Source organism: Rhizobium sp. Pop5, from assembly GCF_024721175.1.
GTDB lineage: Bacteria > Pseudomonadota > Alphaproteobacteria > Rhizobiales > Rhizobiaceae > Rhizobium.
This window is the reverse complement of the sequence record NZ_CP099399.1, coordinates 1,640,384-1,697,112: the sequence shown is the minus strand read 5'-3', so window position 1 is coordinate 1,697,112 and position 56,729 is coordinate 1,640,384. Positions and strand designations below refer to the sequence as shown.

The 56,729-nt window shown below is 60.5% G+C and carries 55 protein-coding genes and 1 pseudogene (1 of these 56 cut by a window edge); 28 read left to right on the top strand and 28 right to left on the bottom strand.

The annotated features are described in order from the left end of the window. Positions 1 to 148, top strand: a pseudogene (locus NE852_RS10585) (universal stress protein) (its annotated part extends 245 nt beyond the left edge of the window); the annotation flags it as partial. A 44-nt stretch (positions 149 to 192) separates the two neighbouring features. Here the strand turns inward: NE852_RS10585 and NE852_RS10580 are convergent. Further along, positions 193 to 651, bottom strand: a complete 459-nt coding sequence (locus NE852_RS10580; RefSeq protein WP_037171354.1) for a pyridoxamine 5'-phosphate oxidase family protein — start codon at positions 649 to 651, stop codon at positions 193 to 195. 183 nt (positions 652 to 834) lie between these two features. Here NE852_RS10580 and NE852_RS10575 point away from each other — a divergent pair, with 183 nt between their 5' ends. Further along, on the top strand, positions 835 to 1,650 hold the full coding sequence (locus tag NE852_RS10575; protein WP_037171360.1) for a universal stress protein: 816 nt from the start codon (positions 835 to 837) through the stop codon (positions 1,648 to 1,650). A gap of 278 nt (positions 1,651 to 1,928) precedes the next feature. On the opposite strand, the gene NE852_RS10570 is transcribed toward NE852_RS10575, so the two are convergent. Both NE852_RS10570 and NE852_RS10565 read right to left on the bottom strand, forming a co-directional pair. Continuing rightward, positions 1,929 to 2,318 carry a nuclear transport factor 2 family protein gene (locus tag NE852_RS10570; RefSeq protein ID WP_008526371.1) on the bottom strand — a complete coding sequence of 130 codons (390 nt, stop codon included), beginning with the start codon at positions 2,316 to 2,318 and terminating at the stop codon, positions 1,929 to 1,931. A 26-nt stretch (positions 2,319 to 2,344) separates the two neighbouring features. Further along, positions 2,345 to 3,097: an SDR family NAD(P)-dependent oxidoreductase gene (locus NE852_RS10565; protein ID WP_008526372.1), complete on the bottom strand. Its 753-nt coding sequence runs from the start codon at positions 3,095 to 3,097 to the stop codon at positions 2,345 to 2,347. Positions 3,098 to 3,207: 110 nt separating this feature from the next. Between NE852_RS10565 and NE852_RS10560 the strand changes: the two genes are divergently transcribed. After that, positions 3,208 to 4,107 (top strand): LysR family transcriptional regulator, encoded by a 900-nt coding sequence (locus tag NE852_RS10560; protein ID WP_008526373.1) that lies wholly within the window; start codon positions 3,208 to 3,210, stop codon positions 4,105 to 4,107. A gap of 252 nt (positions 4,108 to 4,359) precedes the next feature. Here NE852_RS10560 and NE852_RS10555 read toward each other — a convergent pair whose 3' ends face one another. The 5 genes from NE852_RS10555 to speB all read right to left on the bottom strand — a co-directional run bounded on the left by NE852_RS10555 (position 4,360) and on the right by speB (position 10,890). Continuing rightward, positions 4,360 to 5,796 (bottom strand): NAD-dependent succinate-semialdehyde dehydrogenase, encoded by a 1,437-nt coding sequence (locus NE852_RS10555; protein ID WP_258156498.1) that lies wholly within the window; start codon positions 5,794 to 5,796, stop codon positions 4,360 to 4,362. A gap of 17 nt (positions 5,797 to 5,813) precedes the next feature. After that, entirely contained in the window at positions 5,814 to 7,406 is a 1,593-nt protein-coding gene (ggt, locus tag NE852_RS10550; RefSeq protein ID WP_037171367.1) for a gamma-glutamyltransferase, read from the bottom strand. A gap of 17 nt (positions 7,407 to 7,423) precedes the next feature. Next, positions 7,424 to 8,806, bottom strand: a complete 1,383-nt coding sequence (locus tag NE852_RS10545; protein ID WP_258156497.1) for an aspartate aminotransferase family protein — start codon at positions 8,804 to 8,806, stop codon at positions 7,424 to 7,426. Positions 8,807 to 8,921: 115 nt separating this feature from the next. Then, a complete protein-coding gene (locus NE852_RS10540; RefSeq protein ID WP_008526389.1) occupies positions 8,922 to 9,764 on the bottom strand; it encodes a transporter substrate-binding domain-containing protein in 843 nt (280 codons plus the stop codon). Between the two features lie 79 nt (positions 9,765 to 9,843). Further along, on the bottom strand, positions 9,844 to 10,890 hold the full coding sequence (gene speB / locus NE852_RS10535) for an agmatinase (protein ID WP_008526390.1): 1,047 nt from the start codon (positions 10,888 to 10,890) through the stop codon (positions 9,844 to 9,846). A gap of 177 nt (positions 10,891 to 11,067) precedes the next feature. On the opposite strand from speB, the gene NE852_RS10530 reads away from it, so the two are divergent. The 8 genes from NE852_RS10530 to NE852_RS10495 all read left to right on the top strand — a co-directional run bounded on the left by NE852_RS10530 (position 11,068) and on the right by NE852_RS10495 (position 19,998). Beyond that, a complete protein-coding gene (locus tag NE852_RS10530; protein ID WP_258156496.1) occupies positions 11,068 to 11,766 on the top strand; it encodes a GntR family transcriptional regulator in 699 nt (232 codons plus the stop codon). Between the two features lie 33 nt (positions 11,767 to 11,799). Beyond that, a complete protein-coding gene (locus tag NE852_RS10525) occupies positions 11,800 to 12,525 on the top strand; it encodes an ABC transporter permease (protein ID WP_008526401.1) in 726 nt (241 codons plus the stop codon). Further along, positions 12,522 to 13,223 carry an ABC transporter permease gene (locus NE852_RS10520; RefSeq protein ID WP_008526404.1) on the top strand — a complete coding sequence of 234 codons (702 nt, stop codon included), beginning with the start codon at positions 12,522 to 12,524 and terminating at the stop codon, positions 13,221 to 13,223. Before NE852_RS10525 ends, NE852_RS10520 begins: the two co-directional genes overlap by 4 nt. A gap of 12 nt (positions 13,224 to 13,235) precedes the next feature. Continuing rightward, positions 13,236 to 14,048, top strand: a complete 813-nt coding sequence (locus tag NE852_RS10515) for an ABC transporter ATP-binding protein (RefSeq protein WP_258156495.1) — start codon at positions 13,236 to 13,238, stop codon at positions 14,046 to 14,048. Between the two features lie 173 nt (positions 14,049 to 14,221). Then, positions 14,222 to 17,470 (top strand): adenylate/guanylate cyclase domain-containing protein, encoded by a 3,249-nt coding sequence (locus NE852_RS10510; protein WP_258156494.1) that lies wholly within the window; start codon positions 14,222 to 14,224, stop codon positions 17,468 to 17,470. Positions 17,471 to 17,536: 66 nt separating this feature from the next. Beyond that, a complete protein-coding gene (locus tag NE852_RS10505) occupies positions 17,537 to 18,217 on the top strand; it encodes a peroxiredoxin-like family protein (protein ID WP_008526430.1) in 681 nt (226 codons plus the stop codon). Positions 18,218 to 18,445: 228 nt separating this feature from the next. Beyond that, positions 18,446 to 18,868: an RNA ligase family protein gene (locus NE852_RS10500; protein ID WP_308821739.1), complete on the top strand. Its 423-nt coding sequence runs from the start codon at positions 18,446 to 18,448 to the stop codon at positions 18,866 to 18,868. Positions 18,869 to 19,017: 149 nt separating this feature from the next. Then, a complete protein-coding gene (locus NE852_RS10495; protein ID WP_258156493.1) occupies positions 19,018 to 19,998 on the top strand; it encodes a substrate-binding domain-containing protein in 981 nt (326 codons plus the stop codon). 69 nt (positions 19,999 to 20,067) lie between these two features. Here NE852_RS10495 and NE852_RS10490 read toward each other — a convergent pair whose 3' ends face one another. The 6 genes from NE852_RS10490 to NE852_RS10465 all read right to left on the bottom strand — a co-directional run bounded on the left by NE852_RS10490 (position 20,068) and on the right by NE852_RS10465 (position 25,676). Next, a complete protein-coding gene (locus NE852_RS10490; RefSeq protein WP_008526441.1) occupies positions 20,068 to 21,333 on the bottom strand; it encodes an ABC transporter substrate-binding protein in 1,266 nt (421 codons plus the stop codon). Between the two features lie 25 nt (positions 21,334 to 21,358). Further along, complete coding sequence (locus NE852_RS10485) at positions 21,359 to 22,195, bottom strand: carbohydrate ABC transporter permease (protein ID WP_008526442.1); 837 nt, start codon at positions 22,193 to 22,195, stop codon at positions 21,359 to 21,361. Then, entirely contained in the window at positions 22,192 to 23,115 is a 924-nt protein-coding gene (locus tag NE852_RS10480; protein WP_008526446.1) for a carbohydrate ABC transporter permease, read from the bottom strand. Before NE852_RS10480 ends, NE852_RS10485 begins: the two co-directional genes overlap by 4 nt. Then, positions 23,108 to 24,289, bottom strand: coding sequence for an ABC transporter ATP-binding protein (locus NE852_RS10475; protein ID WP_008526448.1), 1,182 nt, complete (start codon positions 24,287 to 24,289; stop codon positions 23,108 to 23,110). Before NE852_RS10475 ends, NE852_RS10480 begins: the two co-directional genes overlap by 8 nt. After that, positions 24,286 to 25,116: a metallophosphoesterase gene (locus tag NE852_RS10470; protein ID WP_008526450.1), complete on the bottom strand. Its 831-nt coding sequence runs from the start codon at positions 25,114 to 25,116 to the stop codon at positions 24,286 to 24,288. The genes NE852_RS10475 and NE852_RS10470 overlap by 4 nt, the downstream gene beginning before the upstream one ends. 164 nt (positions 25,117 to 25,280) lie before the next feature. Next, positions 25,281 to 25,676 carry a hypothetical protein gene (locus tag NE852_RS10465; RefSeq protein ID WP_008526452.1) on the bottom strand — a complete coding sequence of 132 codons (396 nt, stop codon included), beginning with the start codon at positions 25,674 to 25,676 and terminating at the stop codon, positions 25,281 to 25,283. 199 nt (positions 25,677 to 25,875) lie between these two features. Between NE852_RS10465 and NE852_RS10460 the strand changes: the two genes are divergently transcribed. Continuing rightward, the gene (locus NE852_RS10460; RefSeq protein WP_008526454.1) at positions 25,876 to 26,064 is read left to right on the top strand and encodes a hypothetical protein; all 189 of its coding nucleotides are present in this window, start codon (positions 25,876 to 25,878) and stop codon (positions 26,062 to 26,064) included. A gap of 30 nt (positions 26,065 to 26,094) precedes the next feature. Here the strand turns inward: NE852_RS10460 and NE852_RS10455 are convergent, their stop codons facing one another. Next, entirely contained in the window at positions 26,095 to 28,467 is a 2,373-nt protein-coding gene (locus tag NE852_RS10455; protein ID WP_258156492.1) for an alpha-amylase family glycosyl hydrolase, read from the bottom strand. A 261-nt stretch (positions 28,468 to 28,728) separates the two neighbouring features. Between NE852_RS10455 and NE852_RS10450 the strand changes: the two genes are divergently transcribed. From NE852_RS10450 to NE852_RS10425, 6 genes are all read left to right on the top strand, one after another. Further along, entirely contained in the window at positions 28,729 to 30,591 is a 1,863-nt protein-coding gene (locus tag NE852_RS10450; protein ID WP_008526461.1) for a calcium-binding protein, read from the top strand. Positions 30,592 to 30,742: 151 nt separating this feature from the next. Next, positions 30,743 to 31,039 (top strand): hypothetical protein, encoded by a 297-nt coding sequence (locus tag NE852_RS10445; RefSeq protein WP_008526462.1) that lies wholly within the window; start codon positions 30,743 to 30,745, stop codon positions 31,037 to 31,039. Between the two features lie 38 nt (positions 31,040 to 31,077). After that, positions 31,078 to 31,584 (top strand): helix-turn-helix domain-containing protein, encoded by a 507-nt coding sequence (locus NE852_RS10440; protein ID WP_008526463.1) that lies wholly within the window; start codon positions 31,078 to 31,080, stop codon positions 31,582 to 31,584. Positions 31,585 to 31,597: 13 nt separating this feature from the next. Continuing rightward, positions 31,598 to 32,863 (top strand): beta-ketoacyl-ACP synthase II, encoded by a 1,266-nt coding sequence (gene fabF / locus NE852_RS10435; RefSeq protein ID WP_258156491.1) that lies wholly within the window; start codon positions 31,598 to 31,600, stop codon positions 32,861 to 32,863. Between the two features lie 81 nt (positions 32,864 to 32,944). Further along, positions 32,945 to 33,373, top strand: a complete 429-nt coding sequence (locus tag NE852_RS10430; protein ID WP_008526471.1) for a DUF4864 domain-containing protein — start codon at positions 32,945 to 32,947, stop codon at positions 33,371 to 33,373. Between the two features lie 79 nt (positions 33,374 to 33,452). Further along, complete coding sequence (locus tag NE852_RS10425; protein ID WP_008526473.1) at positions 33,453 to 34,538, top strand: acyltransferase; 1,086 nt, start codon at positions 33,453 to 33,455, stop codon at positions 34,536 to 34,538. On the opposite strand, the gene tgt is transcribed toward NE852_RS10425, so the two are convergent. The 5 genes from tgt to coaD all read right to left on the bottom strand — a co-directional run bounded on the left by tgt (position 34,535) and on the right by coaD (position 38,461). Further along, on the bottom strand, positions 34,535 to 35,665 hold the full coding sequence (tgt, locus tag NE852_RS10420) for a tRNA guanosine(34) transglycosylase Tgt (RefSeq protein WP_258156490.1): 1,131 nt from the start codon (positions 35,663 to 35,665) through the stop codon (positions 34,535 to 34,537). The genes NE852_RS10425 and tgt overlap by 4 nt on opposite strands. Then, the gene (gene queA / locus NE852_RS10415) at positions 35,662 to 36,747 is read right to left on the bottom strand and encodes a tRNA preQ1(34) S-adenosylmethionine ribosyltransferase-isomerase QueA (protein WP_258156489.1); all 1,086 of its coding nucleotides are present in this window, start codon (positions 36,745 to 36,747) and stop codon (positions 35,662 to 35,664) included. The genes tgt and queA overlap by 4 nt, the downstream gene beginning before the upstream one ends. Before the next feature lie 72 nt (positions 36,748 to 36,819). Further along, on the bottom strand, positions 36,820 to 37,329 hold the full coding sequence (locus NE852_RS10410) for a peptidylprolyl isomerase (RefSeq protein ID WP_008526486.1): 510 nt from the start codon (positions 37,327 to 37,329) through the stop codon (positions 36,820 to 36,822). Positions 37,330 to 37,357: 28 nt separating this feature from the next. After that, complete coding sequence (locus NE852_RS10405; RefSeq protein WP_008526488.1) at positions 37,358 to 37,930, bottom strand: peptidylprolyl isomerase; 573 nt, start codon at positions 37,928 to 37,930, stop codon at positions 37,358 to 37,360. 36 nt (positions 37,931 to 37,966) lie between these two features. Continuing rightward, positions 37,967 to 38,461, bottom strand: coding sequence for a pantetheine-phosphate adenylyltransferase (coaD, locus tag NE852_RS10400; RefSeq protein ID WP_008526490.1), 495 nt, complete (start codon positions 38,459 to 38,461; stop codon positions 37,967 to 37,969). 92 nt (positions 38,462 to 38,553) lie between these two features. On the opposite strand from coaD, the gene NE852_RS10395 reads away from it, so the two are divergent. The 3 genes from NE852_RS10395 to NE852_RS10385 all read left to right on the top strand — a co-directional run bounded on the left by NE852_RS10395 (position 38,554) and on the right by NE852_RS10385 (position 39,303). Next, complete coding sequence (locus NE852_RS10395; RefSeq protein ID WP_008526492.1) at positions 38,554 to 38,883, top strand: hypothetical protein; 330 nt, start codon at positions 38,554 to 38,556, stop codon at positions 38,881 to 38,883. Between the two features lie 93 nt (positions 38,884 to 38,976). Beyond that, the gene (locus NE852_RS10390; RefSeq protein ID WP_258156487.1) at positions 38,977 to 39,132 is read left to right on the top strand and encodes a hypothetical protein; all 156 of its coding nucleotides are present in this window, start codon (positions 38,977 to 38,979) and stop codon (positions 39,130 to 39,132) included. A gap of 36 nt (positions 39,133 to 39,168) precedes the next feature. Next, positions 39,169 to 39,303 (top strand): hypothetical protein, encoded by a 135-nt coding sequence (locus tag NE852_RS10385; RefSeq protein ID WP_258156729.1) that lies wholly within the window; start codon positions 39,169 to 39,171, stop codon positions 39,301 to 39,303. An 85-nt stretch (positions 39,304 to 39,388) separates the two neighbouring features. On the opposite strand, the gene NE852_RS10380 is transcribed toward NE852_RS10385, so the two are convergent. From NE852_RS10380 to gyrA, 5 genes are all read right to left on the bottom strand, one after another. After that, positions 39,389 to 39,691, bottom strand: coding sequence for a hypothetical protein (locus NE852_RS10380; protein WP_008526504.1), 303 nt, complete (start codon positions 39,689 to 39,691; stop codon positions 39,389 to 39,391). 20 nt (positions 39,692 to 39,711) lie between these two features. Then, a complete protein-coding gene (locus NE852_RS10375; RefSeq protein WP_008526506.1) occupies positions 39,712 to 40,785 on the bottom strand; it encodes a hypothetical protein in 1,074 nt (357 codons plus the stop codon). Then, on the bottom strand, positions 40,785 to 41,192 hold the full coding sequence (locus NE852_RS10370; RefSeq protein ID WP_008526508.1) for a hypothetical protein: 408 nt from the start codon (positions 41,190 to 41,192) through the stop codon (positions 40,785 to 40,787). The genes NE852_RS10375 and NE852_RS10370 overlap by 1 nt, the downstream gene beginning before the upstream one ends. Positions 41,193 to 41,201: 9 nt before the next feature. After that, a complete protein-coding gene (locus NE852_RS10365; RefSeq protein WP_258156486.1) occupies positions 41,202 to 42,695 on the bottom strand; it encodes an FAD-binding protein in 1,494 nt (497 codons plus the stop codon). Positions 42,696 to 42,789: 94 nt separating this feature from the next. Continuing rightward, a complete protein-coding gene (gene gyrA, locus NE852_RS10360) occupies positions 42,790 to 45,588 on the bottom strand; it encodes a DNA gyrase subunit A (protein ID WP_258156485.1) in 2,799 nt (932 codons plus the stop codon). A gap of 226 nt (positions 45,589 to 45,814) precedes the next feature. On the opposite strand from gyrA, the gene NE852_RS10355 reads away from it, so the two are divergent. After that, positions 45,815 to 46,462, top strand: coding sequence for a MarC family protein (locus NE852_RS10355; protein ID WP_258156484.1), 648 nt, complete (start codon positions 45,815 to 45,817; stop codon positions 46,460 to 46,462). Between the two features lie 92 nt (positions 46,463 to 46,554). On the opposite strand, the gene NE852_RS10350 is transcribed toward NE852_RS10355, so the two are convergent. Next, positions 46,555 to 47,073 (bottom strand): single-stranded DNA-binding protein, encoded by a 519-nt coding sequence (locus NE852_RS10350; RefSeq protein ID WP_008526535.1) that lies wholly within the window; start codon positions 47,071 to 47,073, stop codon positions 46,555 to 46,557. Between the two features lie 282 nt (positions 47,074 to 47,355). Between NE852_RS10350 and uvrA the strand changes: the two genes are divergently transcribed. Genes uvrA through NE852_RS10335 form a run of 3 tightly spaced genes read left to right on the top strand, consistent with a single transcriptional unit; the run spans position 47,356 to position 51,566 of the window. Beyond that, the gene (gene uvrA / locus NE852_RS10345; RefSeq protein WP_258156483.1) at positions 47,356 to 50,277 is read left to right on the top strand and encodes an excinuclease ABC subunit UvrA; all 2,922 of its coding nucleotides are present in this window, start codon (positions 47,356 to 47,358) and stop codon (positions 50,275 to 50,277) included. Then, positions 50,274 to 50,735, top strand: coding sequence for an N-acetyltransferase (locus NE852_RS10340; RefSeq protein ID WP_008526543.1), 462 nt, complete (start codon positions 50,274 to 50,276; stop codon positions 50,733 to 50,735). Before uvrA ends, NE852_RS10340 begins: the two co-directional genes overlap by 4 nt. A gap of 24 nt (positions 50,736 to 50,759) precedes the next feature. After that, positions 50,760 to 51,566 carry a DUF72 domain-containing protein gene (locus tag NE852_RS10335; RefSeq protein WP_008526544.1) on the top strand — a complete coding sequence of 269 codons (807 nt, stop codon included), beginning with the start codon at positions 50,760 to 50,762 and terminating at the stop codon, positions 51,564 to 51,566. An 11-nt stretch (positions 51,567 to 51,577) separates the two neighbouring features. Here NE852_RS10335 and NE852_RS10330 read toward each other — a convergent pair whose 3' ends face one another. Continuing rightward, a complete protein-coding gene (locus NE852_RS10330; RefSeq protein ID WP_258156696.1) occupies positions 51,578 to 53,050 on the bottom strand; it encodes an NAD(P)H-hydrate dehydratase in 1,473 nt (490 codons plus the stop codon). A 340-nt stretch (positions 53,051 to 53,390) separates the two neighbouring features. On the opposite strand from NE852_RS10330, the gene NE852_RS10325 reads away from it, so the two are divergent. The 3 genes from NE852_RS10325 (at position 53,391) to hspQ (ending at position 55,716) form a co-directional block, all read left to right on the top strand. Beyond that, the gene (locus tag NE852_RS10325) at positions 53,391 to 53,729 is read left to right on the top strand and encodes a P-II family nitrogen regulator (RefSeq protein WP_003579240.1); all 339 of its coding nucleotides are present in this window, start codon (positions 53,391 to 53,393) and stop codon (positions 53,727 to 53,729) included. 89 nt (positions 53,730 to 53,818) lie between these two features. Next, the gene (gene glnA / locus NE852_RS10320; protein WP_008526560.1) at positions 53,819 to 55,228 is read left to right on the top strand and encodes a type I glutamate--ammonia ligase; all 1,410 of its coding nucleotides are present in this window, start codon (positions 53,819 to 53,821) and stop codon (positions 55,226 to 55,228) included. Between the two features lie 158 nt (positions 55,229 to 55,386). Further along, positions 55,387 to 55,716, top strand: coding sequence for a heat shock protein HspQ (gene hspQ / locus NE852_RS10315; protein WP_008526562.1), 330 nt, complete (start codon positions 55,387 to 55,389; stop codon positions 55,714 to 55,716). Positions 55,717 to 55,829: 113 nt separating this feature from the next. On the opposite strand, the gene NE852_RS10310 is transcribed toward hspQ, so the two are convergent. Further along, a complete protein-coding gene (locus NE852_RS10310; protein WP_008526564.1) occupies positions 55,830 to 56,495 on the bottom strand; it encodes an invasion associated locus B family protein in 666 nt (221 codons plus the stop codon). Positions 56,496 to 56,729: the final 234 nt, after the last annotated feature.

Genomic DNA, 56,729 nt, shown 5'->3' with positions numbered 1-56,729 from the left:
AGTGCTGCGCCAGCATGCCGTGGATATCGCCGCCGACATGATCGTCATGGGCGCATATAATCATCCGCGGCTGCAGCAGCGTCTTTTCGGCGGCGTCACCCGATCGATGCTGGAGGAAATTCAAATCCCCCTATTCCTCGCCCACTGAGCAGGGTGCACAGGATCAATCCGAGCGCCCTTCCCTGACGATTCTCAATCGTCTGGAATTGCCGTTCGACCTGTCACCTCCCGAAGGGCTATGCCGTAAAAAATGTGCTCGGGCAGCGACCTCGGTGGCCGCGCCTCTGGCTTGAGCGAGCCGATTTCCCACCAGTCGAAGTGTTTCTGCAGCAACGACCAGGCCTGCAATCTCTCACTGCGCCAAAGGTCTGTGTCCGGAAACTCCTCGAACCGGCCATCGACGACGACGCTCGTCCAACCCCTGCCCGCGCCATGCTGCTCTATTTGCAAACACACATTTTCGTTCGCACGCATCCAGTCGACCTTACGACCGGGCATTGAAAAGCTGTAGATCATGCCCTTTGCATAGGCGAAATAGATCGGCACCACATAGGGCCTGTCCTCGTAGCAACAGGCCAAATGGCCAAATCGGGACTGCTCAAGAATGGCTGAGCATTCCGCCTGGGTCAGGTCTTTCAGGATATAGCTCATCGCCATCTCTCTCTGCCGCCAATCGACCATATGTTATAGTCTGATCACGACCCCGTCGTTGATCGAGCGCAACGAAGCAGATGAGGACGCCACAGGCTCGTGACCTCACCCGCCTTGATCCTCATCAAGGCGCAGTTCGCATGCGCGAGCGATACTCGCAGCATTCTCGCAAGGACATCCGCCGTGAAAGCGCAATTTCATTTGCCACTGGCCACCTATCCAGACGCAAGCTCCTTTTCGCTCCTCCAGAATGCCGTCGATCTATGCCTTCACCAGGGGGCGGATCTGACGGCGAGCGTACCGCTAGTCAGCCTGCCGGCTTGGCTGCACCTTTCTTCACTACCTGACATCGAAACGATGCGTGCCGTGGAGCAGTCCAGCAAGGCCAGTGGAGCCGCTCTGGAACAAACACTTCGCGACTATGCGGCGGCAGCCAATGTCGCGGTGGAGATCCAGCCATTCGCGATCGAGGAGCGGTTCGTCGGGCAAAGCCTGGCTGAGATCTCACGCGCATATGATCTTTCCATCCTGGAAGCATCCGATCCTATGAGGCCGCTGATCGAGAGCGTGCTGTTTGAAAGCGGAAGACCACTGCTGCTCTTTCCCTCTGACAATGTCTGTGGCCGGGTCGATGCCGTCGCGGTCGCCTGGGATGGAGGAGCTACGGTCGCCCGGGCCTTTACCGGTGCCCGGCTCTTCCTGGAGCAGGCCTCACGCGTCATCCTGATTTCCGTTGCCGACGACAAGCAGATCGACCAGCGAAGCCGCGACCGCTTTGCGGCCAGGCTTCAAAAGGCTGGCCTTTCCGTCGATGTGACGGCTGTACAGGCGAATGGAGAACCAATCGCCAGCGTCATTCAGGCAACCGCCCTGGAGCACAAGGCAGACCTGCTGGTCTGCGGTGCGTACGGCCATTCGAGATTGCGGGAATTCATTCTTGGAGGCGTCACCCGATCGCTGTTGACGCGCCTCGATATGCCCGCCCTTCTCTGCCACTGAAGTCTATCTCATGCGGCGCACGATGCCGCTGATATCACCAGCCAAATCCGACGAAAGCTCAGGCCGGGAACAAGCCCGCAATGCCGGCAAGGAAGACGCAATGGAACCCACCTACTCCCATTTCGCATACTCGGCTGACGGCCATGCGATGTGGCGGTTCAGCATCAACTCACACCCGGTACATTCCATTTGATAATGCGACAGTTGGGCCAGTTAGAGATGCGAGATGTGACAGTCTCGCATCTCGACGTTCTGGTCGGCGGCGTGCTCACTCCATATCAGACCGGGATTGGCGGACTGGTCGGGTCAGGCGGTCCATCAAAGAACAGATAGATTCCCGCAATCTTGCCGTCCCTTGCGACGATGAAATCTGTTCCCGCATAGGCCGGCGGCTCTCCGGGTGCTCCGGCCACCCACCTTACCCGGCCCGCGTTGTCGTGGAGAACCTCGGCGTCCGAAATGGTCGTGTAGCGGTAGCTCGGATGCATCGCGCGGATCTGACCCGCTATGCGAATGATCTCCTCGCGCCCTTGATAGACACCGCGCGGTTCGACGAAGAGCGCGTCGTCGTGAAGGATTTCTTCCGCCACCGTCCGACGGAGCGCCTCATCGCCCTCCCCGAAGATGCCCTGGAGGTTCCGCTCGAGCAGTGTTGCCATATCTGCCATTGTCATTCTCCCTAGAGGCTCGCCGCTTAGATCTGCACGTGGCCGCCGTCGACGAACAGTTCGACGCCGTTGATGAAGGAAGCATCCTCAGAGGCGAGGAAGAGGACGGCCTTGGCAATCTCTTCCGGCTTGCCAATGCGACCGGCGGGTATAAGGCTTGCCAGATAGTTCTTGGTGTTCTCGGCACTGTCGCCGGAGCCGAAAAGTTCATCGAGGCCGGCCGTGTCGGTCACACCGGGGCTGACGGCGTTGACGCGGATGCGGCGGTCCTTCAGATCAAGGATCCAGTTGCGAGCGAAATTGCGGATGGCCGCCTTGGTTGCCGAGTAGACGCTGAAGGCGGGTGTGCCGGAGACGCTTGTCGTCGACGAAGTCAGGATGATCGAGGCGCCGTCGCGCAGCAGCGGCAGCGATTTCTGGACGGTGAAAAGCGTGCCCTTGACGTTGATGTCGAAGGTCTTCTGGTAATGCTCCTCGGTGATTGCACCGAGCGGAGCAAACTCACCACCGCCTGCGTTGGCAAAAACGACGTCGATTTGCGAATGCTTCTGCTGTACCGCGTCATACAGGCGGTCGATGTCGGCGAGTTTGCTCATGTCGGCCTGGATGCCGGTGATCTGGCCACCAATCTCCTTGATGGCCGCGTCGAGCGCTTCCTTCCTGCGCCCGGTGATAAAGACGGCGGCACCTTCCGTAGAAAAGGCCTTAGCCGTTGCGAGGCCGATGCCGCTGGTACCACCGGTTACGATAACTACCTTGTTTTCGAACTTCTTGGTCATTGTCTTTCTTCTCCAAATCCGCGGCTTATTGCCGTCGAGGTGAACATGCCAGCAGAACGCTGGTGCAAATAGTCAGTAAAACTGTTACCCATCGTTCCACCTGGAGAACGATGATGAAGTACGACCTAAATGATCTTGTGTACTTTGCTGAGGTTGTTACCCACGGCGGGTTTGCCGCGGCCGGGCGCGCCTTGCGGCAGCCGAAGTCCAAGCTCAGCCGACGAGTGGCAGGCCTTGAGGCGCGGCTTGGCGTTCGCCTCATCGAGCGGTCGAGCCGACGTTTCCGGGTGACCGATGTCGGTCAATCCTTCTACGAGCGATGCAAGGCGATGCTGGCGGAGGCAGAGCGTGCTGAGGCGCTCGTGGCAGAGGCGCAGTCAGAACCACATGGCTTGATCCGGATGAGCTGCCCTACGGGACTGGTTGAACCAATATCGGGTCTCGTGACCAAGTTTCTTGCTCAACATCCCAAGGTCCGCCTGCAACTCCTTGCGCTGGATCGCCCAGTGGATCTCATCGAGGAGCGGATCGATGTGGCACTTCGCGTTCGAACCTCGCTTGAGGGCGATGCATCCCTCACGATGCGCTCGCTCGGCAACTCGATCCGAATACTTGTCGCAAGTCCGCAGATAGCCAGCCGCATCGGTAGCATCGAGGATCTCGGAAGGGTGCCGACGCTATCGACGACAGATGATCATAGCGAGGTGAACTGGTTCCTTGAGAGCGATGACGGCGGGACACATACGCTCATTCATGAGCCCCGCATTGGCTGTGCCGACTTCGCGGCAGTCAGGACGGCCGCACTCGCAGGCCTCGGTGTTGCACTGCTGCCAGACCACACCTGCAGGGAGGCGCTCGAACAGGGAAAGCTTGTTCGAGTACTCCCCGCATGGCGCGGCATGAAGGGTCTGGTGCACCTGGTATTCACGACACGGCGCGGTCTTCCTCCAGCTGTTCGAAAATTCATCGACAGCCTTGCGTCCGGTTTCCCGCGCGACGCTCTCGCATGATCGATTTCGCCACCAATATGGTCTGTCTGCAGTGTCATCAGGCCTTCCCTGCCCTTCTCTGTCCCTGAAGTCTATCTCATGCGGCGCGCGATGCCGCTGGTATCACCAGCCAAATCCTACGAGGAAAGCTCAAGCCAGGAACAAGCCGGCAGTTCCGGCAAGGGTACCTCGCTCCGGCACGATCTGATACCTGGACGATTGGCGCGGCAGGTCGGACCGCGGCAAAGCAACGATGGAACGGGATCGTCTCGGCTAATTAATCGCCTCAGTTACGAGCTTCGTATTGAAGAAGGCTTCCATCGCTTCGCTCCCGCCTTCCGACCCATAACCGGACTCCTTCGTGCCGCCGAAGGGCAATTCCGGCAGCGCCAGTCCATGATGATTGATCGACAGCATGCCGCTTTCGATGTCGCGGGCAAGGTCGGCGCTTGTCTTGGCGGAAGTCGTGTAGGCATATGCCGCCAGCCCGTATGGCAAGCGGTTGGCTTCCGCAATGGCAGAACCGTAATCCGAAAACGCACTGACGATCGCAATGGGACCGAAAGGTTCTTCGTTCAGCACGCGCGCATCTTTTGAAACGTCCGTCAGAACCGTCGGCTGGAAGAAATTGCCGAGATTCCCGATCCTTTTGCCGCCGGTTGCAATCCGCGCGCCGCGCATGATGGCGTCGGCGGTCAGCGCTTCCATGGCTTCGACCCTGCGCGCGTTGGCCAGCGGTCCCATTGTCGTGCCGTCGCTCAATCCATCGCCAACAGTGACTGACTCAGCCGCCTTGACGAAGCCGTCGAGGAATTTTTCAAAGACGCGCTCCTGGATGAGGAAGCGCGTCGGAGCCACGCAGACCTGGCCGCCATTTCGAAACTTCGCGCCGGCCAATATCCTGACGGCAAGATCGACATCCGCATCATCGAAAACCAGAGCCGGCGCATGGCCGCCGAGTTCCATCGTGACACGCTTCATGTGGGCGCCGGCGAGCGAAGCCAACTGCTTTCCGACCGGGGTCGATCCGGTAAAGGAGATTTTGCGGATGACGGGATGCGGGATGAGATGATTTGAAATATCGGCCGGAATTCCGAAAACCAGATTGAGGACGCCCGCCGGCAGGCCGGCGTCGGCGAAGGCGCGAACAAGTTCGGCGCAACTTGCCGGCGTCTCCTCCGGCCCCTTCAATATAATCGAGCAGCCGGCTGCAAGGGCCGCCGAGACTTTCCGCACGGCCTGATTCAGCGGGAAGTTCCAGGGGCTGAAGGCCGCCACCGGACCAACAGGCTCCCTGATCACCATTTGCCTGACATTGGTCGCTCTCGGGGGGATCAGGCGGCCGTAGCTACGCCGAGCCTCTTCGGCAAACCAATCGATAATGTCGGCGGCGCCCGCCGTTTCAGCCCTGGACTCCGCCAGCGGCTTGCCCTGCTCCAAGGTCATCAGTCGCGAGATTTCCGCCGAGCGGCCGCGCAGGATCTCGGCGGCTCGTCGCATAAGCTTTGCTCTCTCGAACGCACTGACTTGCCGCCATTGCTCGAACCCTGCGGTGGCGGCCGACAGCGCCTGATCGAGATCATTCCTGCCAGCATTTGAAACGCGGCCGATGACCTCACCCGTGGCGGGATTGACGATGGAAAGGCGGGCGTTCGAACCGTCCCTCCAGAGGCCATCAATGTAAAGCTGCGTATCCGGATAAGCCGACATTTCGCGCTCCATTGCCGTCAGTAGCCGAGCGCGCAACCATCTTTTCGATGATCGGAACCGCCCAGCAGAACATTGTGTTGATCGTCAATCCAGATTGCCTGGGCGCCGCCGATCGCCCAATTCGGCGCAACAACCTTGAAACCGCGCGCTTCGAGATTTTCACCAACGGAGGTTCGAAGACGCGCTTCGGCCTCGACCGTCGCCGTGCCGGGGAGCGGAAAGAGCCGAGGCAGATCGATCGCGCTCTGGATATCCAGACCGAAGTCGAACAGCTTGGAGAGGAAGTGGGCGTGGCCCATTGCCTGATAGTGCCCGCCCATGACGCCGAACGACAAAACGGCTTTGCCATGGCGTGTCACCAATCCCGGGATGATCGTGTGCATGGGCCTCTTGCGCGGTCCTATCGCGTTCGGATGGCCCTGTTTCACACTGAAGCTCTGCCCGCGATTGTGGAACAACACGCCGGAGTTTGGCGCCATCAGACCGCTTCCATAGGAATGGAAGATGGAGTTGATGAAGCTCGCAACATTTCGGTCCTTGTCGACAACCGAAATATAGACGGTGTCCGCATGCTCGACACCGTCAAAAGCCGCCGTGGCGTCTGCAACCCCGTTCATATTGATCTTGGCGGCAAGACTATCGGCGAGTTCATCGGACAACAGGAAATCGACCGGAACATCCGATACCGCGGTGTCGGCTATCCACCGATCGCGGGCTGCGTAGGCCAGTCGAGTGGCTTCGATTTCGATGTGCAGATTATCAGCGCCGAGCGGATCGCCCTTGCGTTCAAAACGCTCAAGGATCTTCAATATCATCAGAGCGATGATACCCTGCCCGTTCGGCGGGCATTCATGCACCGTCCAGCCTCTGTAGGTCGCGCTGATCGGCTTCACATATTCGCCGGCGGCAGACGCAAAATCCTCAAGCGTATGGAGCCCGCCGAGCGAATTCAGCCGCGCCACCATGTCTTCCGCCACAGGGCCGCGATAGAAGCCGTCACGCCCCAGGGCTGCTATCGTCTCCAGCGTTTGCGCCAATTCCGACTGTCGTTGAACCGATCCGACAGGCGGCACTTGGTCATCGGCCAGGAAAATGCGGCGCGTCGAAGAATCGCGCAGCAACAATTCGCGCTGATTGGAGATGTCGGCGGCTACTCGCGGTGTGATCCCGTAGCCGTCGCGCGCCAATGCTATCGCGGGAGCGAGAATTTCGGAGAGCGGCATCCTTCCGTGATCGGCGACCAGACGCGCCCATGCATCCACCGCACCGGGAACCGTCACCGCATGCGGCGACGATCGCTCGATGGAGGTGATGCCGTTGTCCCGATACCACTCGAAATGCGCCGCGGCCGGCGTGCGGCCCGAGCCGTTATAGGCAACGACATCATCATTGCCATTGGATGCGAGGAGCGCAAAACAATCACCGCCGATGCCGGTGGATCCGGCCTCGGCCACACATTGCACGGCACAGGCCCCCACCGCGGCATCGATCGCCTTGCCGCCGGCTTTGAGGATGTCGATCGCAGTCAAAGTCGCCATTGGGTGCGATGTTGCTGCCATCCCATTGCGACCGACAGCTATCGATCTTCCCGGCATTTCGAAATTTCGCATGTCGTCGATTCCCTTGCTCAGTAGAGGCCGGTCGCCCTGGCCCATGTGTAAGTGTCATCCAACGCACGGGCGGAGCGGTCGAACAATTCGTTGATCTGTGCTTCGGTAATGATGAGCGGCGGGCAAAGCGAGTAGTTGTCGCCAAGGGCGCGCGTGATGACGCCGTGGACCTGGGCCTGCTTGCCTGCGTGAATGGCAATGCCGTCCGTTGGCTTGAACGGCTCTTTGGTTTCCTTGTTGCGAACCAGTTCGAGGGTCCCGATGAGGCCGCGGCCGCGGGCGTTCCCAACGAGCGGATGGTCGCCAAGCTCCTTCAACCGCCTCTGGAATACCGGGGCGACATCCCTGACGTGACCGACAATGTCGCGCTCCTCATAGATTTTCAAGGTTTCCAAAGCGACGGCGGTTGCAACGGGATGGCCGCTATAGGTGAAACCATGTCCGAATGTTCCGATTTTCTCGCTCTCGGCAACGACTGCGGAATGGACCCTTTCATTGATCATCAATGCGGATATCGGCTGATAGGCGGCCGAAAGCTGTTTTGCCATGACGATCATATCCGGCTGAAGCCCGAAGCTTTCGGAGCCGAACATAGTGCCGAGTCTGCCGAAGCCGCAGATGACCTCATCTGCGATCAGCAGCACGTCGTATTTCTTGAGGATTGCCTGGATCTTCTCGTAATAGGTCGGCGGCGGGACGATGCAGCCGCCTGATGCCATCAACGGCTCGGCGAAAAATGCACCGATGGTTTCAGGTCCCTCGGCGAGGATCATCTGTTCGAGCGAATCTGCACAGCGTGTCGCAAACTCTTCTTCCGTTTCGTCCGGGCGGCCGTACCGATAAAATTCCGGGCAATCCGTATGCAGCACCCGGTCGATGGGCAGATCGAAATCGCGATGGTTGTTGGGAAGGCCCGTCAGGCTGGCCGAAGCGATCGTCACGCCGTGGTAGGCCCGCATCCGCGAGATGATTTTCTTCTTTTCCGGCTTGCCGATGGCATTGTGATAATACCAGACAAGCTTCATGGCCGTGTCGTTGGCCTCGGAACCCGAATTGGCGAAGAACACCTTCGACATTGGCACCGGTGAAAGCTGGATGAGCCGGTCGGCAAGCTCGACCGCGGTCTCATGCGTCTTGCCGCCGAAGCTGTGATAGAAGGGCAATTCCTTCATCTGGCGGGTTGCTGCATCTACCAGCCTTTGCTCGCTGAAACCCAGCGAGGCACAAAATAGCCCGCCAAGCCCCTCGATATATTTATTGCCGTCGCTGTCGATGATGTGGATCCCCTCGCCCTTGGCAATCACCAGCGGGCCGTCCTTCAAATGCTGCGAAGCGTTTGTGTAGGGATGAAGAACGAAGGCGGCGTCGCGGGATTCGAGGGAATTGAGAAGGATGGTCACAGTGGTTCTCCAAATGATGGGTGTGTTTCGATGGCGACGCTGGGCCGGTCAGCCGGCGCGACCTCTCGGTGCGCCGGCTGCCAATCGCTGCCGAAATGCGAGCGCTGCCGCTTGATCAATCAAGCGTCGTCTTCATCCACTTCTGTGCGAGTTTGTTGATCGTGCCGTCCGCTTCGGCAGCTTCGATCGCCGCATCGAACATCGACTTCAGGACGGTATCGTCCTTGCGGAGGCCCGCCGCGATGCCCTGTCCGAAGACCCCGCCTTTGAAGGTCGGTCCGGCGATCTTGTAGTCTTTGAAGTCTTCCTTGCCGAGCGTTGCATTCAGTGACGTCTTCTGGGCAACGACGGCGTCGATACGACCGGCCTGAAGGTCGAGGTCATGTTGTTCGACAGTCTTGTATTCCCTCGGATCGACGACGCCCTTGAAATAGGTATCGAGAAACGCAGTGTTGGCCGTCGACACCTGGGCGCCCACGGCTTTGCCCTTCAGGGCGTCTCGAAGCGGCTGCAATTCCTGCTCGACCTTCGCCTTGTCGCCGGCGAGGTCGACCGTCGTTCCGGTTCCCGGCAGATCTGCGAGAGGGCCAGTTTTATCGACCATGAAGGCGGCCGCCGTCGAAGCATAGGGCTTGCTGAACGAGATGACGGCAAGACGCTTTTCGGTAACGATCATCGACGCCATGATGGCGTCGAACTTCTTCGCAGTGAGCGATGGAATCAGCCCGTCCCAATCCTGGGCGACGATGGTGCACTTGATCTTCATGCGAGCGCAGAGGTCGTTGGCGAGATCGATCTCGAAGCCTGCGAGCTTGCCGTCGGGGCCGGTGAAATTCCAGGGCTCGTATGCGCCCTCGGTTGCAATGGTGATTTCCGTCGGTTTTGTCTCAGCGACGGCAACGCCAGCCGACAGCACGCCAAGCAGAGCGGACGTCAGCAAAAGTTTGGATAGTTGCATATTGGTATTCCCCTTTTTGTAGCGCCCTGCCCTTTTCCCAAGGCAAGGCTGTTGCAGACTCCGCGCATCCGGCGATTTGCTAGGACGCGCGAACCTTGATTGCCTCGGCCGCAAGGCAGAGGAGTTCGAATAAGACCTGAGCGGCAATTTGCGCCGTGTTCGAGGTAGGGTCGTATTGCGGAGCGATCTCCACGACGTCGCCACCGACGATGTTCAAACCTGAAAGACCGCGCAGAATTCCAAGCGCCTGGGCGGATGTCAGCCCACCGACCTCCGGTGTTCCGGTGCCGGGCGCAAATGCCGGATCAAGAGAATCGACATCGAAGCTGACGTAGGTAGGGCCTGATCCGGCGATTTCTCTCGCCTTTGCGATCACGCCGCTGATGCCGAGATCGCCGACTTCTTCTGCATGGATGACGGTCATGCCCGATGCATAGGAGAATTCCCACAGATACTCGGAGTTTCCTCGAATTCCGATCTGGATCGTCCGCCTGGGATCAAGCACGCCGTCGAGAACCGCCTGGCGGAACGGTCCACCATGATGGAATTTGCAGCCCTCAAATGAACCGCCCGTATCGCAATGCGCATCGATGTGGATCATCCCCACCGGCCGATGCCTGCCGACAGCCCTGAGGATGGGAAGGCTGACCGAATGGTCGCCGCCCACCGCCAGGGGCACGACTCCAGCTCCTATCAAGCGGTGGACAAATCGTTCGATATCCTGGTGAGACGCAGCAAGATCAAAACGGCTTTTGAATGGGACGTCACCCACGTCGGCAACGCGTGCATTTGCAGTCGGGACGGCTCGCAGAACATGATTGTAGGGACCAACGCGATCGACGTTGCGTAGAGCTCTCGGTCCGAACCGCGCACCCGATCGGTTCGTTACCCCGAGATCCATGGGAATTCCGAAAAGCGCGATGTCAATATCGGTGAAATCGGGTGCGGCATCGGGACGATACGGGGCCTTCAACAATGTTGGAAGGCCGCAATAGGGCGCCTGACGGCTATCGCCGTCCCCAAAGACCAGTTCGGCAACTTTTCGAAACTCCTCATCGAACATTTCACCGCCCGAAGCATTCAAATAGCGCTTCCGCAATTCGTCCAGACTGAGAATCTCCGACATCGGACCTCCATATGTTCCGCCCCATCAGGCCGCGATCAAAAAGCGGACAAAGAGCCATTGCTTGTTGTCGCCAACATTGTATACATAATCGTATTCTTCTTGATCGGGCAAGAGGAAAAACGTTATGGTGAGTTCGCCGGGACCCGGTGAATGGACCAGAGATGGAAGGGGAATTGATTGGCAGCGACCAAAACGGAACAGCGGGGATCGTTGCGCGAGAGCACTTATGCGCAATTGAAGGACCTGATTCTCAGCGGCCAACTTCGCCCCTCGGAGCGCCTTTCTGAAGTGACGCTTGCCAAACGCTTCGGCGTCAGCCGAACGCCGCTGCGCGAAGCGCTGATGAAGCTCGAAGAGGAAGGGCTTGTCGTCGGGCAGCGGAATTTCGGTTACACGGTGACCGATCTCGACGTCACCAAATTCTGCAATCTCCTGGTCGTTCGCGAAGCGCTCGATGTTTGCGCGGCGCAGCTCGCCTGCGAGATGGCGACCGAGGAAGACCTCGATCGGCTTCGCGGCGTCATCGTCCAGATGGTGGAACTCAAGGAAACGACCAACGAGGCGCCGTCGGACGCCGCGCGCAATCTCGATCTTGGACTGCACATCCATCGGGTGATCGTCGAATCGACCCGAAACGAGGCCCTCGTGAGGGCGACGGATCAAATTTACCAGCAGCTTCGCCTGGCGCTTTGGCTCGAGGTGCTTTGGGTTGACCTGGAGCACACCGATCTCGACGAGCATCGGGCAATCGCGGACGCCATCTGCGCACGCGATAAGGAGGCTGCCGCGATCGCAGCTCGCGCGCATGTCCAAAGCTCGCTCAAGAACATGTCGAAGCTTCAGCGCATTTGGGCGCACCGGCGCGCTGCCGAGTGAAGCAACCCTGATCGGTCATCAAGAGGTCCACGCATGGCATTTATTGGTAGTTACCTGACTCTCATCGGTTTCGGACCGACCGGTTGGGGGTGGCTGCTTCTGACCGCGGCGGCCATGACGATCGGAGTATCCGTCTGCGGCTTTCTGGCTGGAACGGTGATCGGCTCGGTCGTCACCTTCATGCAGCTGTCCCGCCACATGGGACTCCGCTGGCTTGCCGACTGCTACACGACCGTCCTTCGCGGCGTGCCTGACCTTCTGGTCATCTACCTCTTCTATTTCGGCGGCAGCGCCTTCCTCGGGACTGTCGGCGGCCTTTTCGGGTATCAAGGTTTTATCGGAATGCCGGCCTTTTTGACCGGGACGCTAGCGCTTGGCGTGGTTTCGGCGGCCTATCAGGCCGAAGTATTTCGCGGAGCCTACAGATCGGTTGCGCGCGGCGAAATCGAAGCCGCCAGCGCCGTCGGCATGCGGCCGTGGCCCAAATTCAGGCGTATCGTCGCGCCGCTCGTCCTTCGTTACGCCATTCCCGGCCTTGGAAACACCTGGCAACTCGTGCTGAAGGAGTCGGCATTGATCTCCGTCACGGGCCTCGTCGAACTACTGCGCCAGTCGCAGATCGCCGCCGGCTCCACTCGCCGGCCCTTCGAGTTCTACCTGTCGGCGGTCATTCTCTACCTCGTCGTAACCTGGTTCTCCTCGATTGTGTTCAAACGAATGGAAGCTCGAACGACCCAAGGCGTGAGGAGAGCGCTATGACGGATATCGGCTTCATGTGGGATACGTTTCTCACGCTTCTGACCGGTGTGCCGCTAACCCTCGAGCTTGCGGTCACCTCCATCCTGGCAGGCAGCATCCTGGCGCTTGCGATCTCGCTGCTGGCGGTGACCGGCGGTGCGATGGGACGAAACATAGCCGGTGCCTACGTCTTCGTCTTCAGAGGTTCGCCTCTGCTCGTCCAAATGTTCCTGATCTATTATGGCCTCGGCCAGTTTCGGCACGGGTTGCAAGACCTCGGGCTCTGGTGGTTCTTTCGCGAGCCCTATTGGTGTGCGGTGCTGGCGCTTACTCTGAACACGGCCGCCTACTGCAGCGAAATTTTCCGCGGTGGCCTCAGGGCCGTCTCCAGCCAGGAGATCGAGGCGGCACGCGCCTGCGGGATGTCGGGCGTTCTGCTCTTCAGACGGATCATCCTTCCGATCGCCATCAGGCATGCGCTGCCGGCCTATGGCAACGAGATCATCCTGATGCTCAAGGCGACGGCGCTCGCGTCCGTCATCACGATCATGGAAGTCACCGGCCTGGCCGGAAAGTTGATCGCCGACAGCTTCCGCGCCTTCGAGATCTTCATCGTCGCGGGGGCGATCTACCTCGCAATCAATTTTATCGTGACGCGCATGCTCTTGCTGGTCGAATTTTGGCTTTCGCCGCACATGCGCATGCGGTTGCAATCTTAGATGGGAGTATGCATGTCTGGCAGGGGAACATTTTCGGCTAGCGACAACAAAGACAAAAACGCTGCCGTTTCAGTCAAAGATCTTCGGAAATGCTTTGGCCCGCTGGAAGTCTTGAAGGGCGTTTCGTTCGAAGCGCACGAGGGCGATGTGGTTTCCATTCTCGGTTCGTCCGGATCGGGCAAATCGACGATGCTCAGATGTCTCAATATGCTCGAAGTTCCCGACAGCGGGGAGATCCGTATCGGCGGTGAGGTATATGGTCTGAAACGATCAGGGCACAGAACGGTACCTGCCGACCGCAGACAAGTCGATCGGATGCGCGAGCACATCGGCATGGTGTTTCAGAGTTTCAATCTTTGGTCCCACATGACGATCCTGGAGAACCTGATCGAAGCGCCGGTGCACGTGCAGAAACGCAACCGCGCGGAATGTATTGCGGAGGCCGAAGCCCTGCTTGAGCGGGTCGGTATCGCCGACAAGCGAAACTTCTATCCCGCCCACCTGTCCGGAGGGCAGCAACAGCGCGCCGCGATCGCTCGCGCGCTCGCGCAGCGCCCGAAGGTCATGCTGTTCGACGAGCCAACCTCCGCCCTCGACCCCGAACTTGTCGGCGAAGTGCTGAAGGTGATGCGCTCACTTGCTGAAGAAGGTCGCACTATGCTGATCGTGACGCACGAGATGGCGTTTGCGCGCGACGTTTCCAATAAGGTGGTGTTTCTTCACAAGGGTGTCATCGAAGAAACCGGCGCGCCTGCCGAGCTTTTCACGCAGCCGAAGTCCGAACGATTTCGCCAGTTTCTCTCAGGGCGAGGCGACGCCGTTTGACGTCCCGCTTCAGATCCCGTTCGCAGCCCGCATTCAACGCTGTCACGTCGCCCCCGCCGCTTGTTTAATGCTTGCAGGCAAGTGGCAGCAGGTTCATGCTTGTCTTCGCTTTTGAAGCCTGCCAGTAGCGGCTGACCAGCCGAACGAAGTGGGCTCTTCGTGAGACGCGTGCGATGGAGTGCGCCGGCTGCGGTTTCGATATTCAAAGCGGTTTTGCTTTCTGTCCGCGATGCGGCGCAAAGCAGCCGCTCTCATGTGCCGGCTGCGGCTACGCATGTCAGCCCGATTTCGCTTTCTGCCCTCGATGCGGCACGTCGCTCGCCGGCACGGCGCAGCCCGTCCTGAAGCCAATTGTCGAGGTGGCTGCACCGGAAAAATCAGATAGCGATGCGGACCGGCGGCCGGTGACCGTGCTCTTTGCCGATCTCTGCGGCTTCACCACCCTGAGCGAGCAGATCGACCCCGAAGTCATGCGGGTGCTGCAGAACGAATTGTTCGAAGAAATGACCCAGGCGGTTGAGACTTATGGGGGCTTCGTCGACAAGTTCGTCGGCGATGCGCTGCTGGCGTTGTTCGGCGCGCCGGTGGCCCATGAGGACGATCCGATCCGGGCGCTTAACGCCGCGCTCGACATGATCGATCGAGCCACGGAGGTCGGCACGCGCTGGCATTCACGCGCCCGCGTGCCGCTGCGGCTGCATATCGGCATCAACAGCGGCCCTGTCGTCACCGGCGGTTTCGGTGCGGTCGGCGCTAAGTCCTATTCCGTGACCGGCGACACGGTGAATACGGCACAGCGCCTGCAATCCATGGCCGGCGAAAACGACATCCTCGTCGGGCCGCTGACCTATCGCCTCACCCGCCATGCCTTTGCCTTCGATAGTCTCGGCGCACAGACGCTGCGGGGCAAAAGCGGCAACGTCCATGTCCATCGACTGACAGGGCTCCTGGAAGCGCCGCATACGGCGCGGGGGCTCGAAAATTTCGGCCTGCAAGCGCCGATGATCGGACGGGATGCGGAGCTGTCGCGGTTGCTGACATGCCTCGATCTTGCCTGCGGGGGCGCGGCACAGCTTGTTCGCCTGATTGGCGAAGCGGGCATCGGCAAATCACGGCTGGCGAATGAATTCGTGACAATCGCCGGCAATGCCGGCCGCTTCCCGGGCCTCGCCATTCGCAAAGCCACCTGCTCTCCCCTCGGCGAACAATCCTATGGCACGCTTGCCGCGGTCGTGCGCAGCGCCTACGGCGTGGGCGAGCGGGATGATCCCGACAGGACGCGGCAATTGCTGTCGACTGGGTTTCGCGCGTTGGATTTCACACAGGAGGATGTCGAGGGGCTACTACCGCTCTTCCTGCACGTCCTCGGCCTCGGTGATCCCGACGGCGCGTTGCGGCATATCGAGCCGGAGCAGTTGCGGCGGCAGATCTTCTATGCGGTCCGCACCGTCTTCGAGCGGCGGCTGGGGCAAGGCCCTCTGCTGCTCGTCATAGAGGATCTGCATTGGGCGGACGCCGCCTCGCTGGAAGTGCTTCGCTTCATGATGGACCGGCTGGAGCGCAGCCGGCTGATGCTGCTTGCGATCTACCGGCCGACATCGCAGACCGACCCGCTGAATTCCGATCGTGTCAGCGTCACCGTGCAACGCCTTGGTCCGCTCATGGCAGCCGACGGGCAGAAGCTGCTTGCAGCCTTTTTCGGCGAGGCTCACGGCAAGCTGCCGGTCTCGATGCGCAAGCGCATCCTCGATCGAGCCGGCGGCAATCCGCTTTTCATCGAAGAAATCCTTCGGGGACTGATCGACATGGGCACGTTGCACCATGACGGTCAGCACTGGCATGTTGCGACCGAAGACACGGATGTCGATATCCCGGTCAATCTGCAAGCGCTGCTGCTTGCCCGCGTCGATCGTCTGCCGCAGGAGATAAGACGATCGGCGCAAGAGGCGGCGGTGGTGGGACCGAAGTTCGATACCGCGCTCTTGCGCACCGTCGCCACCGATCCGGCCGGCATCGATGCTGCATTGGATTACCTCTGCGACGCCAATATCATCGAGGAACTGCGCGGCCCCGACGCCGCTGTATCGCCGGGCTACCGATTCAGCCAGACGCTGATGCATGACGTCATCTACCATAATCTCCTGCTGCAACGACGCATGGAGCTTCATCGACGGATCGGCCAGGTTCTGGAACGCCAATATGGCGCCTCTCCCGACCGGCCCGAGCAACTGGCGCTGCTCGGCCACCACTTCAGCCTGACCACCGAAAGAGCCAAGGGAGCAGCCTATCTGATGGCGGCGGGGGATTTGGCGCGCAAGACCTACGCCAATGACGATGCGATGCGCCTTTACCGCCAGGCGCTTGCTACCTTTGCAAACGAGGCGGAGGTGACGCCAGAGCAATCGGCTCTTCTGGAGCGCCTTGGCGATCTCTGCGGCCCGGCCGGCCTGCGCGACGCTGCTTTGAGCCATTACCAGCGCGCACTTGCGATCCATCGCTCCAAGGACGACCCTATCGCCGCAGCGAGGATACTGCGAAAGATCGGCCGCCTGCATCTCGATGCGGGGCGCCGCGATCAGGCGGAGACACATTGCGCCGAGGCCGAAGCACTGATCGCGGCAATCGATGCGCCGGTCGAGCATGCGCATCTTCTGCAGGAACGCGGTCATCTAGCCTTCCGCATGGGGGATCAGGCCGCTGCCGCCGACTGGGCGACGCAGGCGCTGCAACGCCTGCAGACGCTGCCGATCGACGGAACGACCGAGGCCGGACGGGAGGCAGCGCGAGCGATGGCGGAGGCGCTGAACACCAAGGGTGCCGCACTTGCGCGGCTCGGGCGGCGGCGCGATGCCGTGCAGGAAGTGGAACACAGTCTTTCCGTCGCCGAAAAGGCCGATCTGCAAAGTGCCGCCTGTCGCGCCTACTCCAATCTCGGCGTTCTCTACACGATCGTCGATCCGGGCAACGCCATCAGGATCTGCCGGCGTGGACTGGAAGTGGCGACCCGTATCGGCGATCTCGGCTTCCAGGCGCGCCTTCTCGCCAATCTCGCAGTCTCCTGCTGCACTTTCACCGATCGCTGCGCTGCCGAAGGCGTGCCGGCGGCGGAAAAGGCCGTCGAAATCGACCGGGCGCTCGATCAGCGCGATCATCTCTCCGTGCCGCTGATTGTGCTCGCCCAGATTCATCAGTGCCATGGGCAGCCGAAGCTAGCTCGTAAGTATTACGAGGAAGCCCTTGAGGTTGCGAAGGAAATTGACGAGCCGCAATTGCTCTTTCCGTGCTATGATGGTCTCGCGACACTCAGCCTCGAGCATGACGACATAGACGAGGCGGAACGGTATTTCACGCTGGCACAGGATGTATGCATCCGCCACAACCTCGATCCAGCCACGCTCGTCGTATTGCCGTTCCTCGACTGACTGTCCCTGTTGCAACGACTGCAGGAGATCGATGAGAAGAATCGACTATATAGGGAGGAATGAAAGATGCAGGAGAACCACCTAGGAAAACCATTGCAGCCAGGAGATCGCGCGCCGAACGTGGTGCTGGATGCGATCACCCGCCAGGGCAAGATCGCCATTGACGATTTTCGCGGTCAGAAGCCGGTGCTCGTCGGGTTGTTCCGCGGACTGCATTGCCCCTTCTGTCGCCGGCAGATCGCCGCCATGGCCGAACTCACCGGTGCCTTACAGGAGAAAGGCATCGATAGCCTGACCGTCGTCAACACGCCGATCGATCGCGCCCGCCTCTATTTCCGCTACCACCCGCTTCCCAATCTGCTGGCGGCTTCAGACCCGGAACGGGTATCGCACAAGGCCTTCGGCCTGCCGAACCTTCAGTTCACGGAAAACGAGAACGACTGGCCGCACAAAGTCAGCATGAGCACTGTATCCTCGATGCAAATCGACATGCCGGGCGAGCTTCCAGCGCCGATGGGCGTGATGGATGCGGTGGAATATCTCGACAAGGCTGATGGCTATGAATTCACCGAGGACGACACACAGATGATCGCCACCGGCCACGGTCAACTTGTCGGCGAATTCCTGCTCGATCGGGATGGCGTCGTGCGCTGGTGTTTCACCGAAGTCGAGGATGGTGGCCGCCATATGTTCGGCGGCCCCGCCCCGCGGGAAGTGATGTCGGCAGCATCGAATATGGCAGTTTAACTTTTAGTTCGGGGATCATTCCTGCCTTGCTGGCGTGACAGAGCGCCAGCTATAGCTGCTGCATGAAGAAATAGGACGCACCTTCCATCTGCCTATCTCGCCCGGCGCGACCAGCGACGACAGGATCATGTCGTCGCTTGAAGGACTGGTGGACACCGATCTTCTGGTTACGGAGAAAATGGATGGGGAAAACACGACCATTCATCGTGGCATCCGTCGCGGGATTGGCTGAAAGCATTTGCGTCGAGTATCTCGCCTCAACTTGCCGAGGACGAACGCATTGTCGGTGAAAACTTGTATGCCCGGCATTCCGTCACCTATGACGCGCTCCCCTCTTATTTTCTCGGTTTCGCATGGGTCAACGGCGACGAGATCCAGCCATGGGACCTGACGCTGCTCCGGTTCGAAGAACTGTTGATCATAGCCGTGCCGACACTCTATCGCGGGCCGTTCAGGGCCGGCCTTTTCGAGGATTTGGCTGCGTCACTGGACAAGAGCCGCCACGAAGGCTTTGTCGCAAGGGTCGCTGGAGCATTCAGCGAGGCGGACATGCCGGTTCGCATGGGCAAATATGTACGGGCCGGCCATGTCCAAAGCGAAATACATTGGATGAAGGCAGATTTGATCCCTAACCGATTGGCAGATGCCTAACGTTACGGCAGTTTCATCTCGACGCAGGGCTCAACCGAAATGGCTTGCCGTTATCGCCGCTCTCCCCGATCAGCGGCCGAGTGTCAGATCACTGTCATCGAAAGCGCCTAAGGGATCGCGCCTGATGCTGTCACCAGGAGGTGTCTTCCATGGCCACATTGCAACAGGTCGCGTTCCGCGCCGGCTGTTCGCTGGCGACCGCAAGCCGCGTTCTCAACCGCAACGGGCCGGCGAGCGATCTGATGGTGCGTAAGGTGCGGCGGGCCGCAGCTGAACTCGGTTATCGCGCGGCCGGCCCCTCCGTCGGCCGGCTCGGGCGCAGGCCCGTGGTCGGCGTGCTGATCCCCAGCATCACCAATCCGGTCTTCGCCTCGTCGCTGTCGAGCATTCAGAACCGCATGCTGGTGGCGGGCCATGGCGTTTTGATCGCTCAATCGAACTACGATCCGGCGCGGGAGGCCGATGCGGTTGCAGCACTCCTGAACGATCGCCCGACCGGGCTGATCCTCACCGTCTGCGATCCATCGACGAGCGAGGCGCTGCTTGCAAAGCTCCCGCCGACCGTCCTGCTCAACAACTTGCCGACGGCGCAGTTTCCGGCGGCGGTCACTGCCGACAATCGAGGCGCCGGCCGCGAGATCACCACCTTCCTACTCGGCATGGGCCACCGCCGCATTCTCTTCCTCTCCGGCAATTTCGCCGCGTCCGACCGCGCGCGCCTTCGCTATCAGGGGTATCTCGATGCCATCGCGGAAAACGGGCTGGCTCCGCTCGATGCCGTGCAGATCCCCTTCGTCAACGGTTATGACCAGCTCGATCTCAGTGGTGTGATGAACGCACTTTCTCCGACGGCGATCATCGCCTCCAACGATCTTCTCGCGCTCGGTGTCATCGGCGCCCTGAAGCGCGATGGGCTCTCGGTTCCAGGCGATATTTCGGTCGCCGGCTTCGACGGCATCGCCATCGGCCGGCTGATCGACCCGCCGCTGACCACCATCGAGATGCCGGATGCCAGCATGGGGGCGACGGCCGCCTCGCTGCTTCTCGACATGGCGGAGAATGCCGCCCCTGCCCGCCATCTCGATGTCGCCTATACGCTCCGTCGCGGCGGCACAGTGCGCGCTATCTGAAGCTTGCGAAACAGAAAGGCCGCCAAGCGCTCAGCACGGCGGCCTTCCCTGTTATTCGTGATCGAGCAATCAGCTGCGCGGCAGCATGCCTTCGACGTCAGCGGCTGCGTCGTCGAGTGCTTCCTTCGGTTTGGCAGACTGGTCGACGATGCGCGAGAGGTTATCGACGATGGTCTGGGTGACCTTGACGCCGTTCGAACCGGGGAAGGCATACCAAGGGATCATGACCGGCATCTGGCTGAGGCCTGCCTGGAACAGCGGGTTCTGCTTGTAGAAATCGCCGAGATATTCGGGCGACTTGGCGGCAAGCTCGTTGTTCGGGACATAGCCGGTGCCGGGCACGACGACGGAGGCGCCGTAGGGGCCGGCGGCGAACTTGGCGAACTTCCAGGCGGCGTCCTGCTTGGCGGCGTCATGAGTCAGGATGACGACGGCGTTGCCGCCCGTCGGCAGATGACCGTTCACCGGATCGATCAGCGGGATCTTGGCCGTGCGCAGGTCGAACTTGTTGCCGACGTTCTTGATGGTGTTGCGCAGCGCGCCCGTCGTCTGGAATTCGAAACCGACCTTGCCGGCCGCGAAAGCCTGCTCACCGGCGGGCTTGGTGAAGACGGGCATTCCGCCTTCGGTGACCATGCGATGCAGGACCTCGACAGCCTTCTGACCTTCCGGACCATTGAAGGTAACCTTGCTTTCGTCATCGCTCAGCATCTTGCCGCCGGCGCCAAAGAGCAGTGCTGAGAACATCCAGTCGTCGCTCTGCCAGCGGAAATCGATGCCGTCGACGCCATTGCCGAGCGCCTTGATCTTGCCGCCAAGAGCGATGACTTCATCCCAGGTCTTCGGCGGATTGTCAGGGTTGCCGCCGGCCGCTTTCACGAGATCGGCATTGTAATACATGATCGGGTTCGAGGTCGCGAACGCGAGGCCGACCTGCTTGCCCTTGACCTGGGCGAGCTTGAGGATCGTGTCGGAGAAGCCCTGCTCGGCCATGTTGCCGTCTTTCTTGACGAGCGGGCCGAGATCAACGGCGACATCGCGCTCGTTGAGCATGCGCAGGCGGTTCAGGCCGATGAAGGTGATGTCGGGCATTTCGGTGGTGCCGGCCTGGCGAAGGATCGTCTGGATGCCTTCTTCATAAGTTGCCGAGGGGCTGGCGAACTGGATCTTGATATCGGGGTTTTCTGCCATGAACTTCTTCGAGATCGTGTCCATCACGTCCTTGAAGAAGCCCGGCATCGGGTAATGAACCGTCAGCGTCGTCTCGGCATGCGCGGGAAGCGCGATTGCCAAGGATACGGCCGCTGCGGCGAGAAGCTGGGTGATAGGTTTCATCGCTCGTTCTCCTGGTTGAAGCCGGTCAGCCTTTGAGACCGGTCATGGTGATGCCCTCGACGAAACGCTTCTGCGCAAGCAGGAAGGCGGCGACGAGGGGCAGGGTAATGATGAGGGTCGCCGCCATCAGCGCGCCGTAGTCGTCGCCGGCTTCGGCGGCCCGGAAATACATCAGGCCGAGCGGCGGTGTGGCGTAATCCTGCTTGCTGATGACGATCAGCGGCCAGTAGAGGTCGTTCCAATGGGCGACAACCGAGAAGATGGCGAAGGCGGTCACAGCAGGCCAGGCATTCGGCACGATGACGCGGGCGACGATGCCGAGTTCCGACATGCCGTCGAGACGGGCGGCATGGATGAGATCGTCCGGCATGGCGCGGAAGAACTGCAGGAACATGAAGATCGCGAAAACCGAAATGGTAAAGGGCGCTACAAGCGCGGCATAGCTGTTCAGCAGCGAGGCGCTATCGAAGGCGACGTAGAGCGGCAGCGCGGTCGCATGGATCGGCACGAGAAGGCCGAGCATGACGAGCACCATCATGGCGCGGGCTGCGGCGAAGCGTAGCTTTGCCATGGCGTAGGCACAGGGTATCGCCACCAGCACCTGAAAGAAGAAGATCAGTCCGCAGACGACGACACCGTTCCATAGAAGCCGCGCCATCGGCACCCGGCTCAAGGCCTTGGCGAAATTCTCGACATAGGCGAGATGCGCGGGGATCAGCGACAGCGACGAGGTGAAGATGTCGCTCTGCGTCTTTCCGGCTGCCGAAATCATGAAGAGGTAGGGCGACAGGAAGACGATCGCACCGAGGAAAAGCAGGCTCAGGCGAATGACCCTGCCGAGGGAAAAATTGCTCGCCATCATGTGTAATGCACCCGGCGGTCGAGAATACGGTATTGCAGGAACATCAGCACCACGAGGATCAGGAGGAAGACTACCGTCATCGCCGAGGCGTACCCGACGCGCAGATAGACGAAGCCTTCCTGGTAGATCGTGAAGAGCAGCACTTCGGACGCTTTGTTCGGGCCGCCATCCGTCAACATCTTGACCGTCTCGAACACCTTAACGGCATTGGTGATGCTGATGGTGATGACGAAGAGCGTCGTCGGCCCGAGCATCGGCCAGGTCACCAGCAGAAAGCGATCAAAGGAGGATCTGGCGCCGTCCACTTCAGCCGCGGCGTACAGCTCGCGCGGGATCGCCGTCAGGCCGGCGAGGAAAAGCACCATGTTGAAACCGGCCGATTGCCAGACGCCGATGATCGACAGGCTGTAGAGGACCGTGCCGGAGCTGCCCAGCCAGTTCGGGCCGGGAAGGCCAGCAAGCGCCAGTAACGCATTGATCGGGCCGATGGTGGGGTGAAACATATATTGCCAGACCGTCGCCATGGCGACGATCAGCGAGGCGACCGGCAGGAAATAGGCGGTGCGGAAGAAGCTGCGCGCGGCCGTCTCGCTCTCGATCAGCATGGCGATGCCGAGGCCGAGAAGGATCGAGACGGGCGCGACGATCGCCGTGTAAACCGTGGTGTTCCAGAGCGACGTGCGGAAGGTGCGGTCGGTGATCAGATGCGCGTAATTCTCGAAGCCGACGAAACGGAATTTGCCGTAGCCGAGTTCGAAATCGGTAAAGCCGAGAAAGATGACAGCCGCGACCGGCAAAAGCACAAAAAGGAAAAGCAGGATCATTGCCGGCAGCACCAGCATCCAGGCAATGCGGGCTTCGCTGCGTCGATGCGCCATGGCGGGATTGCCTGGCACGGACATGGAGACGACACTAGCCATGTGCCGTCTCCCGCTCAGCGTCGTTTGCTGCAAGCCCGCTGCCGGCCTCGGCGCGAACGGCCAGTCGGCCGCCAGTCTCGGCAAAGGCCATCGTTCTGCCCGGCGCCAGCTTGAGCCCGACCGGGTCGCCAGCCGTGAGGCCCGCGGCTTCGGGCGGCTGAACCTTGGCGATCACGGTCTCGCCGATCGCATCGAGGCGGCAATAGAGGATGACCTCCGACCCCAGGAACTCGACGCGCTCGATCCGGGCTGCAAGCCCGTCCTTGCGGCTCCGGTCCAGAAAGACGAACTCGGGACGAATGGCGAGCGTGACCGGCGCTTTGCCGGCTGGCGGGTTTTCGAGCGTCAGACGCAGGTCTCCAAAGGCAACCACACCGTCCACAGCCTCTGCCGGCAGCAGATTGATGCGCGGTTGGCCGATGAAGCGAGCGACCTCGATATGGGCGGGATCGTCATAGATGACCTCGGGGCTTGCGATCTGCAGCAACCGGCCGCCCATCATCACAGCGACGCGATCCGCCATCGAAAGCGCCTCTGCCTGGTCATGCGTGACATAGAGCGTCGGCACGCCGGCGCGGCGATGCAATTCGACGATCTCGCCGCGGGCGTGGACGCGCAGATTGGCGTCGAGGTTGGACAGCGGCTCGTCCATCAGGAAGATGCTCGGCCGGCGCACCATGGCGCGGGCGAGCGCCACGCGCTGGCGCTGGCCGCCAGACATCTGGCCGGGTTTGCGGTCAAGCAGGTGGTCGATCTTCAGCGACGTTGCCATTTCCCGGACGTCGCGGGCGATCATCGCGCAGGTGGCGCGCTGGCCCGGCACCAACGAGCCGATGAAGGGCAGCCTTTGCATCGTCGACAGCCGGCGCATCGCCAGCGGCACAGCGATGTTCTGAGACGCCGTCAGATGCGGATAGAGCGCGTAGGACTGAAAGACCATGGCGATGTTGCGATCGGCGGCCGCCACACCGGACATATCTTTCCCGCCGATCAGAATCTCACCGCTATCGGCATGGTCGAGACCGGCGAGGACGCGCAGAAGCGTGCTCTTGCCGCAGCCGGAGGGACCGACCAGCGCGATGAATTCGCCGGCGCCGACCTCGAGGCTGACGCCATTGAGGATATGGTTGCCGCCAAAAGCCTTGGTGATGCCGCGAAGCGAGAGCGCACTCATTCGACGGGCTCCCGCAGCTTGACCGCCTGCGGATAGACCTCGTGCACGACGTCATCGAGCACATGCGCGGTCATGCCGGGAATAGCGACGATCCTGCTTGCGACCGACGTATCGAACTCGTGGACGACGGCGCCGATCAGGCGCTCGCCCGGCATTTCGCGTTCCATCTTGTCGATGATGAAGGCGGCCGAGGGACCCCATGTCAGCTCTGTATTGCCGAAACGCCCCTGCCAGGCCCAGTGAAGATGGCCGCTTGCGAAAAGCGCCACGTCATGGGCCGCGATCAGATCATAGAGCCGCCTGCGCTGGGCGGGACGAACGCTCCAGTATCCGGTATCGCCTTCATCATGCGCATCGACGAACAGCGGCTTATGAGCGAAAAGCGCCACGCGCCGCCCTGCCCTTTCGGAAAGCGCCCTGGCGAGCCATTCGAACTGGGCCTCTTCTTCGTCGTCCTCATGGCCGAGAAGCAGAGAGTTCAACCCGATGAAACGCCAGCCGGCAGTATCCTCCAGCCAGCGGTCGTCGCCGGCAAGGCTGCGCCAGCGCGCCAGCCGCTCGGCGTTGACGGGCTGATCGGATTCCTTGAAATGACCGACGTCATGATTGCCGGGGACGATCAGCATCGGGATCGACACCTGACGCATCAGATCCATCGAGAAGGTGATGTCCTCGTCCTTGTCGGCCCCGTCGACGGTGAGATCGCCGGTATGGACGATCAGGTCGGCGCCTGTCCCCTCGATCCACGTCAGGAGCGGCGCCCAGTTGCCGTTGAAATGCGGCTTGTTCGGGCTGAAATGGGTGTCGGTGATCTGAATGATTTTCATGGGGCGCGCGCATCTCCAAGACAGGGAAGCGCGAGTGTGGTCACTTGCGTCCCTTCCTTGGCACCTCTCTAGGAGGCTCCCATGTCAAACAGACACCTGATGTTTTCAGCTGTTTCTCAGTTTCGACATCAATCTGTCATGCGGGCGGACATGCCGTCCACGGATTAGCGGCGCGGCGCGTTGGCCGGGATGGATGAAACCGTTGCCGAGACGGGGTCGCTTGCTGGAAAGGTATCCTCAAGTCCCTCCTCGAGTTCGTCTTCCAGCGTGTCCCGATCCTTGCTTGAGCGCGCGCTGGCCTGGCCGATCAGACCCTGACTGCCTTCATCGAAGTTGCCGTTGCTCAGGGCATCATAACGGTTGACGCTGCCGTCCGTGCCCGGTCCGGTAAAGGCCGTCAGCTGCACCATCATGACCTTGGCATGATCCACCGCCGCTTTCTCATCGAGTACGCCATCGGAGTTGTCGATCCTGACGGAAATCGATTCCCCTCCCTCACCCAGGAATTCGACGGTAAGGAAGCCGCCGGCCTGTGTCACACGAGTTTCGATCAATTGCATGGAAACCTCCTCTGCTCACCGAGATGAACGGCGAGCAAGGTTGCGAGTTCCATCGAGACGCCTTTGGACGCCGCCGGAGGCATCCAGCCGAAATGCGCCCTTCGCCGGCGCTTATGGTTAATTTATTAATAATTCAGGATTTATAAATGGAACCAAGCGGTCTGTCCGAATGTTGATGGTGCGCCGTGGAGGAACCCCGATGATCCTGAAAATCCTTGCCCCGAAGATCGACGCAGATTGCCATGACACCGGCACCTATGCCGATGGGATCTTTGCCGAAAACCGCATTGATCTTTCCACCCGCCGCGACGGCCGTCGCCGCTCTCCGCATGAACGCGACTACGGCGCCGACAGAAAGCCGGAAAACCTGCCGCTCGGCTTCGCGTGACGTTTTGGCCGCATCATTGCGCGGCGCGTGTTACAGCCTGCGGAAGACCAATACACCTGCTGCAGGCAGTACTGCATTGAGCGCTCCTGCCGTGGCCCTGATCTTTCCACCGCCATTGCCGACGTTCCAGCCGCCATATCCTTCAGCATCGGAATTGAAGACTTCCTCCCAGAGGGCATCTCCCAGTCGTTCGCTATGCAGCCAGTAGCCGTCTTCGAAGGGAGCATCGTTCAGCGATCCCACAACGAGGAAATCCTCGCCGTCATTCCATCGATGAAACGCGATCACTCGGTTTTCGTCGTGAACCACGGGGATGGCGATGTTGCGTGAGCGAATGGCGTCCTGATGGACGCTGAGTGCGATCAGGTCGCGATAACAGCTGAGCATGGCCGCCCCGCCATTCGTGGCCTCATCCAGAATATTCTCACGGTGCTGAAGGAAATCATTGTAGCGATAAGGCTTCTGAGCACCGATTTCCTCGCCCATGAAAAACATCGGCGTTCCGGCCGACAGCAGCGTCATCGCCGCAGCGAACCTCGACCGTGCCTCGGCCCACTTGCGGGTTTCGCCGACGATCGGCGCGAAGTTAACAGCGATGACGGCGGTTCGCGCCGATCCCTCGCGATTTCCGCAATCATCGTGCGACTGGTTGTACACCACCTTGGAGCGCGCGCTCGTTCGCAATGCGCCGGCGAATGAGGACATGGTCAGCGCCCGCTCGTCGCCGAAACCGGCATTTTTCAACAGCTGCGCCTGCGCGCCGCCATGATATTCGACGAGATTGTGGTGAAAGTCGCCGTACCAGGTCGCATCGAAGCCGAGCCCGTCGCCAGTCAGGCTCGGCTGCGTCATCGCCGGCCAGTCGGAATAATCCTCGGCCGTCAGGAAGAGCTGCGGCTTGATCAGCCGCATCGTACGGGTCCACTGCTTCAAGAATTTAGCGCCGAAGGCTGCGGCTCGATCGGCGCGCCGGCCGTCGGCATGCAAGACCGGGTATTGATGAATCGAACTCGTCTGATCCAACCGAAAGCCGTCGATATGGCAGACGGAAACGAGAAAGGCGGCGCTCGAGATGAAAAGCTGCCGTACGGCTTCCTCATCGAAGGCAGGCGCCCATCCCGTGGATATGTTGTCGATATATCCGCCTGTAGGATCGGCATAATCCTCGGGATGTCCCTCGTACCAATAATAGATATTGCGCGTGTGGTCGTTGGAATCATAGGCCCATTGCGCGCGCTCGCCATCGGGATCGAAGTGGTTGTAACAAACATCGAGGATGACGGCGATGCCGTGCTGGTGGCAGGTCTTGACAAATAGCTTCAGCCGGTCGGTGCCGCCTGCGCCCTGATCGGCGGCAAAGAAATGCGACGTGCCGTAACCCCAGTTGGCTCGTGTCTCGAATTCCGCGATCGGCAACAGCTCCACGGCATTGACACCCAGCGTGGCGAGATGATCGACGAAGGCAATGGCGTCATCGAGCGTACCGGGCGCAGGCTTGCCGAAACCGAGAGCGCCGACATGCAGCTCGTAGATCACCAGATCCTCAAGCCGATCGGGAAGCTTTCGACCGCCGGCGAATTCGTCGGCCCAGAAAGCCTCGGCGGCCACCTCTTGTCCCGACGGCAGCACCACCCGTTTGGGATCGCAGACGACCGAGCAGCTTTGCGGCCCGTCCAATCCCGCCGGCGACCCGCGATAGACTGCACCATCCGGATCGAAATCTCCCGCACCGATCTGCATGAGCGACCACATATCGGTCCGATAGGCGAGCGATCCGTCGTCCTTCCTGACGCGGTACATATAGGGCGCGCCGACCATGCTATCGAAATCGGCCAAGCGGTCGTCGTCGCCGGTTCCAGCGACCCAGAACCCATCCGTGGCCATTCGCATGGCGATGGTTGCAACCGTGCCGGTGCCATCATCGGCGACATAGCCAATGGCGGGATCGGCAAGCACGAGCGAAAGCTCTTTCGCGTTCGGCGCCCAGACCGAGAAGCGGATGCCATCGGCGGCGCCGGGCCTTTGAAACCGGTTCGCTCCCAGACGGCCGATCCATGTCAGATAATAAGCCTGCGGAGGCATGTCCCGCTCAAGGTCGAAGGAGCGCTCGCGACACGAGGATGTCTCGTCGTCCACTTCGGCTGCAATCGCCCAGAGGTTTTGGGCGCCTGGCCGGTCCAGCTCGATCCCCCAGCGAAAATTCGTGCCGATCGCGGCATCGGGAAAGGAAACATCGGCGATGAATACTTCCTGTCCGTCTTCGTCCTGGGCCGGCCGCATCGGAACGGAGGTCCAATCGGTCGAAGGCCGGCGTTCATCATCCCAACTGCCACGAAGGCGGACGTTGTCGAACGCAACTGATGGCAGGCCGCTGCGAAACCGGAATTGAACATTGACGGTCATCGGATCCTCCAAACCTGCATCGGACTAGGTCATGCAATGGGATATGCGGCCGTCTCATACGGCATGATCAGCAGGCTGAATGTGAAAAGGCAAGCGGCAATTCCGCGGCAACCGTGAAGCGAAGCAGGTCACATTCAGAACAATCTATCATGATTAACGGGCAATGTTGCACGGCCCTCCCCGTGTATTAAATCGAGTCGGCACCAGCAAGTGGGGATATATTCCCATCGTCGATTCCTTCTTAAACTGGGAGAAAATCTTATGGCTCAAGCCGTTAGAATAAACGATATTATTCGCTCCTTCGGCATCGATACGCATATCGACTACACCGACGGAAAATATTCCAATGTCGGGGAAGTTGTTAAGGCTCTCGACTATCTCGGCCTCGAAACGGTCCGCGATCATGCCCCCAACGCCGCGTCCGATCCCAACGGTCAAACGCATCTCGGCGATGCGGCCGCAGCCGGCGTGCAATTCGTCTTCAGCGCTCAGCGCGAAGTGGGCCCCGCGACCGTCGCCCAGCGGCTGCATGCCTTCGTGCAGGCCCATCCGGGTTCGGTCGTCGGCATCGAAGGTCCGAACGAAGTCAACAACTGGCCGGTCAGCTATCACGGCCTCAGCGGCCAAGCAGCCGCGCTCGCCTATCAGAAAGACCTGTTTGACGCCGTCAATGCCGACCCCCTGCTGAAGAACATACCGGTTCTCGGCTTTACCGGATATACGGTCGCTTCCGCCTCCGATTACACGACGATCCACACCTATGCGAAGGATGGAGACCAGCCATATTCCTGGCTTTCCCGCGAATCCGGCGTGCAGCGCAATGCCGATCCCGGCAAGCCGCTTGCGATCACAGAAACCGGTTATCACACTTCGCTGACCGCCGACAGCAATGGCGGCTGGGAAGGCGTCAGCGAAGCAACGCAGGCAAAGCTCGTACTCAATACGCTGATGGACGGCGCGGCGCTCGGCTCGAAAAACACGTTCATCTACGAGTTGCTGGACGCCTATTCCGATCCAGGGGGCGCCAACCAGGAAAAGCATTTCGGTCTTTTCCACCTCGACTATTCAGCCAAGCCGGCTGCGACGGCGATCCACAATCTGACCACGATCCTTGGCGACGATGGCGCTGCAAAGGCGAGCTTTGATGCGGGAACCCTCAATTATTCGATCGATGGCCTGCGGTCGTCGGCCCGCAGCCTGCTGACGGAGAAATCGGACGGCAGCTACCAGATCATCATCTGGAACGAACCCGATATCTGGAACCAGTCGTCCGACACCGCCATTCAGGCGGCGGCGACAAGCGTCAAGGTCAATCTCGGAGCATCGTTCGGGTCCGTTCAGGTCTTCGATCCCCTGAGCGGGACGACCGCCGTCAAAAGCCTCAGCAACGTCTCGTCGCTAACACTCGATATCGTCGATCATCCCGTTATCATCGACATCGAACGCGGCAGCACCAGCACGCCGCCGGCCACCGACCATCTCTACGGCGGCCCCGGCAACGACACATTTACCGTGACCAGTCCGACACAAATCGTCGACGAAAGCCGGGGCGGCGGAACGGATACCGTCGTGTCTTCGATCAGTTTCAGCCTCGCGGACACGGCGCATGTGATCGGAAACGTAGAGAACCTCAAGCTCACCGGCACGTCCGATCTGAATGGTACGGGCAACAACGCGGCCAACGTTCTCACAGGTAATGACGGCAATAACTCCCTCACCGGCGGGAAAGGGGCTGACCGGTTGATCGGCGGCCTCGGAGACGACAAGCTGGTCGGGAAGACAGAAGCGGACACCCTCACCGGTGGAGGCGGAGCCGACTCCTTTGTCTTCAATACCAAACCCAGCAATACCAGCGTCGACAAGATTGTGGATTTCTCTTCCTCAGCGGGCGACAAGCTGTTGTTCGACCACACGATTTTCCCAGAACTCAGCCTATCCAAATTTTCGGATGAGAATTTCGTTCTGGGAACGAAAGCGCTCGAGGCCGATGATAAATTGATCTACGATCAGACCAGCGGCACTTTATCCTTTGACGCGGATGGAAGTGCAGCGGGCAGTGCAGTCCAAGTCGCCCATCTCGACAAGTCTCCCGCACTTCACTTCAGCGATTTCCAGCTTCTCTGATCGGGATAGCGGTCCGGCCGCTTCCACCACCATCGAATAAAACGAATTTCCGCGGCGTCATGGGCAGCCGGCTTTCCCGCGCCCCTCTTGCCGCCACGGATATCCGCCACATTCTTCCGTTGATGCCACTCGTGCAGCAGCGGAGAAGCCTTTGCCCTGGATCGCTTATATCGCCCACTTCATTGCCGCAGCCTTTCTGACCAACGGCGTCCCGCATTTCGTCAACGGCGTCAGCGGCCGCCGCTTCCGAATCCCTTTGGCGCGGCAACCCGGCTCGCCGGTGGTGAACGTCGTCTGGGGCTGGGCGAACTTCCTGATTGCCTTCCTGCTCTTTGCCAATATCGGGCCGCTCTATATCGGCACGCCGGGCGATACGATCTTCGCCGCAGCCGGCATGCTCGTCACCGGGGTTCTGCTTGCCCGGATTTTCGAAAGTGATCGGCAGTAACTTGCATGATGATAGTTACTGCTATAGTGACTATCATCATGCAACGGACAAGCTTCAGCCATTTCAAATGCCCCGCGGCGCGCGCGCTCGACAGCGTCGGCGACTGGTGGAGCATCATGATCCTGCGCGACGCCTTCCAAGGGCTTTCGCGTTTCGACGAATTCCAGAAGAGCCTTGGTATCGCGCCGAACATCCTGACGCGGCGGCTGAAGCATCTGATCGATGAAGGCCTGTTCGAGCGGCGCCTCTACCAACAGCGCCCTGCCCGCTACGAGTATCTGCTGACCGAAAAAGGCCGCGACTTCTTTCCCGTCCTGATGACGCTGTTTTCCTGGGGAAGCCGGCATATTCCGGAAGAGGATCTCGCCTTTCTGCTGGGGGATGCCGCCTCTGGCAAAGAGCGCCAGACGAAGCTGGTCGATGCGCGCACCGGCGAACAAGTGACTCCCGAAAATACGAGCCTGCTTGCAGGTCCCGCCGCCGACGACGAGGTGCGTGAGCGGGTCGCCCGCATGCGCACCTGGTATCTCGGCATCGACGCATAGAGAGGAAAATGAAATGGATCGCATCGTTGTCACCGGCATGGGACTTGTCTCGCCACTCGGCACCGGCGTCGAGTCCGCCTGGAAGCGCCTTCTCGACGGCCGGTCGGGCCTGAGGGTGCTGGCGGAAGATATCGTCGGCGAGCTTTCGGCCAAGGTCGGCGGTGTCGTTCCTGATATCACCGAGGATGCGCAAGCGGGTTTCGATCCCGACCGGTACGTGCCGCCGAAGGACCAGAAGAAGATGGACCGCTTCATCCAGTTCGCCATGGCGGCGACGGAGGAAGCGGTAAAGCAGGCCGGCTGTATGCCGAGCGACGAAGACGAACGCGAGCGCACGGCGACGATCATCGCCTCCGGTGTCGGCGGCTTTCCTGCTATCGCGGAAGCAGTGCGGATCGGCGAGACCCGTGGCGTCCGGCGGCTGTCGCCCTTCACCGTGCCTTCTTTCCTCGTCAACCTCGCCGCTGGGCAAGTCAGCATCCGCTACGGCTTCAAGGGGCCGCTCGGCGCTCCTGTGACCGCCTGCGCGGCAAGCGTTCAGGCAATCGGCGATGCGGCGCGGCTGATCCGCTCCGGCGAAGCGGATGTGGCAATCTGCGGCGGCGCAGAGGCCTGCATTGACAAGGTGAGCCTTGGCGGCTTTGCCGCTGCGCGCGCCCTTTCCACCGGCTTCAACGAGAGGCCGGAACTTGCGTCCCGGCCCTTCGACACCGCGCGCGACGGTTTCGTCATGGGCGAAGGCGCTGGCATCCTGGTCATCGAAACGCTGGAGCACGCGCTTGCCCGTGGCGCCACACCGCTCGCAGAACTCGTTGGCTACGGCACGGCGGCGGACGCCTATCACATGACGTCGGGGCCCGAAGACGGCGATGGCGCGCGCCGGGCGATGGAAGCCGCACTCCGGCAGGCAAAGATCCCCGTGTCGGAGGTCAAGCATCTGAACGCGCACGCGACCTCGACGCCAGTCGGCGACAGGGGCGAGATCGCGGCGATCGGCACCGTCTTCGGCCGCAACGGCGGCATTGCCGTCAGCGCGACGAAATCGGCGACCGGTCATCTGCTCGGCGCAGCCGGCGGGCTGGAAGCAATCTTCACCATCCTGGCGCTGCGCGACCAGATCGCGCCGCCGACCCGTAATCTGGATGAGGCCGATCCCGCCGCCGACGGCATCGATATCGTCGGCAAGACGGCTCGACCGCTCACGATGGATTATGCCATCACCAACGGCTTCGGCTTCGGTGGCGTCAACGCCAGCGCCCTCTTCCGGCGCTGGTCGTAAAGTCCGCTTTTCTTGCGCGGAAATTGGCCTACACTTCTGCTCCGCCAGGGATCATTCCCTGGCGGAGCCGGAGACCAATCCATGCGCGCCTTTTTCGCAGTTTTCATTCTGTGTGCCGCGTCCATCCTCTCCTCCGTATCGGCGCACGCCGAAGATCCGATCGACACGACGCGGACGATGATCGAGGAGCAGATCAAGGCCTTCCTCAAGGACGATGCCGAGACCGCCTACTCCTTTGCCGCCCCCGGCATCAAGGCGATGTATCCCGACAAGAACCTGTTCTTCGCCATGGTCAAGAAGAGCTACGAGCCGGTCTATCATCCCGGCAACTACGCCTTCGGACGCAGCCGCTCGATCGACAATGGCGCGCTGATCTATCATGAGGTGCTGATCTCAGGCCGCGACGGCAAGGACTGGACGGCGATCTATCAGCTCACGCGCCAACCGGACGGCAGCTACAGGATCAACGGCGTACAGATCATGCCTGATGCGGACAGCAAGGGGATCTGACGCGCAGACCACACGGAACAGTTGCTAATGATTTCGAAATCCTCCTCAAGTAAGAAAGTGGCAGCGGAGGATTGTTAGGTTGAATTCTGGCAAGCAATTTTTCACGGCTCTTGAGGCGCTGCGCGGAGTTGCAGCTATCATGGTCATCTTCCGGCACACGGAAGGCGCACTTGGTCCGATAAGTCCAAATATCAGTTACCTTGCTGTCGACCTCTTCTTTCTTTTGAGCGGCGTTGTTCTTGCCAACTCCTATGAGAGGCGACTGATAACAGGGGAGATTTCGCCTGCCGGATTTCTGCTGCAGCGTATCATTCGGCTCTATCCTCTTTATCTTCTTTCGCTTCCGATTGGCCTTGTCAGCTATGCAATTCAGATTGGCTTGGACTACTCCGCCCTGGCGGGCCTTGTGCTGAAGGGGATACTCTTCATTCCAAGCACGAGCCTCGGAAGTCTCTTCCCATTCAACGCACCTAGCTGGTCGCTCTTCTTCGAGCTTTGGGCCGGGGTACTGTTCTCCATACTCCTGATACGACTGTCACTCAGAAGCTTGCTCGCCATCGCGCTAGCGGCTGCCGGCATGGCTCTGTACGGAGCATTGTTAGAAGGAAACCTCGATATCGGTTTCCAGCCGAGCTATTTCATCTTTGGCTTTTCAAGAGTGCTGTTCTCGTTCTTGCTCGGGATCTGCCTTTACAGGTTGTACGAGGTCCGAAAACCAAACACTGTCAATAATGGCAACATTATCGGCCTTCTTCTCTGCGGTTGTCTGATCCTGATTGTAAACATACCAGCCGCCACATTCTTCGGCTTCCCCTATTTCGATCTCTTCATATGCCTTGTGGTTTTCCCGGCCATTGTCTGGATTGCCATGCGCACGACGCAGACCGGCTTTGTCGAGCTGATGTTCCGGTCGTTGGGGAGGCTTTCCTATCCGATTTATATCTTGCACGGGCCGATCTTCAGCCTGCTGCAGACATTGCGGCAAAAGGGCTACGACCTTCCTGCCTCTCCGGCAGCCGGTATGGTTGTCGTTATAGCGATTTTCATTGTGGCGGGCATTGCCGCCGTTCGCTTCGACGAGCCGGTGCGCAAAAAGCTCAAAATGATGCTTTCGTCGAATCCGACGTCTACAGCCCCCGCAACCGGCAGCGCAGGCAGCGCTTAGACCGGCTCGAGATCACCCCTCGCCCATTCCTCCATCGTCTCCGCCATGAAATCGGCGAAGCGGCCTTCGGCGATCGCCTTGCGGATGCCCTGCATCAGTTCCTGGTAATAGGCGAGGTTGTGCCAGGAGAGCAGCATGCCGCCGAGCGCCTCGTTGGAGCGGACGAGATGGTGCAGATAGGCGCGCGAATAATCGCGCGAGGCCGGGCAGTTCGACTGTTCGTCGAGCGGGCGCATATCCTCGGCATGGCGGGCATTGCGGATATTGACCTTGCCGCGGCGGGTGAAGGCCAGGCCATGGCGACCGGAACGGGTCGGCATGACGCAGTCGAACATATCGATGCCGCAGGCGACCGATTTCAGGATATCGTCTGGCGTGCCGACGCCCATGAGGTAACGCGGCTTTTCCAGCGGCAGGACGGGAAGCGTCTCTTTCAGCATGCGCAGCATCACTTCCTGCGGCTCGCCAACCGCAAGACCGCCGACGGCATAACCCTTGAGATCGAGCTTGGTGAGTTCCTCAGCCGACCGGATGCGCAGCGCCGGGATATCGCCGCCCTGGACGATGCCGAACATCGCCTTGCCGGGCTGTTCGCCGAAGGCGACCCGGCAGCGCTCGGCCCAGCGCAGCGACATTTCCATGGCGCGCTCGATCTCCTTCGGCTCGGCCGGCAGCGCCACGCATTCGTCGAGCTGCATCTGGATATCGGAGCCGAGCAGCCCCTGGATTTCTATAGAGCGCTCCGGCGACATGTGGTGCAGACTGCCGTCGACATGCGACTTGAAGGTGACGCCCTGCTCGTCGAGCTTACGCAGGCCGGACAATGACATGACCTGGAAGCCGCCCGAATCCGTCAGGATGGGATGCTCCCAGCGGATCAGCTTGTGCAGGCCGCCGAGACGAGCGACGCGCTCGGCTGTCGGGCGCAGCATCAGATGATAGGTGTTGCCGAGGATGATGTCGGCGCCGGTCTCGCGCACCTGGTCGAGATACATGGCCTTGACGGTGCCAACGGTGCCGACAGGCATGAAGGCCGGCGTGCGGATCGTACCGCGCGGCATGGAAACCTCACCGAGGCGTGCGCCGGCATCGGTCTTCGTTAGGGTGAACTGGAAGTTCTCGGTCATTGATCTTTCCGGAAAAGAAGGCTGGCATCGCCGTAGGAATAGAAGCGGTAGCCTGTCGAAATTGCGTGTTTGTAGGCCGCCTGCATGGTTTCGAAACCGGCAAATGCCGAGACCAGCATAAACAGCGTCGAGCGCGGAAGGTGGAAGTTGGTCATCAGGATATCGACCGCCTTGAAGCGATAACCTGGTGTGATGAAGATGCCGGTGGCGCCCGCCCAGGGCTTGATCTCTCCGTTTTCCCCGGCCGCACTCTCGATCAACCGCAGCGAGGTCGTACCGACACAGACGATTCGCCCGCCGCTTTGCTTCACCCTGTTCAGCCGCGCGGCAGTCTCGGCGCTGACATAGCCGCTTTCGAGATGCATCTTGTGGTCGTCGGTATCATCGGCCTTGACTGGCAGGAAGGTGCCGGCGCCGACATGCAGCGTCACGAAATGGCGTTCGATACCGGCCTTGTCGAGCGCCTCGAATAGATCAGGTGTGAAGTGCAGGCCGGCGGTAGGCGCTGCGACGGCGCCTTCCTCGCGGGCATAGATGGTTTGATAGTCGGCGCGGTCGCGCTCATCCTCCGGCCGCTTGGCGGCAATATAGGGCGGCAGCGGAATGTGACCGACTGCGGCGATCGCTTCATCAAGCACAGGGCCGGAGAGGTCAAAGGCAAGCGTCACTTCCCCTGCCTCGCCCTTCTCTTCCACGGTCGCATCAAGCGAGCCGATCATGCAGCTTTCGCCGCTATGACCGAAGGCGATGCGATCACCCTCCTTGATGCGCTTTCCGGGTTTGGCGAAAGCCTTCCATTTGTTGGCGCCGATACGCATATGCAGCGTCGCCGACACCTGCTGGCCGCCCGCACCCTCGCGATGGCGAATGCCTTCGAGCTGGGCCGGAATGACCTTGGTGTCGTTGAATACAAGTGCGTCGCCTGCCCGCAGGAAGGACGGCAGGTCGGAGACACGATGGTCGGAAAGCATTGTCTGCCCATTCGGATCGACGACGAGCAGGCGTGCGCTGTCGCGCGGCTCGGCGGGCCGCAGCGCAATGCGTTCATCCGGCAGGTCGAAATCGAAAAGGTCTACGCGCATAAGGGCACTTTCAGGCAAAGCGAAACCCGCCCCGCGCTTTCGCGCAAGGGCGGGTTCCAGCAGAAATCACAATCAGACGTCGGCGGCAACCCGCATGGAGACGATCGAATCCGGATCGGAGACGGGTTCGCCCTTCTTGATCTTGTCGACGTTGTCCATGCCTTCGATGACCTGGCCCCAGACCGAATACTGCTTGTTCAGCCACGGAGCGTCGGTGAAGCAGATGAAGAATTGGGAGTTGGCCGAATTCGGGTTCTGCGAACGGGCCATCGAGCAGGTACCGCGGACATGCGGCGTCGCGGAGAATTCGGCCTTCAGATCATCCTTGGAGGAGCCGCCCATGCCAGCGCGGCTCGGATTGAAGTTCTCGCCGCCCTTCTTGCCGAACTCCACGTCGCCCGTCTGCGCCATGAAATCGGCGATGACGCGGTGGAAAACGACGCCGTCATAGGCGTTTTCGCGGGCGAGTTCCTTGATGCGCTTGACATGCTCGGGTGCCACCTGCGGCAGAAGCTGGATGACAACCTTACCCTTGGTGGTTTCCAGAATGATGGTGTTTTCGGGATCCTTGATCTCGGCCATTGTCTTTTCCTCTGTTTCTTCTCGTCGGTTACTTCTTGCCCAGCGTGACCTTGATCATGCGGTCGGGATTGCTGACTTCGCCGTTCTGGCCTTCGCCCTTCTTGATCTTGTCGACGTTTTCCATGCCGGAAACAACCTTGCCGACGACCGTGTACTGGCCGTTGAGGAAGGAACCGTCGGCGAACATGATGAAGAACTGCGAATTGGCAGAATTCGGATCCTGAGCGCGTGCCATGCCAACCGTGCCCCGAACAAACGGGGTCTTGGAGAATTCGGCTGGAAGGTCAGGCAGGTCGGAGCCGCCAGTGCCGGCCAGGCTGGCGTCGAAATTCTTTTCCATGTTGCCGTATTTCACATCGCCGGTCTGGGCCATGAAGCCGGGGATGACGCGATGGAAGGCAACATTGTCATATTCGCCCTTCTTGGCCAGCGCCTCGATCTGGGCGACATGTTTCGGCGCCACCTCAGGCATCAGCTGGATGACGACGGGACCGTTCTTCAGCTGGATGGTGAGATAATGATCGGCCGACTGGGCGAAGGCATCGCCGGCAAAAGAGGCGAGATAAAGCACGCCGGCAAATGCGAGATAAAAGAGTTTCATGTGAGCTCCATTGGGCGTTATCCGCCTAGTCTTTGGCTAATTTGGGCGCTTGGAAGTGAGGGCTTGCAAGACGGCGGCCGGCACGAAAGCGCTGACGTCGCCGCCCATGGCGGCGATCTGGCGAACCAATGTGGCGGTAATGGGCCGCGAAGCCGTCCCCGCCGGCAAAAAGATGGTCTGGATATCGGGCGCCATTGTCCTGTTCATGCCAGCCATCTGCATCTCGTAGTCGAGATCGGTGCCGTCGCGAAGGCCGCGGATCAGGAGCGTCGCGCCATGGGTGCGGGCGGCATCGACGACCAGATTGTCGAAGGCGACGACTGAGATGTCGCCGGTCTTGCCGGGCAGGACTTCACCAAGCGAACGGCGGATCAGCTCCGCGCGTTCCTCGAAGGAGAAGAGCGGTGCCTTGCCGGGATGAATGCCGATCGCGACGATGACCTTCTCGGCGACATTCAGCGCCTGAACCAAAACATCCACATGTCCATTGGTGATCGGGTCGAAGGACCCCGGATAAAAAGCTGTCGTCATCTGACCCGGCCGTTGGTTTGACGCCTTTTGTCATGGATGCCGCCTTCTCGCAAGTGATTTGGGCTGGACGGCCCCGGGCGACTGAACGGTGGATGAATAGACCATTCAAGGCCGTTTCAGATGCGATCTGCTTAACTCGGATCGTCAAGTCGGCCGTTGCCATCCCGGCATCCGGCGCTCTCCGAAAGACCAAGTCCATGCTGATCGTGCTCGTTGCACTTGCCGTTGTTTTCTCCTTCGCCGCCGAGATGGCCTATGGCTATTTCGCCGATCGCTACGAGGTGAATTGGGTCCGACCGGAGCTTGCCGAGCATGCGGCGATCGTGCGCGCCGCGCAGGGCCGGTTGCCCTCCAAAACGCGCTTCGAATCTGAACGCCAGATGAACGAGACATTCAAAGTCGCTTCAGATCTGGCTTGGTAAACACCCGCTCAACATCCGGCGGAACCAATTTCACACGGATGCGTTCATTCAACCGAGACATAGATGCGACAAGCGCGCCAGGAAGGACCGAAGATGCCCGGCAAGATTACGATGATTAACGTGCTCTGGATGGCAATGGTCACCGGCATGCTCACCGCAACCGTCGCGCTCTATGATCAGAAGGTCGATACGTCCAAGGTTTATGGCCCCTATGCTTCGGCCCGCACGGCCGTGGTGGGCCAGTACTGAGGGGCGAGAACGCAACTCCCCAGGAAAGGAATGCCTATGTTCACGATCTTGACAGTGCTCACAGCCCTCATCAGCGTCATGTTCATAGTGTCCGTGGCCTCGACGATTTCAGCGCTCAGACGTGAGACCGAGGAAGTCAAGGCGCTGAACGAAAAACATAGCGCATTCTGATATCACTCTCTTCCCCACCTCAGGCGACACCCTTCCGTCGCCGAGGCCATTCAAAGCCGGATGCACCCAGCCTCCGGCTTTTTTCTCAGCTCGATGCCGGGCGAAACGCCAGGCAGCCGCCCTTTCGCACCGGCAGAACGAGAAATGCGCCGTTGACATAAAGCGCCCTGATATAATCGGCCCGCTCGCCCGTCACCACGGCAAAACCTCTATCCCATCGAAGAATGGCGACTCCGTCCGGCAAGGCGGCAGGGTCCATGCCGCGCACGGTAAAGACCATGGCGGCCGGCGCCTCGCCCGTTGCCGCAAAGACGACCGCAAACAGCATGAAGACCGCGGCAACGACCGCAATCGCAATGCTCGTCCCGCGTGCCAGTCGCCTCATCATGGCGTCACCCATCCGATAGGTCAGAAATCGAATATATGCTCGAGGCCGGGATCGGCAATCTGCCGGTCCCGCAGCAAAAGCGAGAGATCCGCCATGTCGACTGACAGAAGCAGGCGGTCGCTAGCGAAGCCGGCCCGCGCGAGGCGTGTAATCACCTCGCCGGGCAGATCGTTCTGCACAGAGCCGGAAGGTACGATTAACGACACCATGATCTCGTCATTGCCAGCAATCTCGCGGATTGTGCCGCCGGCTCTGGTGATTTCGGCGAGGATATGGGTGAAGCGATCGTATCGCGGCGTCTCGATCAGCACGCCGTCAGCTCCGTCTGATATGACAGACACATCGGGTATTACAGAAAGCGTATTGGCCGGCAGGCCTGAGATAACCGATCGGATCGTCAGCTTCGCCTCGCCGGTTGCGGCCACGGCACCGGCAATCATGCCGGCATAGGCGATCTTGGTGCGCCATTCACCACCGAGCGCCAGCCGCCGCTCCCAGCCGCGCATCGCCTCCTCCATCGAAGCGGCCCAAAGCCTGTCGATCCAGGGCTGGAAGGGATATTTGTACCATGGGGTCTGACGCAGGAAGGCCGCGTAATCGATCGCCATCTCGCGGGCAACGATGTCCTGCGGCGTCTTCTCGCTGCCGCGCCAAAGCGCCAACGCCCGCCCCACGGTTTCCTCATAGGCAGCTTTCAGGCCCATTTCGAGCGTGAAGCTGACGCCGATGGTGGCGATCATCATCCGAGTCTGACTATCGGCGCCGCCGTGACGATCGGCGATCCGGGTCAGCGCGCAATCAGCGGCCCAGAAATCCCGAACGCTGGAGATATAGTCGAAGCCATATTCATCTCCGGTCTTCAGGGTCTCGGCGAGGCCGTCATAGGCATAGACGATATGCCATTCCGGATAGGTGAGATAGGTATTGGCCTCCGGCCGGCGGAATTCCGGCTCCGATATCAGCGGCTTGTAGCTATCGGGCTCCGGATCGGCATGGCAGGCGGTCTCGACGTAGGCGACCGGGCTGAGCAGCAACAGGATGACAACGACTGGGAAGGCCAGAAGCCAGCCGATGATTTTCAGCAGGCGCCGCATCAAGGCGCCTCGCGACGGAAGATGTAGCTGGAAGCGATCGCGGCACCGCCGAGAAAGAGATGCGGCAGGTTTGCCAGGATCTTGAAGGTGAAGGGAATATCCTGGATGCCGTAATTGACGATGCCGAGGTCGAGGTAGCCCGATCCAGTGATCAGCCCGAGCAGGCCGTCGCTGAAATAGAGCAAGCCGAAATAGAAGAGGAAATTTCTCGAGGCCCGGGCTGATATAAATGCCGCGATGCCGGCCCAGGCGGCCGAGGCAAGGTGCAGACTGTCATCATAGATATCGAGGGCGAAGATGCCGAAAGACCGCCCCTCGGCATCCGTTAGTCCTGGAATATAATTCAACGCCGCCGCAAAAAGCAGGGCTACGGTATAAAGCACAGCGATCAGCCGAAGCCTGGACATATGATCTCCTTAGAGGCTTCCGAGATAGCGATCCCAGAAATGATTGCGGAAGGTGAGGCCGGGATCCAGCCGCCGCTTGGCCGCTGCAAATTCCCCGGCGCGCGGATAGGCACGTATGAACTGATCCGGCCGGGCATGCGGCCGATAAGGCAGATAATAGCTGCCGCCGATGTCAAGCACGCGCTCGATCAGCGCCTCGGTCATCCTGTGCATATCGGCCTCGCCCCTCACCGTTTTTTCCTGCGAGAAGAGCATGACGGCGGCGATCCGGGATTCCGTAGCGTAAGCCAGTATGCTGTCCCGATCGGTATTCACATAACGCAGCGTAATGTTCAGGAGCTGCTGGTAGGATGCCGGGATAACATCGCGGCAAGCCGCGACGAAATCGGCAAAACGCGCCGGCGATACGAAATATTCATGCAGGATATCCGTGCGGGACGGATCACGGTCGTCGAGCGTGATGACGGGTTCGTTCATCAGGCTGTTGCGCGTCGCTTGCCTCGCGATCGGCGGGCCGATGACAGCTTCGGTCCACCAGCGGAAATGCTTGGCAGCGTCCGAGCCGAGCTGCGCCCGAAAGATTCCGCGCGAGACATGGCTGACAATACCGGAACCGGCAGCCGCAGGTATGTTCGTCTGATCCGGCGTGGCGCGATAGGTAATCAGCAGCGCATCCTCGAAGAACCGGTCGAGCGAAACATCCATGCGGCCATAGGCCATGTTGATCGAGCCGTCGCTCTTGAGCATCTCGGCAAAGCGCCGCCCAAGATCCTCGCCGGCAAGATGCTCGAAGGTCGGCTGCAACAGCACGTTGGGCACCATATCGAGCTCAAGCTCGGTGATGACCCCGAAAAGGCCGTATCCGCCCATGGCGTGATTGAAGAGTTCGGTGTTTTCCGTGCGCGAGCAGGTCAGCAGATCGCCATCCGCCGTCATCAGCCTGATGGAGCGAACCGTGCTGCCGCAACCGCTGAACGGCACCGGCCAGCCATGCGCATTGACCGAAAAGGTGCTGGCGACTCCAAAGTCATTGTTGGACTGCATGACGGCGGGCGAAAAGCCAATGGCATCGAGCCTCGCTATCACCGTCGACCAGCGCGTGCCGGCAGCGACGCGATAAGTCCGGGCTGATGTATCGGCCTCCAGCCAATCCTGATCGAGCGTCAGCGCCGTGCCGCTCTCGACAAGACTCTGGCCGCCCATCGAATGGCGCGCGGCGCTGGCGATGAAGGGCCTGTTTGCGTTGACCGCCGCCGAAAGCGCGCTACGCAACCGGTCGATCGTCGCCTCCTGCGGCGGTTCCCTGACGGTCATATGGGTGGCGACCCGCGTCGGCGTCAGCTCTCCCGCATCGTTGAGAATGGTTGCCCCGTCTTTGGCGGGAATTTCCGTTGGAAAGACCGGTCCTGCATCGCTCTCGGGCTGCATGAGATAACCGCCCGCGGCAACTCCCGCGGCGGCCGAAATGCCCGCAAGCACCCCTCGCCTTGTCCACCTGCCCACAACATTCCCCCTCGGATGAATCGGCAAGTCCTTCATAGCGCATTAAAAAACCGGGCGGCAGGGGCCGCCCGGTTCAGAATGAGAGTGTCGCGAATTATTCGGCCGACGAGGTTTCGTCGGTTTCGCCGGCAGGAGCCGCGCCTTCGGAAACCGCAGCCTCCTCGCCCGCCTCTGCCGCCTCGTCGTCTTCCGGCTCACTGATGCGCTCGACGGAGACGACCTTCTCGTCCTTGGCCGTCGAGAAGATTGTGACGCCCTTGGTGGCGCGGCTGGCGATGCGGATGCCGCCGACCGGCACGCGGATCAACTGGCCGCCATCGGATACGAGCATGATCTGGTCGCCGTCATCGACCGGGAAGGCCGCGACCAGTTCGCCGATTTCCCCCGTCTTCGACGTGTCGGTGGCGCGGATACCCTTGCCGCCACGGCCGGAGATGCGGAAGTCATAGGAGGACGAACGCTTACCGAAGCCCTTTTCCGAGACTGTCAGCACGAATTGTTCGCGTGCCTTCAGTTCCTCATAGCGTTCGTCGGAAAGTTGTCCCTCCTCGGTGACTTCTTCACCGACCAGCGCGATATCCTCTTCGTCCACGCCGATCGCACGCCGCTCGGCGGCAGAACGCTTCAGATAGGCGGCACGCTCCCACGGCTCGGCATCGACGTGGCCGACGATCGTCATCGATATGATACGGTCGCCGTCGCCGAGATTGATGCCGCGCACCCCGATCGAGTTGCGGCCGGCAAAGACGCGGACGTCGTCGACGGAGAAGCGGATGCACTGGCCGAGCGCGGTCGTCAGCAGCACGTCGTCCTGATCCGTGCAGGTCTCGACGGAGAGGATTTCATCGCCCTCCTCCTCGAGCTTCATGGCGATCTTGCCGTTGCGGTTGACCTGAACGAAGTCCGACAGCTTGTTGCGGCGAACCGTGCCGCGCGTCGTCGAGAACATGACGTCGAGATTGTCCCAGCTCGCCTCGTCCTCGGGCAGGGGCAGGATGGTGGTGATGCGTTCGCCGGGTTCGAGCGGCAGCATGTTGATCAAGGCCTTGCCGCGCGACGTCGGCGTACCGATCGGCAGGCGCCAGACCTTCTCCTTGTAGACGATTCCGCGCGAGGAGAAGAACAGAACCGGCGTATGAGTATTGACTACGAATAGCCGGCTAACAAAATCTTCATCGCGGGTGGTCATGCCGGAACGGCCTTTGCCACCGCGGCGCTGGGCGCGATAGGTGGTGAGCGGCACGCGCTTGATATAACCAAGATGCGAGACGGTAACGACCATGTCTTCGCGGGCGATCAGATCCTCGTCGTCCATTTCGAGACCGCCATCAACGATCTCGGTACGGCGCGGCGTGCCGAACTCGTCGCGGACAGCGGAAAGCTCATCCTTGACGATGGTCTGAATGCGGACGCGCGAGGAGAGAATATCGAGATAATCCCGGATCTCCTCGCCTATCTTATTGAGTTCATCACCGATTTCGTCGCGTCCGAGTGCGGTCAGGCGGGCAAGACGCAGCTCGAGGATGGCCCTCGCCTGCTCTTCGGAGAGATTGTAGGTCAGGTCGTCGTTGATGCGGTGGCGCGGATCGTCGATCAGTCGGATCAGGCTTTCGACATCTTCCGCCGGCCAACGGCGCGTCATCAGTTCTTCACGGGCCGACTGCGGATCGGGCGCCTGGCGGATGACGCGGATGACTTCATCGATATTGGCGACGGCAATTGCAAGACCGACCAACACATGCGCGCGCTCGCGCGCCTTACGCAGGAGGAATTTCGTTCTCCGGCTAACGACTTCCTCGCGGAAGGAAACGAAGGCGCGCAGCATGTCGAGCAGCGTCAGTTGCTCCGGCTTGCCGCCGTTCAGCGCTACCATGTTGCAGCCGAAGGACGTCTGCAAAGGCGTGTAGCGGTAGAGCTGATTGAGGATGACCTCGGCATTGGCGTCGCGCTTCAGCTCGATGACGACGCGATAACCCTGGCGGTCGGATTCGTCGCGCAGGTCCGAGATGCCCTCAATGCGCTTTTCGCGCACGAGCTCGGCCATCTTCTCGATCATCGTCGCCTTGTTCACCTGGTAGGGAATCTCGGTGATGATGATCTGTTCGCGGTCTCCGCGCATCGGCTCGATGGTGGCGACGCCGCGCATGATGACCGAGCCGCGGCCGGTCTCATAGGCGGAGCGAATGCCGGCGCGGCCGAGGATCTTCGCGCCCGTCGGGAAATCGGGGCCTGGAATGATCTGCATCAGCTCCGGCAGCTCGATTGCCGGATCGTTGATCAGCGCGATGCAGCCGTCGATGACTTCCGACAGGTTATGCGGCGGGATGTTGGTCGCCATGCCGACGGCGATACCGCCGGCGCCGTTGACGAGCAGGTTCGGGAACTTGGCGGGAACCACGACCGGCTCGGAGAGCGTGCCGTCATAGTTGTCGCGGAAGTCGACGGTTTCCTTGTCGAGATCGTCGAGCAGCGAATGAGCGGCCTTTTCGAGCCGGCATTCGGTGTAACGTTCAGCCGCCGGCGGATCGCCGTCGACGGAGCCGAAATTGCCCTGGCCGTCGATCAGCGGCAGCCTGAGCGACCAGGGCTGTGCCATGCGGGCAAGCGCGTCATAGATCGCGGCATTGCCGTGCGGATGGTATTTACCCATCACGTCACCGGTGACGCGGGCGCATTTGACGTATTTCTTGTTCCAGTCGATGCCGAGCTCGGACATGCCGTAGAGGATGCGCCGGTGCACGGGCTTCAGGCCGTCGCGCACGTCAGGCAGCGCGCGGCTGACGATGACGCTCATGGCGTAATCGAGATACGACCGCTGCATTTCCTCCATGATGGAGATGGGCTCGATGCCTGGCGGGAGCTTCCCGCCGCCGGGGGGTGTTTGCTCAGTCAAAACAGATCACGATCTCTTCTAGAATCACTTGAAGATTTATAGCGGAAAGCCTGTTCCCGCGCCAATTTCACACAGCGTTTTGAACAGGCTTTTGCGGCTTAAAAAGGGTAAAACATGCGGTTTGCGCGGCTGGACCCGAAGATCCGCCGCGGCGTATTTGCCAAATCAGAATCCCCGCTTCACAATCACGAAAACCCAGCCATGCATATGGGGTTCAGGAGAGACGATGGCAAGCGCCGACCAACTGATCAACGCCTTCACGACGCTTATCGTCACTATCGATCCGCCGGGGCTCGCACCCATCTTCCTGGGGCTGACGACGGGCATGAGCCGAGCCGAGCGCACGCAAGTGGCGCTACGCGGCTCGACCATCGCCTTCATCATCCTGGCCGTCTTCGCCCTGTTCGGTGCAGGCGTGCTTGGCGTGCTCGGGATCTCGATCGGCGCTTTCCGCGTCGCCGGCGGTCTTCTGCTCTTCTGGATCGCGTTCGAGATGGTCTTCGAGAGACGGCAGGAGCGCAAGGAGAAGGCCTCGGAGGTGGCCGTCACCAAGGACCATATCGAAAATATCGCCGTCTTCCCCCTCGCCCTGCCGCTGATTGCCGGCCCCGGCGCGATCTCGGCAACGATCCTGCTTGCCGGCACGCTGGCGACCACCGTGGAAAAAGCGCAGTTCATCGCCGTCATCGCCGCCAACCTGTTGCTGACGTTGCTGATGCTGCTGGTCGCAGAGAGGCTCGACCGTTTCCTCGGCGTTACCGGCCGGGCCATCCTGACGCGGCTTCTCGGCGTCATTCTCGCCGCGCTCGCCGTGCAATTCGTCGTCGACGGCGCGAAAGCAGCGCTCAATCTCATCAGCGCGACGCCGCACTGAAAAAGCGCGGTTGCCGCGAGATCAAAGAAAAAGAGCATGACGCCCGCAAAGACGTCATGCTCTCTGGTACTCGTAAAGCCAGTAACGGCCGATCAGAACGGAATGTCGTCGTCGAGATCGCGCGAGAAGTTGCCGCCGCCACCGCCGCCACGGTTTGATGATGAGGACGATGACGGGGCGCCGTAATCGTCGCCATAATCGTTGTTGCTGCTACCACCGCGGCCGCCGCTGAAGCCGGAGCTTGCACCGCCGCCATCGCCGCGGCCGTCGAGCATCGTCAGCGTCGAGCTGAAGCCCTGCAGCACGACTTCCGTCGAGTAGCGGTCCTGGCCCTGCTGATCCTGCCACTTGCGGGTCTGCAGCTGGCCTTCGATATAGAGCTTGGCGCCCTTCTTCACATATTGCTCGACAACCTTGCAGAGGCCTTCGTTAAAGACGACGACAGTGTGCCATTCGGTCTTTTCGCGGCGCTCGCCCGAATTACGGTCGCGCCAGGTCTCCGAGGTCGCGATACGAAGATTGGCGATCGGCCGGCCATCCTGAGTACGGCGGATTTCGGGGTCTGCACCCACGTTTCCAACCAGAATTACCTTGTTTACGCTACCAGCCATGCTTTTCACCCTGCCTGCCGCCCTGCCCGGCGGCGTTAATCGATCACCGCACCTTAAACCATAGGGACCGCCGATGCGCGTGAACGGTCTTTAATCCACATGTTTATCCCATCAGAAAGCCGCATGCATTCATCAGGAATTTTGTTCTTTATTTGTTCTAATTTATCCGTATGATCCTGTCAACAGAATCGAAAACCTTGAGCCTTCCAGGATATTCAGCCTCGACTCGCCGGTCGGCATCACTAAATAAGGGCTGTTATCCAGAAAACCAAAGCAGAGACGATGAGCGAACTGAAGACGATCTCCATCCGCGGCGCGCGCGAGCACAATCTGAAGGGCATCGATCTCGATCTGCCGCGCAACAAGCTGATCGTGATGACCGGTCTTTCGGGTTCCGGCAAATCCTCGCTCGCCTTCGACACGATCTATGCCGAAGGCCAGCGGCGCTATGTCGAAAGCCTGTCGGCCTATGCCCGTCAGTTCCTCGAAATGATGCAGAAGCCCGATGTCGACCAGATCGACGGACTGTCGCCGGCGATCTCGATCGAGCAGAAGACCACATCGCGCAACCCGCGCTCGACGGTCGGCACCGTCACCGAGATCTACGACTATATGCGCCTGCTTTTTGCCCGCGTCGGCGTTCCCTATTCGCCGGCGACGGGCCTGCCGATCGAAAGCCAGACCGTCAGCCAGATGGTCGACCGCATTCTCGATTTCGGCGAGGGAACCCGTCTTTACATCCTCGCGCCGCTCGTGCGCGGACGCAAGGGCGAATACAAGAAAGAACTGGCGGAGCTGATGAAGAAGGGCTTCCAGCGCGTCAAGGTCGACGGCCAGTTCTACGAGATTGCCGAGGCGCCTGTTCTCGACAAGAAATACAAGCACGACATCGACGTGGTGGTCGACCGCATCGTCGTGCGCTCCGACGTCTCGGCGCGCCTCGCCGACAGCCTGGAAACCAGCCTGAAGCTTGCAGACGGGCTGGCGGTCGCCGAATTCGCCGACAAGCCGCTGCCGCCGGAAGAGACGGCGGCCGGCGGCTCGGCCAACAAGTCGCTGAACGAAACGCATGAGCGCGTACTGTTTTCGGAGAAGTTCGCCTGCCCGGTCTCGGGCTTCACCATTCCGGAGATCGAGCCCAGGCTGTTTTCCTTCAACAATCCCTTCGGCGCCTGCCCCACCTGCGACGGCCTCGGGGCGCAGCAGAAGATCGACGCCGATCTGATCGTGCCCGAGCCCGAGCGGACGTTGCGCGACGGGGCGATCGCCCCCTGGGCCAAGTCGACGTCGCCCTATTACAACCAGACGCTGGAAGCACTCGGCAAACATTACGGCTTCAAGCTCGGGACCCGCTGGAACGATCTGTCCGACCAAGCCAAGGACGTCATCCTCAACGGCACCGACGACAAGATCGAGTTCCACTACGCCGACGGCGCGCGCTCCTATACGACCCACAAGAATTTCGAAGGTATTATCACCAATCTCGAGCGCCGCTGGAAGGAAACGGATTCGGCTTGGGCGCGCGAGGATATCGAGCGCTTCATGTCGGCCGCTCCCTGCCCGGCCTGCAACGGCTATCGCCTGAAGCCGGAAGCGCTCGCCGTGAAGATCAACAAGCTGCATATCGGCGAAGTCACGGAGATGTCGATCCGCATCGCACGCGACTGGTTCGAGGCGCTGCCGGCGACCTTCAACGCCAAGCAGAACGAAATCGCCGTGCGCATTCTCAAGGAGATCCGCGACCGGTTGCGCTTCCTCAACGATGTCGGCCTGGAATATCTCAGCCTGTCGCGCAACTCAGGCACCTTGTCAGGCGGCGAAAGCCAGCGCATCCGTCTTGCGTCGCAGATCGGCTCGGGATTGACGGGCGTGCTCTACGTGCTCGACGAACCGTCGATCGGCCTGCATCAGAGGGACAATGCCCGGCTGCTCGACACGCTGAAGCACCTGCGCGACATCGGCAATACCGTCATTGTCGTCGAACATGACGAGGATGCGATCCTGACGGCCGACGACGTGGTCGATATCGGCCCGGCGGCCGGCATTCACGGCGGCCAGATCATCGCGCACGGCACGCCGCAGGATATCATGGCCAATCCGAAGTCGCTGACCGGCAAATATCTCTCGGGCGAACTCGGCGTTCCCGTTCCCGATGAGCGCCGTAAGCCGAAGAAGGGCCGCGAGATCAAGGTGATCGGCGCGCGCGGCAACAATCTGAAGAATGTCACGGCCTCGATTCCGCTCGGCGTGTTCACGGCGGTGACCGGCGTTTCCGGCGGCGGCAAATCCACCTTCCTGATCGAGACGCTTTATAAGTCGGCGGCACGCCGTGTGATGGGCGCGCGTGAAATTCCTGCTGACCACGACCGGATCGACGGTTTCGAGCATATCGACAAGGTGATCGATATCGACCAGTCGCCGATCGGCCGCACGCCGCGCTCGAACCCCGCGACCTATACCGGTGCCTTCACGCCGATCCGAGACTGGTTCGCCGGCCTGCCGGAAGCCAAGGCGCGCGGCTATCAGCCCGGCCGTTTCTCCTTCAACGTCAAGGGCGGACGCTGCGAGGCCTGCCAGGGCGACGGCGTCATCAAGATCGAGATGCATTTCCTGCCCGATGTCTACGTCACCTGCGACGTCTGCCACGGCAAGCGCTATAACAGGGAAACTCTCGACGTCACTTTCAAGCAGAAGTCGATCGCCGACGTGCTCGACATGACGGTGGAGGAAGGCGTCGACTTCTTCGCAGCGGTGCCTGCCGTGCGCGACAAGTTGCAATCGCTGAAAGATGTCGGTCTCGGCTATATCAAGGTCGGCCAGCAGGCCAATACACTCTCGGGCGGCGAAGCGCAGCGCGTCAAGCTCGCCAAGGAACTGTCGAAACGCTCGACGGGACGCACGCTCTACATTCTCGACGAACCGACGACCGGCCTGCATTTCCACGACGTCGCCAAGCTGCTCGAAATGCTGCACGAACTGGTCAACCAGGGCAATTCGGTCGTGGTGATCGAGCATAATCTCGAAGTCATCAAGACGGCCGACTGGATCCTCGACTTCGGGCCCGAAGGCGGCGATGGCGGCGGCGAGATCGTGGCTGTCGGCACGCCGGAGACGATCGTCAAGGAGAAGCGCTCCTACACCGGGCAGTTCCTCAAGGAGTTGCTGGAACGGCGGCCGGCCAAGAAGGCGGTCGCGGCGGAATGACGATGAGGCTGGCGTCGCCCGATGATCTGGAAATGATCGCGACGCTGACGTCAGCCGCCTATCGGCCCTATACCGAACTTCTCGGCGCTCCGCCGATCCCGGTGACCGAGGACCATGCGCTGCGGATCGAACGCGGCGAGGTTCGGCTGCGTGACATCGGCGGCGATATTGTGGGTCTTCTGGTCGTCGAGCGGCACGCCGATCACCTCATGCTGTTCAGCATTGCGGTCTCGCCGGCCTTTCAAGGGGCCGGACATGGGCTTGCGATGCTGCGCTGGCTGGAGGGCAAGGCGCGGGAATGGGCCATGCCGGAAATCCGGCTCTATTCGAATGCCCGAATGGAACGGAATATCGCGCTTTATCGCACATTCGGATTTCAGGAAACGGGTCGCCGGCCGAACCCTTATCGGCCAGGATGGACGCTCGTCGACATGACGAAAGAGATCGATGTGGCCTGAACGGCCGCCAACAGGGAGGACGACATGACGAAATCCGGCACTATCCGCACCGGCATCGGCGGCTGGACCTTCGAGCCCTGGCGCGGGCATTTCTTTCCCGACGACCTGAAACAGAAGGACGAGCTGCATTATGCCAGCCGCCAGTTGAAGGTCATCGAGGTCAACGGCACCTATTACAGCACGCAAAAGCCTGCGGTCTTTGCGAAATGGGCGGCGGATGTGCCCGACGGTTTCATCTTTTCGCTGAAGGCGACGCGCTTCGTCACCAATCGCCGGGTGCTCGCCGAGGCCGGTGAATCGATGGAGCGGTTCCTGACCTCGGGCATCAGCGAACTCGGCGCCCATCTTGGACCGCTGCTTTGGCAGTTCGCGCCGACCAAGAAGTTCGATGCGGAAGATTTCGAAGCCTTCCTGAAGTTGCTGCCGGCAAAACAGGACGGGCTGGCGCTGCGCCATGTGGTCGAGGTGCGGCACGATTCCTTCAAGGTGCCGGAGTTCGTCGCGCTGCTCGCGAAATACGGCGTGGCGCCGGTCTGCGCCGAACATTTCGAATATCCGATGATTGCCGACGTCACGGCCGATTTCGTCTATTCCAGGCTGCAGAAGGGATCGGACGAAATTGCGACCTGCTATCCCGAAAGGGAGCTGAAGGCTTGGGCAAACCGGCTCGAGACCTGGGCTGAAGGCAAGGTCCCCGATGACCTGCCGCTGATCGACGGGGATCGCAAGGTGAAGGCCGAACCGCGCGACGTCTTCGCCTTCATGATCCATGAGGGCAAGGTCAACGCGCCACATGGGGCGATCGCCCTGCAGCAGGCGCTGGAGAAATAAGTGACACGAGGCTAAAACGGCAATACCTCGGCTGCAAGCTCTTCCGCCGTCAGCCCCTTGCCGACGCGACGGGCGGCCTCTCCATGCAGCCAGACGCCGGCGGCCGCGGCCTCGAAGGCGGGCAGCCCCTGGGCGAGCAACCCGCCGATAATGCCGGCGAGTACGTCGCCGGAACCAGCGGTGGCAAGCCAGGCCGGAGCATTGGTGTTGATAAGCGCGCGACCGTCAGGCGAGGCAATGACGGTATCGGCCCCTTTATAGACGATCGCTGCATTGGCGCGGCGGGCGGCGGCTACTGCCTTGTCCACTTTCCCGAGCGCATCGTCGGCGGCGATATCAGGAAAGAGCCGCGCGAATTCGCCCTCGTGCGGCGTCAGCACCAGGCGCAGCTCTCCCCGGAACAGATCAAAAAGCTGCTGCGGACCGTCCTTGAACGAGGAGATCCCGTCGGCATCGAGCACGAGCCGGCGTTCCCGGAGCGCCGAGACGAAACCGCGCGCCCTTGCGCCAACGCCGAAACCGGGACCGAGGACGAACGTCTGCAGCCGCTTGTCGGAAAGCCAGTCTGCAAGCTCGGCCTCGCCGTCGACGGCATGCAGCATAACCGCGGTGAGATGCGCGGCGTTGGCGGCCATCGCGGCGCGAGGAGCTGCGATCGTCACCAGGCCGGCACCGATCTTCAGGCCTGAGATCGCCGACATGCGTGCGGCGCCCGTCTTGTCGGCTTCGCCTGAGAAGACGACCAAATGGCCGCGCTTGTATTTGTGGGTTTCGAGCTGCTCGGCCGGCAGCACGCCTTTCCACGCCTCAGGCGTGTTCTCGGCAATGGCGCCGCTCGCCTCGGCCCTGACGATGCGGGCGGGAATGCCGATGTCGAAGACCTCCAGTTGACCGCAAAGCTCCCTGCCCGGCATCAGAAGATGGCCCGGCTTGCGCGTCATGAAGGTGATGGTGTTATGCGCCCGGAAGGCGGCCCCCAGCACCCTGCCGGTGCGGCCATCAAGGCCGGAGGGCAGATCGATGGCGAGCACCGGAATACCCGCCTCGGCGACACGGGCAATCAGCGTGCGCACCTCCGCCGGCACCTCGCGGCCGAGCCCCGCCCCGAACAGGCCGTCAATGGCGACGTCACCGTCTACGGGCCGATAGCGGCCGAGTTCCTGCGCTTGGAGCGAGCAGCCGGCGTGGGCGCGCGCGGCGTCGCCTTTCAGCCTGGCGGGGTCTCCGAGATGAAAAAGCGCAACCGCCGCCCCGCTCTCCTGCAAATGTCTTGCGGCGACATAGGCGTCGCCGCCATTGTTGCCGGGGCCGCAGAAAACGACGAACTGCCGAGCACCGGGATGCAGCCGCAGCGCGGCTGCGGCGGTAGCAGAACCCGCCCTTTCCATCAGGCTGAAGGAATAGATCCCCGATGCAGCAGCAGCCGCGTCGACGGCGGCCATTTCAGCGGGCGTGAGAAGAAGGTCGGAGAGAGCGCTCATCACCCTATTCAATTCAAAAAACGCCTAAAAAACAACCGCCTAATGCGGCAAAGAGAAGAGTATAATTTAGGCATTCGCCTATATTTTCATCGAATCGAGATGTGTTTTCGCAATTGCGAATGCACATGCTTTTTTCGGTTTTCGATGAGATTTTGATCCCAGGGCGATGTTTTTCCATTTATCCGTCACCAAAACGACGCAGATTTCCCTGCAAACGCGCCGGTTTCGGTAAAATCGGCGTCTTTTTTCGATAAGACGGATTTCAAACTGGCACGATATCTGCATCATATTCGCGAGCGGGAACATTCCTGCCATATCAGGAGAAGCGGAGAGACATTTTCTCATGAAAAAGATCGAAGCGATCATTAAGCCCTTCAAGCTGGACGAAGTGAAGGAAGCCCTTCAGGAAGTCGGCCTGCAGGGTATCACTGTCACGGAAGCCAAGGGCTTCGGTCGTCAGAAGGGCCATACGGAACTCTACCGCGGAGCCGAATACGTCGTCGATTTCCTGCCGAAGGTAAAAGTCGAGGTCGTGTTGGCCGACGAAAACGCGGAAGCCGTCATCGACGCGATCCGCAAGGCGGCGCAGACCGGTCGCATCGGCGACGGAAAGATCTTCGTCTCCAACATCGAAGAGGTTATCCGCATCCGTACCGGCGAGACCGGCATCGACGCCATCTGACCCACTTTGCCAACCGCGCAAAGTCCGATACCGTCATCGCACAATCGAACACCTACCTATTGTCATTGCAAATCGGAGGAACGTATTTAATGGCGACCGCAAGCGAAATTCTGAAGCAGATCAAAGAGAACGACGTGAAGTTCGTCGATCTGCGTTTCACCGACCCGAAGGGCAAGCTGCAGCATGTGACGATGGACGTTGCCTGCGTCGATGAAGACATGTTCGCTGACGGCGTCATGTTCGACGGCTCCTCGATCGGCGGCTGGAAGGCCATCAACGAGTCCGACATGGTGCTGATGCCCGATACCGAAACGGTGCATATGGACCCGTTCTTCGCTCAGTCGACCATGGTTATCGTCTGCGACATCCTCGACCCGGTCTCCGGCGAAGCCTATAACCGCGATCCGCGCGGCACCGCCAAGAAGGCCGAAGCATATCTCAAGGCATCCGGCATCGGCGACACGATCTTCGTCGGCCCGGAAGCCGAGTTCTTTGTCTTCGACGACGTCAAGTACAAGGCCGATCCCTACAATACCGGCTTCAAGCTCGATTCCACCGAATTGCCGTCGAACGACGATACTGACTACGAAACCGGCAACCTCGGCCATCGCCCGCGCGTCAAGGGCGGCTACTTCCCGGTTCCGCCGGTCGACAGCGCCCAGGACATGCGCTCCGAAATGCTGACGGTGCTCTCCGAGATGGGCGTCGTCGTCGAAAAGCACCACCATGAAGTCGCCGCCGCCCAGCACGAACTCGGCATCAAGTTCGACACGCTGGTGCGCAACGCCGACAAGATGCAGATCTACAAATACGTCGTCCACCAGGTGGCGAACGCCTATGGCAAGACGGCAACCTTCATGCCGAAGCCGATCTTCGGCGACAACGGCTCGGGCATGCACGTGCACCAGTCGATCTGGAAGGGCGGCAAGCCAACCTTCGCCGGCGACGAATATGCCGGCCTTTCCGAAAGCTGCCTGTTCTACATCGGCGGTATCATCAAGCATGCCAAGGCGATTAACGCCTTCACCAACCCGTCGACGAACTCCTACAAGCGTCTCGTTCCGGGCTATGAGGCACCGGTTCTGCTGGCCTACTCCGCCCGCAACCGCTCGGCTTCCTGCCGCATTCCGTTCGGATCCAACCCGAAGGCCAAGCGCGTCGAAGTCCGCTTCCCGGACCCGACCGCCAACCCCTACCTCGCCTTCGCCGCCATGCTGATGGCCGGCCTCGACGGCATCAAGAACAAGATTCATCCCGGCAAGGCCATGGACAAGGATCTCTATGACCTGCCGCCGAAGGAACTGAAGAAGATCCCGACCGTCTGCGGCTCGCTGCGCGAAGCGCTTGAAAGCCTCGACAAGGACCGCAAGTTCCTGACAGCCGGCGGCGTCTTCGACGACGACCAGATCGATGCCTTCATCGAGCTGAAGATGGCTGAGGTGATGCGCTTCGAAATGACGCCGCACCCGGTCGAATACGACATGTATTATTCGGCCTGATAGGCCTCAACGCCGAAAGTCCCGGTTCGCCGGGACTTTCACCTCCCCGGGTCATGGACGCCACAAGGAGGATATGACGTTCATGTGACGAGCTGGTGCAAAAATCTTGATTTGCACCGCACCAATCACCAAATTCGGTGATGAAAGGAAGTCGTACCATGAAAGAAAGAATAGCAAAGTTCAGTATCGGCGAAGTGGTTCGGCACAAGGTCTTTCCGTTTCGCGGCGTCATCTTCGACGTCGATCCCGAGTTCGCGAATACGGAAGAATGGTGGAATTCCATTCCCGCCGAAGTGCGTCCAAGCAAGGACCAGCCCTTCTATCATCTGCTCGCTGAAAATGATGAAAGCGAATATGTCGCCTATGTCTCCGAGCAGAACCTGGTGAATGACGAGAGCGGAACGCCGCTTCGAAACCCGCAGATCTACCAGATTTTCGATCAGGCCCCGTCAGGGCAGTTCAAACCCAAGATGAGCTTCGCCCACTAAGATCGGTCTGACCGCCGCATGCATCGAGGCCTCGTTTCCAGCGAGGCCTTTTTCTTTGCGCAACAAAAAACCCGGCCTGAAGCCGGGTTTTCCGTTCAAAAATGATGGCAGGATTACTGCGCCTTGGCTGCCTTCTGGGCGTCTTCCAGCTTCTTGCGAGCTGCTTCAGCCTTCTTCTGCATGCCTTCCTGCAGGCTGCGCTGGCTTTCGGCAAGCTTAGTTTCGGTAACCGGTTCGCCGTCATAAGCGCCGGTGAAGCCTTCGAGCGAGATCTTGATCGGGTTCGGAGCGCGGCGGAAATTGATCGAGGTGAAGATCACGTCGCTGCCCTTCTTGAGGCTGGCGATCATCGCGTCGGTCAGCGGAATTTCGGCCGTGCACTTGTCCGGCAGGCAGACAGCGTAGTCGAGCTTCTGGCCCTTGCCGCCGTCGATCTGCATGAGGATGCCCGGGGGGATAAGGCGGGCCGTGGGAACCGAGACCTGCAGGAGCTTGCGGTTGATCTTGCCGGTGACCGAGATCAGGCCGACGGCCGTGACGAGCTGGCCGCCATTAGCAAGGATCAGGTTCTGGACGACGCAGATGTCGTTGTCTTCCTGCTTGCTGCAGGTCTTGTACCAGCCGAGCTTCGGTGCGCCGGCGCCCTGCCCCTGGCCATCGGCGGGAGCCTGTGCTGCCGCATCCTGCGCGAAGGAGGAGACCGGAGCCGAAGCGGCGCCGAACATCACTGCCAGAACGGACAGCGCTGCCCGCATTTTCTTTTCAGACTTGAACATCATAACGAATTCCGTCTCCTGATATCCGCTTCAGGGCAGCGATTTTGCCGCCCCAACCATCGGGTCGTTCAGCACTCCACCTCTTAAAAAAATAAGGCAAATGCATGACCCCAAACTTCGGGTTCACCTGTTACATCGCAGCGTTCAAGATATCCAGCATTTCTTTGGCAATTTGGGGAGCAATTTCGCCGCCGAGCCAAAGAAATGGCGCCCACGTGTTGGAATCGGTCGACCAGA

Coding starts and splice junctions, on each gene's coding strand:
- NE852_RS10580 (WP_037171354.1), bottom strand. CDS start 651: ATGAGCTATATCCTGAAAGACCTGACCCAGGCGGAATGCTCAGCCATT.
- NE852_RS10570 (WP_008526371.1), bottom strand. CDS start 2,318: ATGGCAGATATGGCAACACTGCTCGAGCGGAACCTCCAGGGCATCTTC.
- NE852_RS10565 (WP_008526372.1), bottom strand. CDS start 3,097: ATGACCAAGAAGTTCGAAAACAAGGTAGTTATCGTAACCGGTGGTACC.
- NE852_RS10560 (WP_008526373.1), top strand. CDS start 3,208: ATGATGAAGTACGACCTAAATGATCTTGTGTACTTTGCTGAGGTTGTT.
- NE852_RS10555 (WP_258156498.1), bottom strand. CDS start 5,796: ATGTCGGCTTATCCGGATACGCAGCTTTACATTGATGGCCTCTGGAGG.
- ggt (WP_037171367.1), bottom strand. CDS start 7,406: ATGCGAAATTTCGAAATGCCGGGAAGATCGATAGCTGTCGGTCGCAAT.
- NE852_RS10540 (WP_008526389.1), bottom strand. CDS start 9,764: ATGCAACTATCCAAACTTTTGCTGACGTCCGCTCTGCTTGGCGTGCTG.
- speB (WP_008526390.1), bottom strand. CDS start 10,890: ATGTCGGAGATTCTCAGTCTGGACGAATTGCGGAAGCGCTATTTGAAT.
- NE852_RS10525 (WP_008526401.1), top strand. CDS start 11,800: ATGGCATTTATTGGTAGTTACCTGACTCTCATCGGTTTCGGACCGACC.
- NE852_RS10520 (WP_008526404.1), top strand. CDS start 12,522: ATGACGGATATCGGCTTCATGTGGGATACGTTTCTCACGCTTCTGACC.
- NE852_RS10515 (WP_258156495.1), top strand. CDS start 13,236: ATGTCTGGCAGGGGAACATTTTCGGCTAGCGACAACAAAGACAAAAAC.
- NE852_RS10510 (WP_258156494.1), top strand. CDS start 14,222: ATGGAGTGCGCCGGCTGCGGTTTCGATATTCAAAGCGGTTTTGCTTTC.
- NE852_RS10505 (WP_008526430.1), top strand. CDS start 17,537: ATGCAGGAGAACCACCTAGGAAAACCATTGCAGCCAGGAGATCGCGCG.
- NE852_RS10495 (WP_258156493.1), top strand. CDS start 19,018: ATGGCCACATTGCAACAGGTCGCGTTCCGCGCCGGCTGTTCGCTGGCG.
- NE852_RS10490 (WP_008526441.1), bottom strand. CDS start 21,333: ATGAAACCTATCACCCAGCTTCTCGCCGCAGCGGCCGTATCCTTGGCA.
- NE852_RS10485 (WP_008526442.1), bottom strand. CDS start 22,195: ATGATGGCGAGCAATTTTTCCCTCGGCAGGGTCATTCGCCTGAGCCTG.
- NE852_RS10480 (WP_008526446.1), bottom strand. CDS start 23,115: ATGGCTAGTGTCGTCTCCATGTCCGTGCCAGGCAATCCCGCCATGGCG.
- NE852_RS10475 (WP_008526448.1), bottom strand. CDS start 24,289: ATGAGTGCGCTCTCGCTTCGCGGCATCACCAAGGCTTTTGGCGGCAAC.
- NE852_RS10470 (WP_008526450.1), bottom strand. CDS start 25,116: ATGAAAATCATTCAGATCACCGACACCCATTTCAGCCCGAACAAGCCG.
- NE852_RS10465 (WP_008526452.1), bottom strand. CDS start 25,676: ATGCAATTGATCGAAACTCGTGTGACACAGGCCGGCGGCTTCCTTACC.
- NE852_RS10460 (WP_008526454.1), top strand. CDS start 25,876: ATGATCCTGAAAATCCTTGCCCCGAAGATCGACGCAGATTGCCATGAC.
- NE852_RS10455 (WP_258156492.1), bottom strand. CDS start 28,467: ATGACCGTCAATGTTCAATTCCGGTTTCGCAGCGGCCTGCCATCAGTT.
- NE852_RS10450 (WP_008526461.1), top strand. CDS start 28,729: ATGGCTCAAGCCGTTAGAATAAACGATATTATTCGCTCCTTCGGCATC.
- NE852_RS10440 (WP_008526463.1), top strand. CDS start 31,078: ATGCAACGGACAAGCTTCAGCCATTTCAAATGCCCCGCGGCGCGCGCG.
- fabF (WP_258156491.1), top strand. CDS start 31,598: ATGGATCGCATCGTTGTCACCGGCATGGGACTTGTCTCGCCACTCGGC.
- NE852_RS10430 (WP_008526471.1), top strand. CDS start 32,945: ATGCGCGCCTTTTTCGCAGTTTTCATTCTGTGTGCCGCGTCCATCCTC.
- tgt (WP_258156490.1), bottom strand. CDS start 35,665: ATGACCGAGAACTTCCAGTTCACCCTAACGAAGACCGATGCCGGCGCA.
- queA (WP_258156489.1), bottom strand. CDS start 36,747: ATGCGCGTAGACCTTTTCGATTTCGACCTGCCGGATGAACGCATTGCG.
- NE852_RS10410 (WP_008526486.1), bottom strand. CDS start 37,329: ATGGCCGAGATCAAGGATCCCGAAAACACCATCATTCTGGAAACCACC.
- NE852_RS10405 (WP_008526488.1), bottom strand. CDS start 37,930: ATGAAACTCTTTTATCTCGCATTTGCCGGCGTGCTTTATCTCGCCTCT.
- coaD (WP_008526490.1), bottom strand. CDS start 38,461: ATGACGACAGCTTTTTATCCGGGGTCCTTCGACCCGATCACCAATGGA.
- NE852_RS10395 (WP_008526492.1), top strand. CDS start 38,554: ATGAATAGACCATTCAAGGCCGTTTCAGATGCGATCTGCTTAACTCGG.
- NE852_RS10390 (WP_258156487.1), top strand. CDS start 38,977: ATGCCCGGCAAGATTACGATGATTAACGTGCTCTGGATGGCAATGGTC.
- NE852_RS10385 (WP_258156729.1), top strand. CDS start 39,169: ATGTTCACGATCTTGACAGTGCTCACAGCCCTCATCAGCGTCATGTTC.
- NE852_RS10380 (WP_008526504.1), bottom strand. CDS start 39,691: ATGATGAGGCGACTGGCACGCGGGACGAGCATTGCGATTGCGGTCGTT.
- NE852_RS10375 (WP_008526506.1), bottom strand. CDS start 40,785: ATGCGGCGCCTGCTGAAAATCATCGGCTGGCTTCTGGCCTTCCCAGTC.
- NE852_RS10370 (WP_008526508.1), bottom strand. CDS start 41,192: ATGTCCAGGCTTCGGCTGATCGCTGTGCTTTATACCGTAGCCCTGCTT.
- NE852_RS10355 (WP_258156484.1), top strand. CDS start 45,815: ATGGCAAGCGCCGACCAACTGATCAACGCCTTCACGACGCTTATCGTC.
- NE852_RS10350 (WP_008526535.1), bottom strand. CDS start 47,073: ATGGCTGGTAGCGTAAACAAGGTAATTCTGGTTGGAAACGTGGGTGCA.
- uvrA (WP_258156483.1), top strand. CDS start 47,356: ATGAGCGAACTGAAGACGATCTCCATCCGCGGCGCGCGCGAGCACAAT.
- NE852_RS10340 (WP_008526543.1), top strand. CDS start 50,274: ATGACGATGAGGCTGGCGTCGCCCGATGATCTGGAAATGATCGCGACG.
- NE852_RS10335 (WP_008526544.1), top strand. CDS start 50,760: ATGACGAAATCCGGCACTATCCGCACCGGCATCGGCGGCTGGACCTTC.
- NE852_RS10325 (WP_003579240.1), top strand. CDS start 53,391: ATGAAAAAGATCGAAGCGATCATTAAGCCCTTCAAGCTGGACGAAGTG.
- glnA (WP_008526560.1), top strand. CDS start 53,819: ATGGCGACCGCAAGCGAAATTCTGAAGCAGATCAAAGAGAACGACGTG.
- hspQ (WP_008526562.1), top strand. CDS start 55,387: ATGAAAGAAAGAATAGCAAAGTTCAGTATCGGCGAAGTGGTTCGGCAC.
- NE852_RS10310 (WP_008526564.1), bottom strand. CDS start 56,495: ATGATGTTCAAGTCTGAAAAGAAAATGCGGGCAGCGCTGTCCGTTCTG.